Origin of the sequence: Pseudoalteromonas piscicida (genome assembly GCF_002208135.1) — a bacterium.
GTDB lineage: Bacteria > Pseudomonadota > Gammaproteobacteria > Enterobacterales > Alteromonadaceae > Pseudoalteromonas > Pseudoalteromonas piscicida_A.
Genome location: NZ_CP021646.1, coordinates 1,916,662 through 1,974,332, shown reverse-complemented (window position 1 = coordinate 1,974,332; position 57,671 = coordinate 1,916,662). Strand labels below are relative to the sequence as shown.

Below are 57,671 nucleotides of genomic sequence, written 5' to 3'. Positions count from 1 at the left end.
AGTAGAGCCTGGGATCACTTGTGCACTTATTCCGACTACACATGAAGGCGTAAAAACAGGAGATCGACATAACCCGCTGGGGCAAGCCTTTATGAATGGTACAACCAGTGGTGAAGATGTTTTTATTCCAATGGCGTGGGTGATAGGCGAACAAGCGGGTATCGGCAAAGGGTGGTGCATGCTGGTGTCGTGTTTAAGTGCTGGGCGGGGGATATCTTTGCCAGCACTGAGCGCGGGAACCGCTCAATTAAGTGCCAGAACGACTTCGGCTTATGCCGGTGTCCGTCGTCAATTTGGTGTACCCATCTCTGCCTTTGAAGGAGTGCAAAGCGCATTAGCCAGAATTTACGGCTATAGCTATCTAATTGAAGCGGTGAGACAAACCACTGCGTTGGCAATTGATTTAAAGCAAAGCCCTTCGGTAGTCACTGCGATTGCCAAGTATCACCTCACAGAGCATGCAAGAGTAGCATTGAATGATGCGATGGATATTCATGGCGGCAAAGCCATTCAAATGGGGGAAATGAATTACCTTGCCCACAATTATATGGGGATGCCGATTTCTATTACCGTTGAGGGCGCCAATATCTTAACTCGAAGCTTGATGATTTTTGGTCAAGGTGCAACTCGATGCCATCCATACATTTTGAAAGAAATGAGTATCGTACAGCAAGAAGATCAATTAATCGCTTTGAAAGAGTTTGATGAAGTGCTTTGCAAACACTTGCAGCATACCTCTGTGAATGGGCTCAAGGCGTTTTTTAACGGTTTTACACTTGCACGGTGCGAACGAGCACCTGTTAGTGGTGATGTGGCGTTGTATTATCGACGCCTAACGTGGTTGAGCCAAGCGCTCTCAGTGTATAGTGATATTGCGATGTTAAAGCTAGGTGGTTCACTAAAACGCAGAGAAATGCTCTCAGCAAAATTAGGAGATGTCCTGAGCTTTCTTTATATCGCTTCGTGTGTGTTGAAAAAATACGAAGATGATGGCCGTCAGCAAGGGGACTTACCGCTGGTAAAGTTTGCCTTAGATCACTGTCTTGATGAAGCAAGTAAGGCTATTTACGCGTTTTGTGATAACTTTACCGCAGCACCTCTGGCGTTTTTGCTAAAACGTTTGGCATTTCCGGTTGGGAACTGGCTCAAAGCGCCAAGCGACAAATTAGCGGTGCAGGTATGTAGCAGTGTTTCTGACCACAACTCGACCCGTGAACGTATCTCGCACCTCTGCGCCGTGGTAAAACACTCAGCGATAGATACGGTTGAACATGCTTATTTACTGGAAAAGGCGCATGCTCCACTAATGGCAAAATATCGTAAGTGGTGTAAACAAAATAGCGTGAAACTGGTGGGTAAGTCATTGAATGAGAAACTCAGTATTGCAATGGATGACAAAGTGATTGATGACAAGAGTTCTGAAACCATCTTTTGTATTGAAACGCTAGTTGCAAAAGCGATTGCTGTTGATGCAAAAGCACCCAGCTAATTTGTTTAGACAGACGGATATTGGCTTATTTGTTAAAAAGCCCCGACAACGGGGCTTTCTTATCTCATATTAGTGTTAACGTGCAAAGGGGTCGGCTAGCACTTTGTCTACGTACCATTTGCCTTTTTTGCGCACCATACTGACGCTACGCATGTCATCTACTTGCTCACCGTGGAGTTGACCTGTAAAAATTAAATTAATTTTTGCGCTGTCGCCATACTGTTCGCGCAGACTTTGATTTGTCATATCAACTTCTATGGTGACTTCATCATATTGCATATTCACTAAATTTCTGGCGAATTGCGATGCAGTACCGTAGGAGCGCATGATACGCGCGTGACGGGGAGTAGCGATTTTCATTGCAGCGTCTAAATCTTTTTGATTATAGAGTGCGTCAAAATACATTGTTGCGGCATATCCAGGAGTGTCCTTGTCACCACTGACATTATCTTCTGAGCCACACGCTGAGAGTAAAACTATTGCAGCTAAGACAACGAAAGTTTGCTTAATAAGTGACTTTGTCATGCTAAAATACATCATATGCAGTTTAAAATTATTCACAATAAGTTAAGTTTGTCTGCTAACGGCCGATATGTAAAGTCAGTAAATAAAATAAATGTATTATGTGCTAAGGGTTTAAGATGTCTCGTTTAATATCACTAGCTTGGTTGGCTTTATTTTTGGTAGGGTGTGGGTCGCAGCCAGAAATTAGTAAAGGGGTGACAAGCCAGCTGACGCAAAATGGCATAATACTCGGGCATTTCTCTAAAGATGGAAAGTGGAGCGTGACGTTAGATAGTAATGCCGAAATCCATATTTATGACAATGCCAATCAGTCTGTCATATTCTCAGTACCCAAAGACAAAATAAAAACCCCTGTCAAAGAAGTATTGCTTTCTGATGATAAAAAGATGCTCATCGTGGCTGGTGAAAACCTTATCTCAATTTGGTCTGTCCCAAAGCAAAAGTTGATAACGAACGTACCTTTTGCCGGAGTGAGTCCACTTGCTTCAATCTCTGCTTTAGCACTTTCCCATAGCAATCAGCGTTTGCTTGTTGCGATGGATGACGGCTCTCTCAATATGGCGGATTTATTCACTAAGTTAAACAATCGTTTTATGCCGCATACTCGACCAATAGAGCATTTGGCGTTCGACAATAGTGGCGACTACTTTGTTACGGGGGCACAAGATGGGTTGGTTGCCCTTTGGCAATTTGCGTCACCAGAACCTTTGTATGAGCATCAATTTAGTCATCGTGTTACCAGTTTAACAGTGAGCCATGATGGCAAGCATTTATTTGTCTCAGATGGGTTGAATGCGCAACATGTCCTGGATTTTGAGTCTGGAAAGCAGCTCAGTGAACTAAAGTATATGGCCCGTTTTAAGATGTTTAGAAAGGCCAAGTTTATTTCTGACTCAGGCTTACTCGCGACATCATCGTCAAAATCTCATCTCTCCATCTGGCGCTATGAGAGCGGGGAAGAATTAGGCACTTGGTCTATTCATACTGAAAGTGAGGGAGCAACGGTAGTCGATATGTATGTCCCAAACCCAGACACCTTAGTAACGTTAAATAGCGACGGTATGCTTGAGACGTGGGCGGTTAATGTACTTGCTAAAAAGTAAGGGAGTGAAATCACTCCCTTTAAACCTCAGATTAATTGCAGTTTGACAAGCAAAACTTGCAATTAGGCGCGTTGGAATTCGTATACGCTACCAAGATTGAGTAATTGGGTGAGTTCATCTAATGCGGCATAGGACTCTTGCAAAAGGCTCGGATCAGCTAAATCCTGTTCTGTGACTTTATCGCGATAATGTTTATTGACCCACGCGCGTAGTTGAATAAATTTGTCTTCACTCATCATCACTTCTGGATTTACCGCTTTTAGCTCAGCTTCATTGAGTGCTACACGTAATCGCAAACATGCAGGCCCACCACCATTTTGCATGCTTTGGCGTAAGTCAAAAAAGCGTACTTGCGAAATTGGATTTTTTGCACCAAGCATATATTCGATATACGCGGCAACGTTATCATTCTTCGCACATTCCTCCGGTGCAACCAGCATCATCTCGCCTGATGGCAAGGTGATCAATTGTGAGTTAAATAAATAACTTTTTACTGCGTCTTCAACACTCACGGCATGCGTCGGAACTTCTACAATATGCAAAGGCTTTTCGCCGATATACGCTTGTCTAATTTTAGTTAGACTGGAGGTTTGATCAATAAAGGCTTGATCATGGCAAAACAGTACATTCTCATTGCCCACCGCAATGACGTCATTATGGAACACGCCTTGATCAATCACATTTGGATTTTGCTGGATAAAAATTGCTTGCTTATCATCTAATTGATGTAGCCTTGCAATCGCTTGACTTGCTTCTAATGTTTGCCGAGCAGGATATTTAGTAGGACCCTTTATATCGCTGTTAAAGCCACTTGAACCGTACACAAATAATTGTAGACCTTTACTGCCATGGCTATCGGCGAGGCGAGTGTGGTTCGCAGCACCTTCATCGCCAAAAAAAGGCTGCTCAGGCAAATGCTGGTGATGTGCAAAATATTGCGCATTGGCGAACATAGCACGAAGTAAATTCGTGGTGGTTTCGGGCTCTATTGAACGGTGGAATTTGCAGTTTAAATTGGCACTTGTGAAATGAACTTTGCCATCGCTAGAATCAACAGAAGGCGACACAGTCGCCGCATTTGCCGTCCACATTGCAGAGGCAGAGTAACAAGCTCGAAGCAATATTGGATCGTGTTTATACGCTTTTTCAAGTACTTGAGCATCGGTGCCTGAAAAGCCAACACGGCGCAGTGGGGCTAAACTCGGGCGTGCATGAGGTGCAAATATCCCTTGTTTTAGGCCGATATCATGCATTGCTTTCATCTTTTCAAGACCTTGCAATGCCGCTTCTTTTGGATTAGAAACACTGGTAGCGTTAGAAAGTGACGCGACATTACCATAAGATAATCCGGCATAATTATGTGTTGGCCCTACTAAGCCGTCGAAATTGACTTCATAAGTCATGAGTGCGGTTCCTGTTGCGAATAGTTATAGATAACTAGTATGAGGCGGTTTTGCTGGTTTTTAAAGTGACCTAGGTCAAATTATGGATGTAATTGAAAGCAGTTCAATTGCTGTAATTTAAGCTAATATCCTTTAAACACACACCTTTAGGTTAAGCCCAACATAAGGAGTTTGAAGAAATGGAAAAATATATTGTAAGTAAAGCTGAAATCGAAGCATTAAAAGGGGAAAAAAGAGTTCATTTTCTGAACCCAAATGCGCAGAGGCTCAATAAATCACTTGGAGACTTAACTGGTATAACAGGATTCGGTTTTCACATCATAGAAATCCAGCCGGGGTTCGATTCGACTGAAACACATATGCATTATCACGAGGATGAATGTGTGTATATATTGCAAGGCACTGCTGAAGCGTACATTGGCGATGAGGTAATTGGTGTTGGTGAAGGCGATTTCATAGGATACAGAGCCTGTGGTAAGCCTCATAAGTTAGTAAACAATAGCGATGTTACATTACGTTGTATTGTAGTTGGTCAGCGCTTACCGCATGATGTTGGTGATTATACAAAGCAAGGTAAGCGGATCTACAGGCAAAAAGGTTTGCCGTGGAATGTGGTAGATATTAATGACATTATGGAACCGATGAAAAATAATCAGGATAATAATAATGATTAATCCACTCGAAAAGTTTGAATCTTGGTGGCAGCAAGCTCTGAAAAACAATCCATTAAATCAGCCCAATGCGGTATGTGTCTCAACAATTGATGAAAATGGGTTTCCTACAGGTAGATTTGTTGATTTGAAAGCGGTTAATGAGGGGGGCTTTGTATTTTGTTCATATTTCGATTCTGCGAAAGGCAAGCATTTAGAAAATGTTCCTAACATCGCGATGACAGTTTGGTGGGATCATGTTGGGTATCAGGTCCGTATTGTTGGCAGAGCAAAGAAGATTTCAGATAGAGATGCGGATATATATTGGCAAGGGCGCTCTAGAGATGCTCAACTAACCACAACGTCATTTAACCAAAGTGCAATTATGCGAGATCAAAGTGATCTGACTGAAAAATTAAGAATTGCGGAATTAAGATATAGCACGAATCCAATTCCAAGACCCGAAAATTGGGGTGGCTATTGCATCAACCCTATTTCCATAGAGTTTCTCACTTTTGCTGAGACTCGGCTACATCTTAGAGAGTCTTATGAGCGTAGTGGTGAACAGTGGAAAAAACAATTGCCGCAGCCTTAGTTAAACCGACTTTCATTGCAAATTTATCCCTCGTTGCCCACAATAGGGTTAAATTCCTTTTTATATCAAGGCAAACCATGGAAGTTGAACATCAGGAAATTGCCAATTTTTTAGTAGCTTACCCGCCGTTTTCGGATTTGCCTCAAGAGGCACTACATAAACTCGCAAGCCAAGTAGAAGTGGGTTATTACCGTGAGGGCTGTGGCATTTTAGAATATGGAGAGCAGATCACTTACCTGTATGTGATCCGATCTGGTGCTGTCGAGCTTTATCGGCGCTCAGGTGAGTTATACAATCGTATTTCCACAGGTGGGATCTTTGGCCAGCGTGGGTTATTGATGAATCGTAAAGTTCGTTTTGGCGCTCAAAGCCTTGAAGATACACTGGTGTATTGTATTCCCGTTGGCATTTTTGATGAGTATTGCGACGTTTATGAAGCGTTTGCTGATTACTTTGAAGCAGACGATAATGCCAGACTAAAAATCACAGTTTCTGAGCAGGCCGACAGCAACGATTTAACCACTGCCAAAGTGCGTAAACTATTGCTACGCGATGTGGTGTACGTTGAACGCAGCGCCACGGTACAGCAGGCAGCTCAAGTGATGGCAAAAGAGCATGTGTCATCACTACTTATCTATGACCCCGAGAAACCTGTTGTTGAAGATCCGGATGAAGACGATGGTCAGGTGGTCGGCCTCATCAGTGACAGAGATCTTCGTACAAAAGTAGTCGCAGAAGGGTTGGATTATCAAACTCCGGTCTCTGAGATTATGTCGACCGATCTTATTATTGTTGACTCCAATGCCTATGTATTCGAAGCCATGATGCTGATGCTACGAGATAATGTGCATCACTTGCCTGTTGTACACAAGCGTAAGCCGATAGGGGTGGTCGCGCTATCCGATATTTTACGCTACGAGTCTCAAAGCAGCCTGTTGTTTGTTAGAGGGTTAATGGGCCAGCAAAGTGTTGAAGACTTGAGCAGTTACGCTAAACAGCTTCCTGCAATTTTTACTCGTATGGTGAATGAAGACGCCAACTCACACATGATTGGTTCTGCCATGTCGATTATTGGCAAAACGTTTAAACACAAGTTACTCGAACTGGCGGAAGCAAAATTAGGTCCACCACCAATCCCTTACTGCTTTATTGCCCTTGGTTCAATGGCTCGGGACGAACAATTAATTGTGACCGATCAGGATAATGCACTGATCTTGGATGACAGTTATCAACCCGCTGAGCACGGCACTTATTTCGAAAAGCTGGCCAAGTTTGTGTGTGATGGTTTAGCAAATTGTGGCTATAAATACTGCGATGGTGGGATCATGGCAAGCAATCCTGCTTGGCGCTTAACTTATAGTCAATGGTTAGCGCAATTTGAAGACTGGATAGAAAATCCAAGCCCTGAGGCATTGCTTAATAGCTCAATTTTCTTTGATCTTGAAGGCGTATGGGGTGAAACCAAATGGGCTGAGAAGCTCACTGCTTTTATCAGTAAAAAAGCTAAAAACACTCCTAAATTTTTGGCCGCGATGGCGCATAATGCACTAAGAAGAACACCGCCTTTGGGCTTTTTTAATGGTTTTGTACTTGAGCAAGACGGTGAACACAGGCGATCGATGAATATTAAACGCCGAGGCACAGCACCGCTTTCAGATTTGGTTCGAGTACATGCCCTTGGTGTTGGCTCTAAAAAACAAAACTCCTTTGAACGTTTAGAAGATATTGATGAGGCCAATATACTTCCAAAGGGCAAGGTGCTAGATCTGCAAGCTGCGCTTGAATACATCGCCATCATGCGTATTCGTCACCAAGCATGGCAAATTGAGCAGGGCGAAAAGCCGGACAACAGCTTGCCACCAGAAACACTCTCTGATTTTGAGCAGCGTAATCTTAAAGAAGCGTTTGGCGTGTTAGACAAAGCACAGAGCTTTTTAAAGTTTCGCTATCAAAACAAATCCATGATGAAGTAGCGGTGTAACATGCAAGGCGAGATTATGTCATGGCCAAATCGCTTTCAGCATTTGGCAAAAACGTCGCAAGACCCAAGAATTCAAGCATTTTATCAGCAAGGTGTGGTAGATCCTTACCAGCAATTAAGTCAGTGCGAGTTTGTTGCACTTGATTTTGAAACCACAGGGCTCGACCCAAACATCGATGACATTGTGAGCGTTGGCGTAGTGCCATTTGACTTACGACGGATCCGCTTAGCTCAAGCTAAGCATTGGCTAGTCAAGCCAACCAGTCCACTGGCTGAGGAGTCTGTGGTATTGCACCGGATCACACACTCACAAGTCGAAAGCGCGCCAGATCTGCAAGATATAATTGAAGAAGTGTTTGCTTCGCTGCATGGCAAAGTCATTGTGGTGCATTATCAGTTTGTCGAAAAGTCATTTTTCAATTCTGCGCTAACAGCAAGATTGGGTGAGGGTATTGAGTTTCCAGTAATTGATACGATGGAAATTGAAAAGTCAGCGATAAACAACGCCAGAAGCTGGTTTGATAAGCTCAAACGTAAACCTATTCCTTCAGTACGCTTGGCTGATTGCAGAAAGCGCTATGGGCTGCCCTATTATCAGCCACATCATGCCTTGTCCGATGCGTTAGCAACGGCGGAGTTATTTCAAGCTCAAGCTCAATATTGTTTAGACCCATCAGACATGGTGAAACGCTGGTGGAGCTAACCCCAAATAACAAAAAGGCGGAGCATACTGTAGGCTCCGCCTGTAATGAGATTAACGACCGTTAGCTTTTAGGCTCAGTTCGAAGCCCGAGGATTAAACTTACACACATCAGTAGTAGTACAAAAGTAAACGGCAAACCTGTTGAAATGGCACCCGCTTGCAGTGCTTCAATCGCTTCTTTACCGCCGATCCACAACAGCGCTGCTGCAATTGCACCCTCGATACTCGCCCAGAATATACGTTGTGGTACGGGGGCATCTATTTTACCGCCAGCGGTAATACTATCGATAACCAAAGAACCAGAGTCCGACGAGGTGATAAAGAAAACCAGCACAAGTACAATGGCCGTGAACGAGAGTAAATCGCTCATTGGCAGGTTTTCAAACATTTGGAACATAGCCAGTGGCACTTCGGTTAAGCCATCTGTGCCTAGTGCGCCAATGCCATTTTTCACCTGATCGATAGCAAGGCCACCGTAGATTGACATCCAGATCACGGTTACCAATGTCGGGATCAGTAATACCGCGGTGATAAACTCGCGTATGGTGCGACCCTCAGAAACGCGTGCGATAAACATACCGACAAAAGGTGACCAAGAAATCCACCATGCCCAGTAAAATACGGTCCAACCTTGAAACCATGCTTCGTCTTCACGACCATGAGGGTTACTCAGCGGAATGATGTTTTCAACGTAGGCCATTAAGGTTGTTGGAATGTTACCCATGGCAATCGCAAAACCTGCAATACCAACGAATACTAATAACACAAATGCAATTAACATATTAACGTTACTGAGTAGCTTTACACCACCATCAATACCGCGAACGACCGAAATAATCGCAAGGGCAGTAACGCCCACAATCACGGCTATTTCTAGACCGAGACCTGCTTCTATGCCAAACACATGTTGGATCCCAGCACCAGCTTGCTGTGCACCTAGGCCAAGTGACGTTGCGAGACCAAACAAGGTAGCAAGAACGGCGAGAATATCGATGATATGACCAGGCCAACCCCAGGCTCTGTCTCCTAAAATAGGGTAAAAGATTGAGCGGATCGAAAGCGGTAAGCCTTTATTGTAGGCAAAAAACGCTAGAGAAAGCGCAACAACGGCGTAAATAGCCCAAGGATGCAGACCCCAATGATACATGGTTGCGCCCATTGCAAGCTCTGCTGCTTCAGGAGTGTTTGCTGCAACATTCAATGGTGTTTTGTACCAGCCGGTGTAGTAGGCGACAGGCTCCGCCACGCCCCAGAACATTAAGCCTATCCCCATGCCCGCAGCAAATAGCATGGCAAGCCAGGACGCCCGAGTGTAGCTTGGTTTGGCGTTTTCACCACCTAAACGAATTTTACCATAAGGCGATAAAACGAGTACTAGACAGAATAGGACAAAGAAATTACCAGACCACATAAATAGGGCATCAAAGTTACCTATGATGTCCCACTTTATGCCATCTAAAGTGGTTTTAGCTGTGTTAGCATCAACTAATAATACGGCGACTAAAAACGCCAGTATTAATCCTGCACTTACACCAAATACAGGGTTATGTACGTCAAACCCCCACTTTTGAACATTGTCTTGTCCAACGGTGTAGTCTGTATTATCGATGCTGTACTTATCGTGGTGATTGCCCATGATATCCTCTTGTTGTTCTCATCGTGATACGACACCAAGCTGATATACTGAATTAATCGCTAGACAATGGTTGATAACAATTCGACATAAACTAACTATGCAACAAAGCAAAATGTAATCTGGCTATTAATGCTAATCATTAGCGGCTTAGAATGACTTTATCAGCCATAAAAAATGCTAGCCATAAGCCACAAAAACTACTTAGTCTAGTTTAGATTATTTAGCGTATTCATTCGTTTTATGCGTTTCAACCATATCAGCCGAATGACTATCTAAATATATGATGGGTTTATGTTAGTTACAGCGACAGTATACTGCCTCAATACTTGTAATTAAGATAAACCAACCGAACCGTTATGCTACTAAGCTATGGTATCAATATATTGTGTCAACTTGATATTCAGTCGATGCTTCAAAGCAGCAACTCTTTAGTTTTAAGCTGTACTGGCAGGTGAATATTCAATGCCAACCAAAACTATCTCTACTAGTTTAGGGGGTGAGATTGAAAAGTAAATGGCTACTGAATTTTTTATTTAAAAATCATCACATTCATCAACTAGACATGGAGAGTGGTGTAGAGTAAAGAGTTTTCCTTCGATGGCATGTGAAAAAAACCCCTCTTGCGAGGGGTTTTGGGTAACTCAGCGCCTTTGGCACTGGGAATGAGGTCGGTACATTTGTAAGTTTGGGTGCGTTTTATGACGCCTCAAACTGCATTTCAGGGATCTCACCATCGACGATAAGCTTGCCTGCAGTTTTGCTGATTATTTCATCAACACTAACACCCGGTGCGCGTTCTAGCAAATGGAATGCGCCGTTTTTTACTTCTAACACAGCTAAATCTGTTACGATTTTCTTTACACAGTTTACGCCGGTGAGCGGCAATGTGCATGATTCAAGCAATTTAGAATCGCCGTGTTTGCTAGCATGGGTCATGGTCACTATGATGTTGCGTGCACCAGCAACTAAGTCCATTGCACCACCCATGCCTTTGATTAATTTTTTCGGGATCATCCAAGACGCGATATTGCCTTGTTGATCAACTTCAAAAGCACCTAGTACCGTCAAGTCTACATGACCACCACGGATCATGGCAAAGCTTTCCGCACTATTAAAAATTGCTGCACCTGTCGCTGCTGTCACGGTTTCTTTACCCGCGTTGATCATATCGGCATCAACTTGGTCTTCAGTTGGGTAGGGACCCATACCCAACAAGCCATTTTCCGATTGCAGCATCACTTCAATGCCTTGTGGTACGTAGTTAGCCACTAAGGTTGGAATACCTATGCCTAAGTTAACGTAGTAACCGTCTTCAAGCTCTTGCGCCACGCGCATCGCAATTTGTTCACGATTTAAACCCATGATTGCCTCCTATTTGCGCGTTGTGACACGTTCAATACGTTTTTCAAAGTCACCTTTGATCACGCGATTGACATAAATACCTGGGGTGTGGATTTGACTTGGCTCAAGCTCACCCGGTTCCACAATTTCTTCAACTTCCGCGACGGTGATTTTGCCAGCTGTTGCCGCCATTGGGTTGAAGTTCATTGCTGTGTGGCGGAACACCAAGTTGCCATAGCGATCTGCTTTCCAAGCCTTAACAATGGCAAATTCACCAGTAATTGATTCTTCCAAAATATATGGTCGGCCATCAAATTCCTTTACTTCTTTACCTTCGGCTACTGGAGTGCCGAAACCTGTAGCGGTGTAGAAAGCTGGGATCCCAGCGCCACCGGCGCGCATTTTCTCTGCAAGGGTACCTTGTGGCGTTAATTCAACGTCAATAATGCCATCGAGTAGTTGTTGTTCAAATAGGGCATTTTCACCAACATAAGAGGCGATGATCTTCTTAATTTGACGATCTTTAAGCAAAATACCTAAACCAAAGTCGTCGACCCCACAGTTGTTTGAAACCACGGTAAGTTCTTTTGTTTGCATGCGCTTAATTTCTGCAATTAAGCCTTCTGGAATACCGCATAAACCAAAGCCACCTGCAATGATAGTATCACCGTCTTTCAGACCCACCATCGCTTCGCTGTAGCTTGATACGACTTTATCGAAACCGGCCATAAGCCCACTCCTAATAATGTTATTATTTTAAGACTGACAAGTTTGTTTGAGCGCTAACGACACTTTACTGCTTGGTGTCTTGCCTAGCGCATCACAAATTGTCCATCCTGCTTTTGCTAGCCTTTCTAAATCAATTCCACACTCAATGCCAAGCCCTTGCAGTAAGTAAACTACATCCTCAGTGGCAACATTTCCTGACGCGCCTTTGGCGTAAGGGCAACCACCGAGACCTGCAACGGCGCTGTCGACAGTTGCGATCCCCATTTGCAGGGCGGTGTGGATATTCGTTAGCGCTTGCCCGTAGGTATCATGGAAATGCACTGCCAGCTTGTCAGCTGGGATATCTTGCAGTAACAAGGTGAGCAGCTGCTGGACTTTTTTAGGTGTACCAACCCCTATGGTGTCGCCTAGGCTGATTTCATAGCAACCAAGTGACAACAATTGTTTACATACAGATAAGACTTGCTCTGGTTGCACCTCACCTTGATATGGGCAGCCAACCACACAGCTCACATAACCTCTTACTTTTATGTTGTTTTTTTGTGCAAGTTCAATAACGGGACGAAAGCGTTCAATACTTTGTTCAATCGTGCAATTGATGTTTTTTTGCGTAAATGCCTCGCTGGCGGCAGTAAAAATGGCAAATTCGTCGACCTGATTTTCAAGTGCAAGCTCGGCGCCTTTAAGGTTTGGTGTCAGCGCACTTATTTCAACGCCTTCACTACGCTCAAAGCCTTGAATAACTGCTGCAGAGTCGGCCATTTGTGGCACCCATTTGGGTGACACAAACGCGCCTGCTTCAATGTGCTTGAGACCAGCGTCTTTTAATGCGTTAACCAGCGAGATTTTAGCTTCTGTGGCAACACTGAGCTCATTTTGTAAGCCGTCACGGGCGCCGACTTCTACAATTTTGACCTTGGCCGGATACTGAGACATTAGTCTTGCTCCTCAACAATCGCCAGCATATCGCCATGACTGACTAACTCGCCTTCTGCAAAGCAGTACGAAGTCAGCGTGCCATCAAATGGTGCATTGAGCGTATATTCCATCTTCATGGCTTCGATTATCACGACTGCATCGCCTTTATTGACTTGAGTACCGACTGCTAACAGATGCTTAACCACAGTACCGTTTAACGGAGCTGCCAGCGGTGCTGCTTCGTGTTCGTGATCGCTAATGTAATGCTTTGACTTGAGCTCAACGGTATGTTGATACGGGCCATACATAACAGTGATCCCAGTCTCTGTGACAATGGCACTGGCGTGTAACCGTGCACCATCAATCACCACCGTTAACTGGTGTCCATTTAATTCGCACTCTACTTGGTGGATTTGCTCGTTAAACGAAACCTTCCAACCACCTTGAGATTGATAGGCCGAGGCGACATGATCTGCAAATGGTAAATCCACTTTCGCGGTTTGGTTAAGCCTAAAGCCTAAGTTTCCCCACACCGTGTTTTTACATGGTTGTCGGTGGCTAAGGTAGGCCGCACTTGCTAATAACACCATTTTAGCCAGCGGCGTATTCGATTGAGTTAATACGTCAGTTTGCGTGTCGATAAAGTGGGTATCAGGGGCACCTGCCCTAAAAGTAGGGTGGCCTGCTAAGTGATGCAAAAATGCAATGTTGGATTTCAAGCCACACAAATGCACTTGTTCTAAACTGGATTTTAACTTTAATAAAGCTTGTTCACGGTTTTCGCCATGAACAATGAGTTTTGCGATCATAGGATCGTAAAACGGACTGATCTCATCGCCTTGTTGCACGCCTGTGTCAATTCTCACGCCATCTTTGGCTTCTGGAAAGCTAAGATGTGAAAGTACACCAGAAAACGGCATGAAGTTTTCTTCAGGGTCTTCTGCGTAAATGCGCGCTTCAAAGCTATGACCAGATAACGAAACCTGCTCCTGAGTCAACGGTAGCTGTTCACCCGCAGCAACCATCAGTTGCCACTCGACTAAATCGAGATCAGTTACCATTTCTGTCACTGGGTGCTCTACTTGCAGGCGAGTATTCATTTCCATAAAGAAGAACTCCTCGCCACATAATAAGAACTCTACAGTACCTGCGCCGCGATAGTTAATCGCCTGCGCACAGCGTACTGCTGCTTCACCCATAGCTTTGCGCATATCATCACTCAAACCTGGCGCGGGCGCTTCTTCAATCACTTTTTGGTGACGACGCTGTAGTGAACAGTCTCTATCGCCGAGGTAAACACAGTTACCGTGACTATCGGCAAAAACTTGTACTTCAACGTGACGAGGCTTATCAACAAAACGCTCAAGCAGTACTAAGTCATTGCCAAAGCTCGCTGCAGCTTCACGTTTAGCGCCATGTAGTGCCGACAAAAACTCGCTGCTTTCTCGTACCACGCGCATCCCTTTACCACCACCGCCGTAAGCGGCTTTGATAAGCACCGGAAAGCCGATTTTTTCTGCTTCTGCTTGCAAGAAATCATCTTCTTGTTTGTCGCCATAATACCCTGGGACTAAAGGCACATTAGCGTCATGCATGATTTCCTTGGCACGGGTCTTAGAACCCATGGCTTCAATAGAACTTGCCAGCGGACCAATAAACGCAATGTTTGCCGCTTCGCACGCTTTGGCGAATACCTCATTTTCAGACAAAAAACCATAACCTGGATGGATGCAATCGACGCCCGCCGCTTTGGCGACTTCAAGAATTCGGTCTGCAACCAAATAAGACTCTTTAGATGGTGCAGGACCGATATGATAGGCCTCGTCAGCTGTCTTTACATGCATCGCATTGGCATCTGCATCAGAATAAACAGCCACTGTGGTTAGGCCTAATTTCTTCGCGGTGCGCATTACGCGGCAGGCAATTTCACCACGGTTCGCGACTAGAATTTTAGTTAGCATGTTGACTCCTATTCGCTCGCGGCGGTTTGCCAGCGTGGGGCTCGTTTATCGAAAAAGGCGCTAAGACCTTCTTGGCCTTCGTCACTTACTCTAATTTCAGCGATACGCTTTGCAGTATGGGCGATCAACGCTTCATTTATCTCTTTACCAGCAACTTCGTTGATCAGTGCTTTGGCGCTTTTCACAGCAGCAGGGCCATTGTTAAGCAAGGTATTGAGAAAATCCGCTTCGCTTTTTGCTAAATCATCGCTCAATTCGTGAATTAAGCCCATTTCTAACGCCTTTTCACCATCGAATACTTCGGCAGTTAAAAAGTAGCGTCGCGCTTGGCGCTCCCCAATGGCTTTAATGACATAAGGACTAATCACAGCTGGAATAAGACCAAGCTTGACTTCACTTAAACAAAATTTAGAGTTGTGCTCTGCAATGGCGATGTCGCAACAGGCGATTAATCCGAGTGCACCGCCAAAAGCAGCACCTTGCACCAAACACAACGTTGGGTGAGGGCAAGTGGCCAGCACTTGCATTAATTTAGCAAGTTCTAAAGAATCAGCGACGTTTTCGTCATAGTCGTTGTCTGCCATGGATTTCATCCACGCCAGATCAGCCCCCGCTGAAAAGTGTTTACCTTCGGTTTTTAATACCAGCGCTCTGACATCGAGGCCACTGGCATATTCAATATTCTTAATGAGTTCAGCAATCACCTCCGCATTGAAGGCATTATGTTTTTCTGGGCGACTTAGCTCTAAAATCGCCACTTTGCTTTTTGTTATATTTAAAGTGACAGGCATAAGTGCTCCTTACATTCTGAAGACGCCAAATTTAGACTCTTTTTGCGGCGCATTGCTCGCAGCCTCTAAGGCAAGACCAAGTACTGTGCGCGTATCCGCAGGGTCGATAACCCCATCGTCCCAAAGCCTTGCGCTGGCATAGTATGGGTGTCCTTGCTTTTCGTACTGCTCGATGATTGGCTTTTTAAATTCACTCACTTCGGCATCACTCATGCTAAGACCTTTACGCGCTAAACCATCTCGTTTAACCTGCGTTAGTACGCCCGCAGCTTGTTCACCACCCATTACGGAGATCCGTGCGTTTGGCCACATCCACATCATGGTAGGCTCGTACGCTCTACCACACATACCATAGTTACCAGCACCATATGAGCCGCCAATCAATACAGTAAACTTAGGCACATCAGCACAGGAAACAGCAGTTACCATTTTTGCACCGTGCTTAGCGATCCCTTCCGCTTCGTATTTTTGGCCAACCATAAATCCAGTAATGTTCTGCAAAAACAGCAGCGGAATATTGCGCTGTGCACAGAGCTGAATAAAGTGTGCGCCTTTTTGCGCGGATTCAGAAAAGAGAATACCGTTGTTTGCTACAACTCCCACCGGGTGACCATAAATTTCAGCAAAACCAGTCACGAGCGTTTCGCCGAAGTAGCGTTTAAATTCATCAAACTGAGAATCGTCCACGATACGGGCAATGACTTCGCGTACATCAAATGGTTTTTTCAGATCCGTACCGACAATGCCATACACCTCACTGATGTCATAACGCGGTGGTTTGGCATCTTGAAGGAACGGGCGAGTAGGGCGCTGATGGTTAAGGCGTGACACGCACTGTCTTGCGATAGAAAGCGCATGTTCGTCATTTTCTGCATAGTGATCGGCTACACCAGAGACTTTACAGTGAACATCTGCCCCGCCTAAGTCTTCTGCACTCACTTCCTCACCAGTAGCTGCTTTAACAAGAGGTGGCCCTGCCAAGAAAATAGTGCCTTGTTCTTTGACGATAATACTTTCATCGGCCATTGCTGGTACATACGCGCCGCCGGCGGTGCATAACCCCATGACCACTGCGATTTGTGGGATCCCCTTTGCAGACATACGTGCTTGGTTGTAGAAAATTCGACCAAAATGCAATTTATCTGGGAACACTTCATCTTGCTCTGGCAAGTTCGCACCGCCAGAATCCACCAAATAGATGCAAGGAAGATGGCAGCGCTCAGCGATTTCTTGCGCTCGTAGGTGTTTTTTTACAGTAATAGGGAAATAGGTTCCCCCTTTTACAGTCGCATCATTTGCCACAATCATGCATTCAACGCCTTTAACGCGTCCGATCCCGGCGACCACACCAGCACAAGGAATATCTTGCTCGTAAACGCCAAACGCGGCGAATTGGCCAATTTCTAAAAACGGCGAGCCCTCATCCAGCAAGGTTTCAATTCGGTCACGTACAAATAATTTACCGCGACTTTGGTGACGGGCAATAAGCGCTTCACCACCACCTTGGCTCAATGTGGCGACTTTCTCTTTAAGATCAGCAACCAGCGATGCCATCGCATCGCTGTTTGCCTTAAACTGGGGATCATGCGGATTAACCGCAGAATTTAGTACCGTCATGTAGCACTCCTAGCGACTTTCGTTGAATAGCTCACGTCCGATAAGCATACGGCGGATCTCAGACGTACCAGCGCCAATTTCATACAGCTTGGCATCGCGAAGTAGTCGACCTGTAGGATATTCATTGATATAACCGTTTCCGCCTAGTAGCTGAATGGCATCAAGTGCAAGTTTGGTTGCAAGTTCTGCGGCATATAAAATCGCTCCAGCAGCATCTTTACGAGTGGTTTCACCACGGTCACAGGCTTTTGCCACGGTATAAACGTATGAACGTGCGGCGTTCATTTGCGTGTACATGTCAGCAACTTTGCCCTGCACCAGCTGGAATTCACCGATGGATTGGTTAAATTGTTTACGCTCGTGAATATAAGGTACTACCACATCCATACAAGCCTGCATAATACCAAGCGGACCGCCTGCTAACACCACACGCTCGTAGTCAAGGCCACTCATGAGTACCTTAACGCCTTCGTTGTATTCGCCAAGGATGTTTTCTGCAGGTACTTCGCAGTTTTCGAATACCAGCTCACAGGTGTTTGAACCACGCATTCCAAGTTTGTCTAACTTTTGTGCCGTTGAAAAACCAGGGAAGCTTTTTTCGACGATAAAGGCTGTGATCCCGCGAGGGCCTGCATTGGTATCCGTTTTTGCGTAAATCACAAAAACGTCGGCATCTGGACCGTTGGTGATCCACATTTTATTACCGTTAAGGATGAACTTGTCACCTTGCTTTTCAGCACGCAGTTTCATTGACACGACGTCAGAGCCAGCATTGGGCTCACTCATTGCTAGTGCACCGATGTGTTCACCGCTGATAAGTTTTGGTAGATATTTTTCTTTTTGGGCTTGGTTGCCGTTACGGTTAATTTGGTTCACACATAGGTTTGAGTGTGCGCCGTAGCTTAAGCCAATTGATGCACTCGCACGGCTTATCTCTTCCATTGCGATAACGTGTTCAAGATAACCCATGTTTGAGCCGCCAAATTCTTCAGCGACGGTGATCCCAAGTAGGCCCATTTCGCCAAACTTTGGCCACATTTCGTTTGGAAATGCATTTTCTTGATCTGTTTTTTCAGCAAGTGGGGCAATTTCACTGGTCGCAAAGCTATTCACATGATCACGGATCATGTCTGCTGTTTCGCCTAGTCCAAAGTTTAATTCTTTATATAAAGATACTGTGCTCATCGGTCTTCATCCTGTTGTGAGAGTTTATTTTTCGAGCTCGTGTAGGGTGTCGCGACAACGGCGCTCAGCCGTCACCAGTTCCATTAAGACAACTTTAATGTCGTCCATCTGTTGGCTTAAGTCGGCTTTTTTCTCTTCAATGAGTTGCAACATGGTTTTAAGTTGCTTTTCGCTCGATTTGTCGGCGTCGTAAAGCTCAAATAGTCGGCCAGTTTCTGCAAGTGTAAAACCAAGGCGTTTTCCGCGAAGGATCAGTTTTAATCGAACTTTGTCACGTTTTGAGTAAATACGCGTTTGTCCTTGGCGCCTAGGAGAAAGGAGTCCTTGGTCTTCGTAAAAACGAATACTGCGAGTAGTAATATCAAATTCTTTAGCTAACTCGCTGATTGAATAGGTAGGTTCATTAATTTCTTGCATTTTTATTTACACTTACAACGTCACTGATTAGACCAATATAAGTGAAGTTTACGTAAAGGTAAAGTAAGAATAGCAGATCCTTCTTTAGTCTTATAAAAGGAATAATCTGTCCGTTCGAATTGTCATCAAATCTTCATTACAGCCAGAGAAAATAAGCCTTGGAAACAAATTTGTGCAAGATAGCTTTACACTTTCACTGATCTCGTTTGGCTTGATTTTAGATTTACGTTGGCGTAAACGTAAATATTATGTATGCTCGAATACAGAGTTAATTTTTAACAAGCCTAAGATTGGCTTGTAAACAGGAGTTTTGCAATGAGTAACGAAGCTGTTGTCATCGTCGCTGCTAAGCGTACACCAATGGGTGGCTTTATGGGAAGCCTATCTGACGCAACCGCGACAGACTTAGGTGCGACTGCAATTAAAGCAGTAATGAATGAAACAGGTCTTAGTGACGCGAGTATAGACGAAGTTATTATGGGTTGCGTACTACCCGCAGGTCTCGGTCAAGCGCCAGCGCGTCAAGCGATGCTACATGCAGGGTTAGCACGTTCAACTGGTGCGACAACAATCAATAAAGTATGTGGCTCGGGTCTAAAAGCGGCGATGTTCGCGCATGATCTCATCCGCTCAGGTAGCATTAATTCTGCTATCGCTGGTGGCATGGAAAGCATGACTAACTCACCTTACTTTATTCCAAAAGCCCGTGGCGGAATGCGTATGGGTCATGGCGAAATCAAAGACCATATGATGGCTGATGGCTTAGAAGATGCTTATGATAATAAAGCGATGGGTTGTTTCGCACAAGCTACCGCTGATGAATATGGCATAACCCGTGAGCACATGGATGAATTTGCACTTGGCTCTCTAAGTAAAGCAAACGCCGCAATCGAAAATGGCAGTTTTGGCAATGAGATTGCTCCTCATGTAATGAGTACACGTAAGGGGGATGTTGAGGTAAATACCGACGAGCAACCTGGTAATGCCCGTCCAGACAAAATTCCATCACTTCGCCCAGCATTTAAAAAAGATGGCACTATCACTGCTGCCAACTCTTCGTCTATTTCAGACGGTGCAGCCGCGCTGATTTTAATGAGTGAATCAGAAGCGAAAAAGCACGGTTTGACGCCACTTTGTAAGATTGTTGCCCATGCAACTCACTCACAAGCGCCTGCTGAATTTACCGTTGCGCCGGTCGGTGCGATGAATAAGCTGCTTGAAAAATCAGGTTGGTCGACAGCAGACGTTGATCTTTGGGAAATCAACGAAGCATTTGCCATGGTGACTATGTTGGCTATCAACGAAATGCAGTTAGATAGCAACAAAGTCAACGTAAACGGTGGTGCTTGTGCGCTTGGTCACCCAATCGGTGCAAGCGGTGCACGTATCTTAGTTACACTTATCCATGCACTAAAAAACCGCGGCTTATCAAAAGGCGTAGCCTCACTATGTATCGGTGGTGGTGAAGCTGTAGCGCTTGCGGTAGAAGTGTAAGTTACTGCAATTTATTTCGTTCAAGGGGCGCTGCGTTTTCAATAATTCTAATCATTCACGCAGCGCATAAACTCGTTTTATGGGGAGGAGTGCTTCATGCACCAAGTACCTTTATACATCAACGGTGAATTTTCACAGTCTCAGTCTGACAAATGGTTAGACGTTGTTAATCCGGCTAATCAAGAAGTATTAGCAAAAGTGCCTTGTGCTACTAACGAAGAAGTACAAGCTGCAATTCATTCAGCTCAAGAAGCATTTAAAACATGGCGTAATGTTCCGGTAACTGAGCGTGCGCGAATTATGATGCGTTATGCAGCGCTTCTTAAAGAGCACCAAGAAGAAATCGCAACCATCATTTGCCATGAACTTGGTAAAACTTTTGAAGATGCGAAAGGTGATGTATGGCGTGGTATTGAAGTGGTTGAGCAAGCATGTAATGCCCCTTCAATGATGATGGGCGAGACGGTAGAAAACGTTGCCCGAAATATCGACACCTATTCATATACCCAACCGCTAGGCGTTTGTGCTGGTATTACGCCATTTAACTTCCCAGCGATGATCCCGCTGTGGATGTTCCCAATGGCAATTGTATGCGGTAACACCTTTGTACTTAAGCCATCAGAGCAAGATCCACTAACGCCAATGCGCTTGGTTGAGTTGTTTGAAGAAGCCGGTGCGCCAAAAGGCGTACTACAGGTAGTACACGGTAGTAAAGATCAGGTTGACCAACTCCTTGAAGCGCCGGAAATTCGCGCGATTTCTTTCGTGGGTTCTTGTGGTGTTGGTCAGTACATTTACAGCAAAGGTACGCAAAATCTCAAACGCGTTCAAGCGTGTGTTGGTGCGAAAAACCACATGGTTATTATGCCAGATGCGAAAAAAGAGCAAGTGATCAATAACCTGGTTGGCTCTTCGGTCGGCGCGGGTGGTCAGCGCTGTATGGGGATCTCAGTGGCCGTGTTTGTTGGGCAATCACAACAGTGGGTAGAGGAACTTAAAGACGCAATGGCGAAGGTTCGTCCTGGCGTATGGGATGATCCTGAAGCCGCTTATGGTCCGCAAACGACGCCGCAGGCTAAAGCGCGTATTCTGTCGCTGATTGACAGTGGTAAGCAGCAAGGCGCAACTTGTTTGCTAGACGGCTCTGATTTTACAGTTGAGGGTTATGAAAGTGGTAACTGGGTAGGTCCAACCCTGTTTTCAAACGTCACAACTGAAATGGATATCTACAAAGAAGAAATCTTTGGCCCAGTCCTTTGCTGTGTATTTGTCGATAGTTTAGATGAAGCAATTACGCTTATTAATAACAATCCATACGGTAATGGCACCTCATTATTCACTGCAAGCGGTGGCGCAGCACGTAAATTCCAGCGTGAAATCGAAGTGGGTCAGGTCGGTATTAATATTCCTATTCCTGTGCCATTGCCATTCTTCTCATTCACCGGTTGGAAGAATTCATTCTACGGCGACCAACACACCTACGGTAAGCAAGGCGTGCGTTTCTATACAGAAACCAAAACGATTACCTCACGTTGGTTTGACGATGAGGCTGTCAGTGGTCCAAATATGAGTATCAATCTTAGATAACTTATATTGCATAGCGTGCTCTGCAGGGGAGTACGCTATTTTTTACCAAAACGATAAGAATTACCGACACATATTCAGGGTGTCAGAACAGCAAGAGAGGTCTAGCGTGGACTTTAACCTAAACGAAGATCAACAAGCATTTGCCGATATGGCGCACCAATTTGCAATGAGCGAGCTTGCTCCACATGCTGCAAAATGGGATCAAGAGCACATTTTTCCAAAAGACGTAATTCAAAAAGCAGGTGAGCTTGGTTTTTGCGGTCTATATACGCCAGAAGAGGCAGGTGGTCTGGGTTTATCTCGCCTTGACTCAAGTATTATTTTTGAACAACTTTCTATGGGTTGTACAGCAACCACCGCCATGTTGACTATCCATAACATGGCAACGTGGATGATAGCGAGCTTTGCAACGGAAGAAACCAAAGCAAAATATATGGATCAGTTAGTAACAGGTGAGCTACTGGCTTCTTACTGTCTAACAGAGCCTGGTTCTGGCTCTGATGCTGCATCGCTGAAAACAAAAGCAATAAAAGAAGGCGACGAGTACGTTCTGTCTGGCTCAAAGATGTTTATCTCAGGTGCCGGTGAAACCGACGTATTGGTGGTAATGGCAAGAACCGGTGAAGCAGGTCCAAAAGGTATTTCGGCCTTTGTTGTACCTGCCGATGCTGATGGGGTTATTTATGGCAAAGCAGAAGAAAAAATGGGTTGGAACGCTCAGCCTACGCGCCTTATCACGCTTGAAAATGTCCGGATCCCAGCTGCCAACCTGTTAGGCCAAGAAGGTGAAGGCTTCAAATTTGCGATGCAAGGTCTTGATGGTGGTCGTATTAATATTGCGACTTGTTCTATTGGTACAGCCCAACAAGCACTCAATACCGCCAAGCAGTATATGCAAGAGCGTTCTCAGTTTGGTAAACCGTTAGCGGCGTTCCAAGCATTGCAATTTAAAATCGCAGATATGAATACTGAACTTGTGGCTGCGCGCCAAATGGTTCGACTTGCAGCATTTAAACTGGATAGCAACGACCCAGAAAAGACCACTTATTGCGCAATGGCGAAGCGTTTTGCCACTGATGTAGGCACTAAGGTGTGTGATGATGCACTGCAAATTCATGGTGGTTACGGGTATATCAAAGAGTATCCACTTGAACGTCATTTACGTGACGTACGTGTTCATCAGATCCTTGAAGGTACAAACGAAATTATGCGTGTAATTATTGCACGTCGGATCTTAGCTGAAGGCGCCCCAAGCGTCCTATAAGGAGAGCATCATGACTGCACAATTAAAACTCGAAAAACAAGGCCATACTGCCGTTGTTACTATGTCAAATCCACCGGCGAATACGTGGACAAAAGACACACTAACTGCACTTAAAAATCTAGTAATCGAATTGAACGCAGATAAAGAAATTTATTCGTTAGTGATCACTGGTGAAGGTGAAAAGTTCTTTTCAGCAGGAGCAGATCTAAACGTATTTGCCGACGGTGACAAAGGAGTCGCTGCGGATATGTCTCGAGTATTTGGCGAAGCGTTTGAAACACTCAGCGACTTTAGAGGCGTATCTATTGCTGCTATCAATGGTTTTGCAATGGGTGGCGGTTTAGAAGTCGCACTAGCATGCGATATCCGCATCGCCGAAGCTCAAGCACAAATGGCACTCCCTGAGGCGAAAGTCGGGTTGTTACCTTGTGCTGGCGGCACACAAAACTTGTCTTGGCTTGTGGGTGAAGGCTGGGCAAAACGTATGATTTTATGCGGTGAGCGCTTAAAAGCCGATAAAGCACAGCAAATTGGCTTGGTTGAAGAAGTGGTCGAGCAGGGGAAAGCACTGGAAGCTGCGCTTGAACTTGCTAAGAAAGTAGAAGATCAAAGTCCTGTTGCGGTCACGGCTTGTAAGGCTCTCATTCAAAAAGGCCGCTCTGGCACAATCAATAGCGCATTGCCACTTGAACGCGAACTTTTCGTAACATTATTCGATACGCAAGATCAAAAAGAAGGCGTAAACGCGTTTTTAGAGAAGCGTAAAGCGAATTGGGTAAATGGCTAATGATTGAATTTGAGCTAATAAATCATGAAGAGGCGCCGGTTATATTCGAACAGGCAACATGCCATAACGGGATGAAAATAGCGCTGGCGACATTAAATGCACCAAAAGCGTTAAATGCCTTAAACCTTGATATGATCCGTTTGCTCGCGCCACAACTAGACGCTTGGGCAAACGACCCGCAAATAGCAATGGTTATGCTAAAAGGTGCTGGCGAGAAGGCGTTTTGTGCCGGCGGCGATGTCGTGAGTTTATATCGCGAAATGTCGTCTGATACGAGTAACGCATTAATCGAAACCTTTTTCAGTGAAGAGTACCGGTTAGATTATCAAATCCATAACTATGATAAGCCAATCCTACTATGGGGTAATGGCATCATCATGGGTGGCGGACTGGGCTTAACGGCTGGCGCAAGCCATAAAGTGATGACAGAAACGTCGCGCATCGCGATGCCAGAAATCACCATTGGCTTATACCCTGATGTTGGTGGGAGCTATTTCCTCAATAAGATGCCAAAAGGCGTAGGACTATTCCTAGGTCTCACCGCTGCAAACATTAACGCTGCGGATGCCAAGCTGGTTGGGCTCGCCGATCATTTTATGGACTCAGAAAAACTGAGCTTACTGTTACAAAACCTAGTTGAAGTGAACTGGGGCAAAACCAATGTATTAAATCATGAAAAGCTTACTCAGCTGCTGTTGTCACTAGATGAAGCGTCTCATGCGCCGCCAAAAAGTGAAATTAAACCGCTTATGAAAGTGTTTGAAGCGCTTGATGAGAAACGTGAGTTATCAGACCAAGTTGAGTTTATTTTGGCGTTGGATAGCACTGACAACAAATGGCTAAGCAAGGCACAGGCCGCATTAAAGCATGGTTCACCATTAAGTGCAGCATTAGTTAAAGCGCAGCTCACTAGAAGTGAAGGCAAAACACTAAAAGACTGTTTTAAGCAGGAATTAGGAATGTCGGTAACGGCTGGCGAGTTTGGTGAGTTTCAAGAAGGTGTTCGTGCGTTGCTTATTGATAAAGATGGTAAGCCAAATTGGCGATTTAAATCTGTCGCCGAAGTGACAGACGACGCGGTAGAACGCTTTTTTGCACCTCGCTGGGATGAAAACGATCACCCATTGCGTGACTTATAAGGAGTGACTTAAATGGCACGAGTAGGATTTATCGGCTTAGGTAATATGGGTGGTCCAATGGCCATTAACCTATTAAAGGCTGGCCACCAAGTATGTGTATTCGATTTGAACCCTGAGGCCGTTGCGACGCTTGAAGCAAGTGGCGCGACGAAAGCGACGGTTGTGAGCGATGTATGTCGCGAAGCCGATTATGTGATCAGTATGCTGCCTGCAGGCAAACATGTTCGAGCAGTGTATACCGGCGATGACGGATTAATTAATTACCTTAGTAAAAATACACAAGTAATTGATTGTTCGACCATCGATGCCGGATCCGCTCAGTTTGTCGGTAACAAGTTGGCAGAATCGGGTATTTCATTTGTTGATGCGCCTGTGTCCGGCGGTGTGGCAGGTGCAGCGGCTGGTACCTTAACTTTTATTGTCGGCGGTAATAAAGCAGACTTTGAACGTGCGCATGTGGTACTTACCAATATGGGTAAGAATATCTTCCATGCTGGAGATATTGGTGCGGGACAAGTCGCGAAGATATGTAACAATATGCTGTTATCAATACTTATGGCGGGCACAAGTGAAGCGCTGCAAATGGGTGTAGATCATGGCTTAGATCCTAAAGTATTGAGCGAAATTATGCTCAACAGCTCAGGTCGAAACTGGACGCTAGAGCTATACAACCCATGTCCTGATGTACTAGAAAATGTGCCTTCTTCGAACGGTTATAAGCCGGGCTTTATGGTTGATTTAATGGCTAAAGATCTTGGCCTTGCGATGCAATCTGCGCAGCAAACGAATTCTGCGACGCCCATGGGGGCGCTGGCGAAGAATCTGTATAACTTGATGCAAAATCAAGGCAAAGGCAGTGAAGACTTTAGTGCGATTTTTAAGCTTTATTCAGAGAAATAGGACACTATGGATATTAACAATAAAACAGTTGTGATCACTGGTGGTGCGCAAGGCTTAGGTCTTGCTATGGCGACTGAAATGGCAAAGCTCGGAGCAAAACTAGCCCTGATAGATATGCAAGAAGACGTTTTAGCAGAAGCGAAGCGCGAACTTGCTCAATTTGGCACACAAGTTAACACATATGTTGCTAATGTTAGTCAAGAATCAGACGTGGAAAATGTGTTTAATGCCATCGTAAATGACTGCGGTGATATTGCGGTTTTAATAAATAATGCGGGTATTTTGCGTGACGGTTTGCTGCTTAAAGCAAAAGACGGGCAAGTCATCGATAAAATGTCGCTTTCGCAATTTCAATCCGTTATTGATGTCAATCTCACAGGAGTTTTCCTGTGCGGCCGCGAAGCTGCCGTCAAAATGGTAGAAGCGGGTAATGGTGGCGTGATCATTAATATGTCGAGCGTTGCGCGCGCTGGTAATATGGGACAAACCAATTATTCAGCGGCAAAGTCTGGTGTCGTTGCGATGACTACCAGTTGGGCTAAAGAATTAGGTCGTTTTGGTATTCGCGTGGGCGCAATTGCACCAGGTGTGATCCGTACAAAAATGACCGATGCAATGAAGCCTGAAGCCAAAGAGCGCCTAGTGAAAATGAAGCCGGTCGGGCGTCTGGGTGAAGCGCAAGAAATTGCTCATACAGCAAAATATATCATTGAAAATGATTTCTTTACGGGACGTGTCGTTGAGATTGACGGCGGCATTCGCTTGTAATGAAAAAATAGGCTTGGTTTTACAACGTGTAGTCCAAGTTCCTACTTGAGTGTGTGAAGCGGCAATGCAAATTGCCGCTTTTTTATTTAAAAGACACTAAATGCTTGTGGAGAAGTGCTTGAAGTTATCTGGAATACATCACGTCGCTGTTATTTGTTCTGACTACCAAAGATCAAAAGTGTTTTATACCGAAGTACTTGGTTTGCGCGTACTCAGGGAGAACTATCGAAAAGATAGAGCGTCTTATAAATTAGATCTTGCGCTGCCTGATGGGAGCCAGATTGAGTTGTTTTCATTTCCAAACCCGCCCAAACGACCATCACATCCAGAGGCGCAAGGGCTGAGGCATTTAGCATTTAGCGTATCAGATATAGATGCTTGCATTGCACACCTTGTGCAGTATCAAGTTGCAGTAGAGCCTGTTCGAATAGATGAATATACAGGCAAACGGTTTACCTTTTTCAGCGATCCTGATGGTTTGCCGCTGGAGCTTTATGCGCAATGTTAAGATGATAACTACTTTAAAAGGGCTAAATTATGTATGAGATGTTAGTGGCGATGGAAATTCATAACAGCGAGCGATATGCCAAATATCGTGAAGCGATGAAGCCAATCTTAAGACAATATGGTGGTGGATTTAGTAACGATTTTCATATTGCAGAAACCTTGCTAACAGAGGGACAGTGCCAAGCTAATCGACTTTTTACCATATACTTTCCTGATCAAGCTTCAATGGAGTCCTTCTTCAGTGATGCTGAATATGTAGAGGTAAAAGCGCGATACTTTGAAGATAGCGTCAGTGGGTTTGATATTTTGGCGAGCTACATTAGATAAGGCTAAAATAAGGAGCAAAATTGGGTAAAGTTTATTCTACATGGGTCGATAACCATTAATAGCTCTAAGGTAAACTGAATTTATAACAAGGATTTAGGTTATGAATATAAAGCCACAATTTCACACCAACCATGGCAGTGTTGGTGCTCCATCTTCGTCGAAAGAAATGCAAGACGCACTCAAAGCACTCGCAAAAGATAGACCTGATGAAGAGGTATCCCAACTTTCAGATGTGAATAGTGAGTTCACAATTGATTTTTCCTACACCGAATCACCAGTCTCATATGATAGAGACTTTATGCGTAATTTTGAATTCAGAATGTTAGGCATGAAAAGTTACGGTATTCATCGAGAGCACATAGGGACGGATGAAAATGGTCGTGTCTATAAGGATACTTACGGTGACTTTGAAGGCCGAGAAAAAATTGATGAATTTTTAGCAATCTTTGACCGTTTGGATGAAGAACAACAGATTAAATTTGCACACTTCAAGCCCACAGAATCGCTTCTAGACGTGGCTAACAGATTAACTGATGAAGAGCTTGGTCAGCTCACCGATTTTATCGTTCAGTCACTCAAGGTTAACAGCTTTGGTCAGAGGGGTGAAGACTACTCAGAAAAGTTGATTGATAAACTGAGCAGTATGTCTGATGACTTATTAACAGATACCGTAAAAACTATGTCTAGCTTAATGGAACAGGCTGAAAACAAATTTTTTTCAGATCCGGCGTTGCCAGCTTATCTATTGGATGAAGACGGTAGAGCAGACATGGACTTAACTGTGCGAGAGGCAGATTTTTTCGACCAATTTAATGCGTATGGTGACATGAACAACCAGTTATTAAATGACTATGCAAAATTTATCATTGATAATAAATTCTCAGACGGTGATCTTTTAGATCTGAACGCGCATTTAGCAAATTCTGATTTTGATACGAGTCGTGGCATGCTAGATATGGCAACCTTGGTTAAAGCAAATGACCGAACTACTTTTATAGAAATGTTAAACGAAGTGGATACGCGAGAGCCGAATAACCTGTTCGCAAGATTGAGCAAACTCAATTACGAAAATGAGAACACCGAATACTTTAGAACTGACAATCGAGAATACGTTAAATTTAAAGGAACACCGGCTGACGATAACGAAAAAAGTAGGTTATACAATCAGCTGATAAAAGCCTATGAAAATCAGGGACTCGGTTGGATGAATGACGTCATGGAGCAGTCAGAAGATATGCCAGTGCGCGCTGAACTCAATATGTGGCTAGCTATTTTAGAAGATGTGGAAGAAAACCCCGATGCGTTTAAGCGTTCAGACTCTGTCGAATCTTGGATGGAGGGCAATTTAGCTGGAATTGTAAATGACTACTATCAAGGCATAAAAGAAAAGGTATTTGCGCATAATGAGGAGCTAGATAACTTTCTCAATATGTCTATGCTTGAAAGAATTGAACTCGATGCAACAGAGCTTGACAAGCAAGCTCCTTTAGCTGAATAGAGAAAGATCTATTACATCCCAAATATTGTTCTACACTTAATTAAGAACGAAACAAGCTTGTTAATTCAAAGGCTTGTTTCGAGGTGAGTCTTGACTATATAACGCAGCAACTTTGTTAAGGGAGAGTTTAATGCGCGGCGTGATATTTAGAGGTTTAGAAGAATTAGTTGTAGAAGCGATTGGCATGCAAGCTTGGGATGAGTTACTCGAAGCACATGCACCTGAGGGGAGGGTTTATGTTTCCCCTACATCTTACCCAGATGCAGAGTTATTTGCGTTAGCACAAGGCGTCGCTGACAAATTGAATAAGCCATTGACAGATGTATTAGCCATTTTCGGACAGTCATTATTTGGATTTTTGGCAGAAAAGCACAAAGGTATCTCATCGAAATTTGCGTCGTTTGAAGAGTTGGTTTTATCTATCGATAGTGTGATACACATGGAGGTAAAAAAGCTTTACGACGAACCTAACCTCCCCTCAATTTCGGCGATTGTGAAAGATGACAAAACTATCGTATTAGAGTATTGCTCGAATCGTAAATTGTGTTTTTGTGCGGAAGGACTACTTTATGGTGCCGCACAGTTTTACAGTCGCAAACTAAAAATTGAACATCCACAGTGCATGCACAGCGGCGCTGAACATTGCGTACTCATTCTTCATTTGGATTAATTCGATGTCTGAATATAACGACTATAAAAAGGCGTATCTAAGAGAGCGTCGTGCACGTGATGAAGTTGAGTCATTACTTGAAGAGAAAACGCGTGCGTTATATTTGGCTAATCAAACACTTGAACGTCAATTAGAACAGCTTAAGAATCAACAAGCCGTACTAATAAACAACGAACGTATGGCAACGTTAGGAACACTATCAGCAGGCGTTGCGCATGAATTAAATAACCCGTTGGCCTATGTGGCTGGTAACCTTGAGTCACTTAATTATTATATTTCGCCAATCTTGCAGTTGCTTGAGACAGTAAAATTACTTGAGCAAAATGAATTGAGAGGAGATCAATTGGAAGCTCGCCTTATTGATATATATTTAAGGCAACATGTTGACGAAATTACGAATGATTTGCCGGATCTTGTTCACGACACGCTGCACGGCTGCGAGCGAATTAAGACCATAGTAAACGATTTAATGAATTTCTCCCGATCCAATAACGATAGTTTCGGTAGGGCGTCTCTAAAGTCCATTGTTGAAGACACGCTTCGTTTACTCTATGGTCAACTCAAGGGATACGAGCTAACCGTCGCGGTCGAAGATGTGCCAACTATCTATTGCAAGGAGGGAGCGCTAAAACAAGCTATCATCAATCTTTTGGTGAATGCTAAATATGCGGTAGACATGAGCCATAAATCGCATAAATCAATAGAAGTGTTACTCGCACCGGGTAACGCTCAAGATATTATCTTAAGCGTTAGCGACAACGGAATTGGGATTGATGCTGATGTGCTTCCTAGGTTGTTCGATCCTTTCTTTACGACTAAGCCTGTCGGCGAAGGTACGGGCATGGGACTTGCCGTTACTCATGCCATTGTAAAAGAGCACAAAGGGAAAATTGATGTTCAGAGTCAAGAAGGTGTAGGTAGTCAGTTTACTATTTCCTTTCCTCTGGAGCAGTGAGAAGCTTGCGCCTGTCCCTATTTTATAATACGTTTCTCTACACAAACCGATGGACACTTGTTGCGTTGGCTAGCTGAATTTATACAAAGGCAACTAGATACATGTACCACCGATTATAATTCGGACTAACAAATTTGCTATGGATGTTGTAACTCCACCATTAAGTTAGACGTCTCACTAAAGGTCGCAACATACATTTCACTTAGACAAGTAATATCTCTGATGATGTGACTAGAATAGAAAAAGAAACTTTCTCGAAACTTACAGCTCAGTAATTAATCATATAAACGCAAAATTCCTTTGTTCGTATTGCCGTTATGACTGCAAAAGCTTAGTATCAGGTAACTTCGCAAGCGTTTGAGTGCTTGGTGTATAAGAATCAAAACCGATTTGCTGAATAATTTGTTATGAAACGCACCGCGTAAATAACGATAAAGTAAAATGCTATTCGGTAATCTAAAAAGAATAAAAGGGTGAACAATGAGTGAAGAGCAAAACCAACCGCAGCAAGAGACGTTAACACCAGAACAACAACAGCAACGATCAATACAATGGCAGCGTAGCTGCGTGCAAGCTGCACAAAAACATCTTGCGGATAAAGGGTGTTACCGCAGAGTATTATTGAAAAAGAATGTCGTTATATTGAGCCATTGGTTGCGCTTTGGAAAATCAAAGGTCAAAACGGCAAAAAGTATTGGGTGATCACAGGTAATCTACCTACGGATCATATTGAAGCATCAGCAGCCGCTACAGCACGTGAAGCACTGCGCTATTTTTCATTCCATTGGCAAATGAAAGCGGAAGAAATTATGTCTGCAAAGCCAGTAGAAAAAACACAAGCCCAGTTTGCTAATCTACTGGTAAACCGAGCTCATGGTTTATATGATCTTTTCGCTAAAGATGAACTTTGGGCTAATGAAGCATCGTAAACGGCTCCATCTTGAGTGATTGAATAGGGCATTTCAAGCGCTGTCTTGGAATGCCGGCTTCCATAAATACGTGTCCATGAGTGGAAAACCCAGATTGCAAAAATTCGGGTACTTCATCCAAAATGCATTGAATAAAAACGTCTTCAAAGCCCTTGTCTTTTGCCAGATCAACAAGCCCCCCGATCAAGGAAGCGTAGGCATCTCGATTGCGGTGAGATTTGAATATAGCGATACGGCTTAATAACCCGTCTTCGCACAGTCGCCCTGTACCAACTGGGCCATCTAAATCGTCAATAATGATTAGGTGCTCAGCAGTGATATCCTGCTGATCAAACTCAACCTCTTTAGGAATGTGAAGTTCGTACACAAATACACGCTCGCGTATCGCTTTGAGCTCCAATTTTTTGGTTTGCCAAGTTACTCTACTGATCCTATAACTCATACTGCCCCCATCTACAGATTACACCTGCATTCCCTGTTTAGCGACAAGCTAGAGCTAGCGAAAACCCTGAAGTTCAAGGGTTTCGCGGCATATTGTTATTTTTGTGAACGCGGCTATCTTGTTCTAACAGGCTCTACTCCCAGCCCTCATCGAAGTCAGCATCGGCTGGATCACTGTCTTCAACGAAGTAGGTCCCATCATTAATCAGTTTAGTTAACGTTTGTTTAAATTCCAAACTATTTAATGCAGGAATTATTGCATTAAACTCAAACACAACATGATCGCTTAGCTGCTTTACGGCATCTAAACAATGATGGTCTAATTCATAGTTTTCACCATTAACACTGAACAAAATATGATCGTCACAGATTTGGTAAATAGCACGTACTCCACCAGCGCGATAAACCAATGGGTTATCTTTAGCGATCTCGAGAAGCTCCTGGGGATCAATTATGGGGTCTAATGGCGCGAGGTCCATCTCATGTTTTGGTTCGCTGAGTGTTTTTCCAAGCCATTGACTGTATAGTGCCTTATCTTCAAGTAAAGCATTGAGCAGAGACTTTATCTGCTGTTGGTCGCTGCAGGTTACTTCGCCGATAGACGCTCTGAGTTGTAACGCTGGATCGCTAAAACGACGTTTGCCAGCTTCCATATCAATAACGTGATCGGCAAAGCTAGAAAGCAAATCTTTTTGATCAGGCGCCCTAAAGCCAACAGAGTAGTTTAAAGCGTCCTCAACCGCATAACCTTCGTGAGGGCAAGCTGGTGGAATATATAAGATATCACCCGGTTCAAGAATCGCATCAATGACTGCTTCAAATTGTTCTACTTGCAATAGACTCTTGTTCTGCGCAAATTGCTTTAGACTGTTATCGCGTTCGCCAACTCGCCAATGACGTTTACCTTGTCCTTGAATTATAAAAACATCATATTGATCTAAGTGCGGACCAACGCCGCCACCAGGCGTCGAAAAGCTGATCATCAAATCGTCTATACGCCAATTTGGTATGAATCTAAACGCTTCTATTAATTGTGCGGCTTGTGGGTGCCAGTGATCAACGGCTTGGACCAATAGAGTGCTGTTGCTATCGGTGAGTAAATCAAATTGTTCAAAAGGGCCGTGATGGGCTTCCCAGTTATCATTGTAATTAGTAACAATTCGAGATTCTATGCATTCTTCAGTTGCAAGGCCGGCAAGTTCTTCTGGCTCAATTGGGTCTTCAAAGTCTCGGAATCCTTGTTTGATGAGTAATGGCTTCTTTTGCCAATACTGGGCAAGAAATTGTTCGAAGGTAAGGTCATTTATTTGCAGTTGATACATAGGGAAATTCCAGTAATAAAAAAGCGAAAGAGTGCACTCTTTCGCTTATTCTATACTAGGGCCTGTTGACCTTCGCTGTTTTATTTTTGTTCTTCTGAGTGTGTTTTGGTCGCGACGCTCGACTTGCCGCCTAGTGATCTAGGCAAAAGTTGAGCAACAATGAACAAAGCGCACTCAGGTGAACCCAAAGGGCAGCGCTTGATTGGCATTTCTACTGTGTTATCGCCTGAGTCACATAGCACAACTATGCTACGCAGGCTCTGCCTTGTATAAATACCAATCAAACTGCTGCAAAAACAAACTTGAAAGATAAACAGGCCCTAATTAGTATAAAAACTAGTGTCGCTTTATACTTAGTTTAGTTCGTCAATGAACGCTTCAGCACGACCAATATAGTTTGCTGGCGTCATTTCTTTCATTTGTGCTTTTACTTCATTTGGCAAGTTTAGGTTATCGATGAAGTCAGCCATGATTTCTTTGTTTACGCGTTTACCACGAGTAAGATCTTTTAGCTTTTCATATGGCTTTTCGATACCGTACTTGCGCATTACCGTTTGGATTGGCTCTGCAAGTAGTTCCCAGTTATCATCAAGCTCAGCAAGTAAACGCTCAGCATTAACTTCTAACTTGCTAACGCCTTTTAGCGTTGCTTGATACGCGATAAGTGCATAACCCATGCCAACACCTAGGTTACGTAGAACCGTTGAGTCAGTTAGGTCACGTTGCCAGCGTGAGACTGGTAGCTTTTGTGCAAGATGCGCAAAGATAGCGTTAGCAATGCCAAGGTTACCTTCAGAGTTTTCAAAGTCGATAGGGTTAACTTTGTGAGGCATTGTTGAAGAACCAATCTCACCAGCAATGGTTTTTTGCTTGAAGTGGTTTAGCGCGATATAACCCCAAACGTCACGGTCAAAGTCAATTAAGATAGTATTGAAGCGTGCAATCGCATCGAATAGCTCAGCGATATAGTCATGCGGTTCGATTTGCGTTGTGAACGGGTTCCAAGTCAGACCAAGGCTTGATACAAAACGTTCACTGTGTGCATGCCAATCGTAATCTGGGTAAGCGCTTAGGTGAGCGTTATAGTTACCAACGGCACCATTGATTTTACCAAGCATTTGTACGTTAGCGATTTGCTGACGTTGACGTTGCAGACGAACATACACGTTTGCAAACTCTTTACCCATGGTTGACGGCGACGCAGGTTGGCCATGTGTACGAGTCATCATTGGAATTGACTTATACTCAACCGCTTTGTCTTTGATTGCGCTCAGTAGCTCATCACAATATGGCAGTAATACCGTGTCACGCGCTTCGGTTAGCATTAGACCATGAGAAAGGTTGTTGATGTCCTCAGAAGTACACGCGAAATGAATGAATTCATTGACGGCATTTAGCTCGGCATTACCAGCTACTTTTTCTTTAAGAAGGTATTCTACAGCTTTAACGTCGTGGTTAGTGGTGCGCTCAATCTCTTTTACGCGTGCGGCGTCTGCTTCGCTGAAGTTTTCAACGATGCTATCAAGAAGTGCATTGGCTTCATCACTGAAAGCGGGTACTTCTTTAATGGCGTCGCTGCTCGCTAGCGCTTGTAGCCAACGAACTTCTACGATGACGCGGTATTTGATCAAGCCAAATTCACTGAAGATGCTTCTCAGTTCTTTGGTCTTGCTACCATAGCGACCATCCACAGGAGAGATAGCGGTTAACGCTGAAAGCTCCATAATAACTCCTAACTATTTGTTTTTGAACGATACTTAGATAGTGGCATAAGAGGCCACTACGAATTTTATACCAATTTGATTAATTAAGTGATCTATTTTGAGGCAAGAAAATCTAGTCGATAACAAGGCAAAAATTTTGCTATTTAGTTGTTCTAAATAAGAAATTTTTGACGCTGTTAGCGTCTGATTTGCTCCTTCAAATTGAGCAAGTATTAAGATAACTTGGTATTATATATAACTTTTTGCAGCAGTAATGATTTTCTTTTTCGCAAAAAAGAAATGACGACGTTTACCGCCAAGCTGGCGCCACAGTACTGCACTACGGATCCCAGCAAGTAATAGCGCCCGAATTTTTTGTTGTGTTGCTGTTTGTTTTAATAACTCAGGCTTACCAAATACTTGGATCTTAGGGCCAAGAGGGCTTATCACTTGACCGTAAGTATCGGCAAGCGCTGCGACAACTTGGCTTTCAAAGACATCAAAGTGTAATAACTGGCGCTCGACTTGCTGAATTTTTTGAGCTAATAAATCAAGAGATTTGCTATCGTTACTTAGCACACGCTCTAATTGCATCATAGCGCCAACATACTTAACCATTTCAACGTCTTTTTCGCCGCCAGCCGAAAGCTGCTCGATTAGCGTTCGACAGCCTGTTTTGATGGCAAATTTGTCTGGATAGACGTCCTCAGGGCGCTCAGGGGAAGTGTTAATAATGCTTTTTAAAAAGCCCTCAACTTCGTTTTCATTGAAGGTGCCGTAACGCGCACATTTTTGTACTAGCTTACTGATTTGGCACATTGCGGCCAGAGGCATTACGTATTGGTTTTGCATTATTTAATCACCGACTCAATAATACCGCCGCCAAGGCACACGTCATTTGCGTAGAATACCGCAGATTGTCCGGGAGTTACGGCTTTTTGTGGCTCATCGAATAGCACACGTGCCATACCATCTTGGCCAACTAATAACGTACAAGGAATGTCGGTTTGGCGATAACGTGTTTTTACCGTACAGCGAGTTGTACCTTGCGGACCTACGCGGTCGACCCAATGTAGTTGATTTGCGTTTAAACCGTTGCTGAACAGGCGAGGGTGGTTTTTACCTTGACCAACAACTAGTACATTACGTTCGATATCTTTATCTACCACATACCAAGGTTCGCCGTTGCCTTCTTTAGAACCACCAATTAATAGACCCTTACGTTGACCTAGCGTGTGGTACATCAAGCCTTCATGTTCACCAACATGATTACCTTCACAATCTTCAATCACACCAGGCTGCGCGGGTAAAAATTTGGCAAGGAAGTCTTTAAATTTGCGCTCACCGATAAAGCAGATCCCGGTTGAATCTTTTTTATCGTGTGTGATTAAGCCTTGGTCTTCTGCAATTTTACGCACTTCTGGCTTTTCAATTTCACCCACAGGGAAGAGTGTTTGCGCAATATGTTCATGGCTTAATGTGTAAAGGAAATAGCTTTGATCTTTGTTCTCGTCATCTCCACGAAGCATAACGAATTTACCGTCACGCTCTGCGCGACGAACATAGTGGCCAGTTGCGATATAGTCCGCACCCAACGCTTCTGCTGCAAACTGTAAAAAGGCTTTAAATTTGATTTCTTTGTTGCACATGATGTCTGGGTTTGGTGTACGGCCAGCCTTGTATTCTTCAAGGAAGTGTTCAAACACATTGTCCCAGTATTCAGCAGCAAAGTTTACGGTGTGTAGCTCAATACCTAACTTATCACACACTGCCTGAGCATCTTTTAGATCTTCAGCTGCTGCACAATACTCATCATTGTCATCTTCTTCCCAGTTCTTCATAAACAGGCCTTCTACTTGGTAGCCTTGTTGTTTTAAAAGGTAGGCAGATACAGAAGAATCTACACCGCCGGACATTCCGACAATGACTTTAATGTGACTATTATCGCTCATAATTTCGCTATTAATCTTAATGCTCAGATAGAAAGCGCTTATTATACTCAAATCTCTTTAAATTGCACGTCCGTGAGCTGTTCAAGCGCAGGAGAAAAGTCCCAGTAGGAAATGCTAAAGCACTCGATATTCACCGTTTTTAAGATCGCCCAGACTATATTTGCCTATTTGTGCGCGAATCAGTCTAAGCGTAGGATGACCAATATGCGCCGTCATACGACGAACTTGTCTATTACGTCCTTCTTTGATGGAAATAGAAAGCCAGGTTGTCGGGATATTTTTTCGTTCTCTAATCGGCGGGTTACGTGGCCAAACATTGGGCTCAGTTATTACTTCCACTTTGGCAGGTAAAGTTGGACCATCTTTTAGTTCTACACCGTTTTTAAGCGCATTTAGGCTTTCGTCACTTGGCTCTCCTTCGACCTGAACCCAATAGGTTTTATATGTCGATTTTTTAGGAGAAGTCAGGGTGTTTTGTAATTTACCGCAGTTGGTCAGTAGCAATAGTCCCTCACTATCTCTATCCAAGCGACCTGCAGCATAGACATCTTTGATATCAATAAAATCAGCCAATGTTTGACGATTTTGATCATCAGTAAACTGACACAAAACATCAAAAGGCTTATTAAATAGAACGACTTTTACTTGCTCTGGCGGTAGGGCGGGTTTTGACAGCCGATTAGTTATTGGCTTTTTCCGTGCTGTGTTGTGTCTAGAGAATGCGGGCTTATTAGCATGTGACTTTCTTTTGTTATTTGTATTGGCTCTACTACTTGTGTTCATCGCCACATTCCTAAGGTTCACGAAAAACGGTATTTTAGCGCAATTGCTCGCGAGTGTCGCCTGAAAGCAAAAAAGCGACCCTAGGGCCGCTTTTTGACTGTTATCTGAAGATTACAGTGACGCTAGTACGTCGTTAAATACCGCTGAAGGACGCATCGCTGCAAACGCTTTGTCATCTTCTGGCTGGAAATAACCACCAACATCCATTGCTTGGCCTTGTGCTTCATTCAGTGCAGCAACAATATCAGCCTCTTTTGCTGTCAGTTCTGCAGCAACATTTTCAAACTTAGCTTTAAGCTCTGCATCTTTGTCTTGTGCAGCCAGCTCTTGAGCCCAGTACATTGCAAGATAGAAATGGCTACCGCGGTTATCAAGTTCTTTCACTTTACGTGAAGGTGACTTGTTTTCATCTAAGAATTTAGCCGTTGCTGCATCTAGTGTATCTGCAAGTACTTGTGCCTTAGCATTACCCGTTGTTTGGCTCAAATGCTCAAAAGAAGCAGCAAGTGCAAGGAATTCGCCTAGCGAGTCCCAACGCAAGTGGTTTTCTTTTTCGAATTGTTGTACGTGTTTAGGCGCAGAACCACCCGCACCAGTTTCAAATAAGCCACCGCCATTCATGAGTGGAACGATGGATAGCATTTTTGCACTCGTACCAAGCTCTAAAATCGGGAATAGGTCAGTTAGGTAATCACGTAACACGTTACCTGTTACTGAAATGGTATCTTCGCCTTTTTTCATGCGCTCAAGTGAGTATAGCGTTGCGTCTACTGGTGCTTTGATTAAGATTTCAAGGCCGTCAGTGTCATGCTCTGGAAGATACGCGTTTACCTTTTTGATCAGTTCAGCGTCGTGAGCACGGGCTTCGTCTAACCAGAAAACGGCCGGCGTATTTGTCGCGCGAGCACGATTAACCGCTAGTTTTACCCAGTCTTTGATAGGTGCATCTTTCACCTGACACATACGCCAGATATCGCCTTCTTCAACGGTGTGTTCAAGTAAGGTGTTACCTGCAGCATCTACCACACGGATTGTGCCAGCTGATGGCGCTTCAAACGTTTTGTCGTGTGAACCGTACTCTTCCGCTTTTTGTGCCATTAGACCGACGTTAGGAATTGTACCCATAGTACGTGGGTCAAATGCACCATTTTCTTTACAGAAATCGATAGTTGCGCCGTACACACCTGAGTAACAACGATCAGGGATCACAAAAGCAGTATCTTGTTGCTTACCTTCGGCATTCCACATCTGCCCGCTTGAACGAATTGCTGCAGGCATTGATGCATCGATGATCACGTCGCTAGGCACATGCAGGTTTGTAATACCACGGTCAGAGTCTACCATTGCGATATCAGGTGCTGTTTCGTAAACCGCTGCAAGGTCAGCTTCAATTTCTTTGCGCTTCGCGTCGTCCAACGACTCAATTTTTGAGTACACGTCGCCAACACCGTTGCTTGCATCAACACCGATTTCAGCAAATGTCGCCGCATGCTTCTCGAATACGTCTTTGTAGAATACTTTTACAGCATGGCCAAAGATGATTGGATCTGACACCTTCATCATGGTTGCTTTCATGTGCAGCGAGAATAAAACGCCTTTATCTTTTGCTTCTTGGACTTGCGCTGCTAAGAATTCACGTAGTGCCTGTACACTCATACGAGAGGCGTCAATGATTTCACCCGCAAGTAGTGGTGTGCTTTGTTTAAGTACGGTGATGTCACCGTTGCTCGCTACGTGCTCAATACGAACATCTGTCGCTTCAGCAACCGTTACTGACTGTTCAGAACCGAAGAAGTCACCGTCTGTCATTGATGCAACATAAGACTGAGAGTCTTTCGACCAAGCACCCATTGAATGCGGGTTTTTACGAGCATAGCCTTTTACTGAAGTTGGAGCACGACGATCTGAGTTACCTTCACGTAGTACAGGGTTTACTGCACTACCTTTGATTTTGTCATAACGTGCTTTAACATCTGCTTCTTCGTCTGTTTTCGCTTCAGAAGGGTACTCTGGCAGCGCGTAGCCTTTAGCTTGCAATTCCTTAATCGCTGCGCGAAGTTGTGGAATTGAAGCACTGATATTAGGTAACTTGATGATGTTAGCTTCAGGCGTTTTAGCAAGTGCGCCTAGCTCAGCTAGTGCATCACCAATACGTTGTTCTTCTTTTAAGTATTCAGGGAAAGTTGCAATAATACGTCCTGCAAGTGAAATATCGCGAGTTTCTACTTCGATATTTGCAGGCTTAGTGAATGCTTGGATGATTGGCAATAGCGAGTAAGTTGCGAGAGCCGGGGCTTCATCTGTTTTGGTATAGATAATTTTCGATGTCATCATCATTCCTAGATAGTTGTGGGTTTTTACGCCGTTCAACAATTGCTAATAGGACTAAGCGACGCAATTTTTCACACTCAACAACATGTCGTTGCAGTCGGATTAAACTGGACCGATTCACTAAGCGATTAGTGAAAGACGCAAAAAAACCTCGACAATCCTCGTTAGAATCGGTGCCTAGGTAGCGCAGCATTAGCAAGTTTGTTAGGTATTTATACTTTTTGGCTTATTACAATACCTACTGTTTATTCAGCATTGAAACGCATCAAAGTAGCAATATCTAACCAACCTGAGGTTGACTTTGCAAGCGTGCTTTAGTCTAACAGTGTTTGCATATGGGGGCTAATTATTAAATTTAAAGTGTAAAAGTGAAAAGTTATAACAAGAGTAATAAGAAAGGGCTGAAAATTTCTTTTAAATTTTGTGGAGTGATTCAAAGAGAGGAATAAGCGAGCACTCATGTAACCCGCTTTAGCCAAAAACTACTTAACACTTAAACAACATCTTCCGTAATCGGAGCGATGTTAGTTGCGTGTAGACCCTTGGGTCCTTGTTGTAGCTCGAATGATACATCCTGACCAGCTTTAAGCGTCTTGTATCCATCCATTACAATCGTTGAGTAATGAGCAAAGATATCTTCGTCACTGCCGTCTTCTACGATGAAACCAAACCCTTTGGCGTTATTGAACCATTTGACTTTTCCGCAAGCCATACTTCTACATCCTTCTATAAGTTGACTAAATTAAAGTTAATCTACTCTTTTAATTTTGCTAAACTGCCCATAGATTAGACAGTCATGTAAGACTGTAGTTTATATGAGCAAGCAGTCAAGTATTTTGCTCTTTTTTTTAACATTTTATTTATTTCTCAAATCTATTTGCTTGAGTATATAAGACAAGACTATATTTATTATGAGTGGGACAAAAGATTCGGGTGTATTGGACGCCATTCGCGAGGAACAGAAGCAGCAGCTTCAACCACCGCGAAAATATAAAGTGATTTTGAATAATGATGATTACACGCCCATGGATTTTGTTGTCGAGGTATTGACAACATTCTTCAATATGGATAGCGAGAGAGCAACTGAGGTGATGCTTGAAGTGCATCACAAGGGAAAAGCGGTATGTGGAGTATACCCTGCTGACATAGCCCATACTAAGGCTGAGCAGGTAAACCGATATGCTCGTGACAACGAGCACCCGCTGCTCTGTAGTTGTGAGCAGGAATGACCTATAAATTTCTTGTTGGGGGTTGCCAATGCTAAACAAAGACTTAGAACTTACTCTTAATGCCGCGTTTCGCGAGGCCCGTTCTCGCCGTCACGAGTTTATGACGGTTGAGCATTTATTACTTGCATTGATCGATAACCCCTCTGCTAGTGAGGCGCTAGATGCCTGTGGTGTCGATATGGATACCTTGAAGCGCGAGTTATCAGAGTTTATTGATGAAACTACGCCTGTTATTCCAGATTTAGAGGAAGACAGAGAGACACAACCAACACTTGGTTTTCAGCGTGTGCTACAACGTGCTGTATTCCATGTTCAATCTTCTGGTCGCTCAGAAGTGACAGGGGTAAATGTACTTGTTGCGATTTTTTCTGAGCAAGAAAGTCAAGCTGTTTACTTACTGAAAAAGGCCGACGTGAGTCGCCTAGATATCGTTAATTTCATTAGTCATGGCATCTCTAAAATTGAAGATGATCATGAGCAAGACGATCATGAAGAGATGCAGGACGATAGCGGTGAAATGCAGCAGGAAGAGAAAACCAAGCTGGAAAATTTCACTTCCAATCTAAATGTTCAAGCAGAGTCCGGCCGTATAGACCCGCTTGTTGGTCGTGATGAGGAAGTTGAACGTACGGTTCAGGTGCTGTGCCGTCGTAAGAAAAACAACCCGCTACTTGTTGGTGAAGCCGGGGTTGGTAAAACCGCGATCGCTGAAGGCTTAGCGTATCGAATCGTTAATAATCAGGTACCAGACGTGATTGCTGATGCAGTGGTGTACTCACTAGATATGGGAGCATTGCTTGCAGGTACTAAATATCGTGGTGACTTTGAGAAGCGTTTCAAAGCGCTATTGAAAGAACTTCAATCAAAACCTCACGCGATATTATTTATTGACGAAATCCATACTATTATCGGCGCTGGTGCCGCCTCCGGTGGTGTGATGGATGCGTCTAACCTAATTAAGCCACTGTTATCGAGCGGGCAGCTTCGCTGTATGGGTTCGACAACGTACTCTGAATTCAAGAATATTTTTGAGAAAGATAGAGCATTGGTGCGCCGCTTCCAGAAAATCGACGTGGTTGAGCCAAGTGTCGAAGACACCACTAAGATCTTACATGGTTTGAAAGAGCGTTATGAAGAGCACCACGGCATCCGTTACACGCAAAAAGCGCTAAAAGCGGCTGCTGAACTAAGTGCTAAATATATCAATGAGCGGCATTTGCCCGATAAAGCAATCGATGTTATCGATGAAGCTGGGGCAAGCCAAAGACTACAACCAACTTCAAGACGCAAGAAAACGATTAACGTGTCGGATATTGAAGCGATTGTGTCTAAAATGGCACGTATTCCGCAACAAAGTGTGTCATCTAGTGATAAAGAAACACTTAAGAATCTTGATCGTAACTTAAAGATGTTGGTGTTTGGTCAAGATGAGTCGATCGACGCGTTAACATCAGCAATTCGCCTATCACGCTCTGGTCTTGCTAATGAAGACAAGCCTGTAGGTTCATTCTTGTTTGCAGGTCCTACAGGGGTCGGTAAAACTGAAGTAACCAAGCAACTTGCTAAGTGTATGGGCATAGAATTTATTCGCTTCGACATGTCTGAGTACTCTGAGCGCCATGCCGTTAGCCGCTTAATTGGTGCGCCTCCGGGGTATGTTGGCTTTGAGCAGGGTGGATTGTTGACCGAGGCTGCAATCAAGCATCCACATGCTGTCGTGTTGCTCGATGAAATCGAGAAAGCACACCCAGACATCTACAACATTCTCTTGCAGGTTATGGACCATGGTACGCTGACAGACAACAACGGTCGTAAGGCAGACTTTAGAAATATTGTGTTGGTGATGACAACAAATGCGGGTGTTCAAGAGACTGTCCGTCAATCGATTGGATTCCAGCAGCAAGACTATTCTCATGATGCGATGGTAGAAATCAATAAGGTGTTTACGCCAGAGTTTAGAAACCGTTTGGATAACATCATTTGGTTCAACCATCTAGAGAAAGAGGTTATCTTGCAAGTTGTTGATAAATTCATTGTCGAGTTGCAAGCGCAGCTTGATAAGAAATCGGTTAACCTAGAACTTACAGCTCAAGCACGAGATTGGCTGGCAGATCTGGGTTATGACAAGGCAATGGGCGCGCGTCCAATGGCGAGAGTTATTCAGGACAATCTGAAAAAGCCACTTGCTAACGAAATCTTGTTTGGTCACTTGTCTGATGGTGGGACAGTGAAAGTCACAGTGAAAGACAACAAATTGTCCTTTGATTACCAAACGGAAGCGGTATCAGCATAAAACCTTTGAAGCATTTGATAAAAAAGCCCAGCACTGCTGGGCTTTTTGTTATCACTCAGTCTGATACTGTATTACAGCCTCGCAAACTCAGTGTTAGTCGTTCGTGTATACTAATTGCTTGAATGAACCAAGTATACCTAAGTAACATCAGCATTCTGAAGTCGCTTGGGTATCAATGAGTTTACGGCATCAACTTAGTATAAATCTACACACGCAGATTAACGAGCACGGAAGACTATAATGCTCCCTTTGATGGGGCGTAGGTTAGATAACTGCTTTAAACGACAAAAAGCCCAGCTATTCTGGGCTTTTTGTTATCACTCAGTCTGATACTGTATTACAGCCTCGCAAACTCAGTGTTAGTCGTTCGTGTATACTAATTGCTTGAATGAACCAAGTATACCTAAGTAACATCAGCATTCTGAAGTCGCTTGGGTATCAATGAGTTTACGGCATCAACTTAGTATAAATCTACACACGCAGATTAACGAGCACGGAAGACTATAATGCTCCCTTTGATGGGGCGTAGGTTAGATAACTGCTTTAAACGACAAAAAGCCCAGCTATTCTGGGCTTTTTGTTATCACTCAGTTTGATGCGGTATTACAGCCTCGCAAACTGAGTGTTAGTCGTTCGTGTATACTAATAGCTTGAATGAACCAAGTATACCTAAGTAACATCAGCATTCTGAAGTCGCTTGGGTATCAATGAGTTTACGGCATCAACTTAGTATAAATCTACACACGCAGATTAACGAGCACGGAAGACTATAATGCTCCCTTTGATGGGGCGTAGGTTAGATAACTGCTTTAAACGACAAAAAGCCCAGCTATTCTGGGCTTTTTGTTATCACTCAGTTTGATGCGGTATTACAGCCTCGCAAACTCAGTGTTAGTCGTTCGTGTATACTAATAGCTTGAATGAACCAAGTATACCTAAGTAACATCAGCATTTTGAAGTCGCTTGGGTATCAATGAGTTTACGGCATCAACTTAGTATAAATCTACACACGCAGATTAACGAGCACGGAAGACAATACGTCCCTTCGATAGGTCGTAAGGCGTCATTTCAACAGTAACTTTGTCACCAGTTAAAATACGGATGTAGTTTTTGCGCATTTTTCCAGAAATATGTGCAACAACCACGTGACCATTTTCTAGTTCAACACGGAACATTGTGTTTGGTAGCGTATCAAGGACCGTGCCTTGCATTTCAATTACGTCTTCTTTCGCCATGTGTAGCGTATCACCTCTTGGTTAAATTAAACGATGCAGATTTTGCCCAAAAGCGGGGAATAAGTAAAGTTACAAGCTGATTTTTTGTTAATTTGGTCGTTTATTCAGCCAGTTTTACCAAAGTTTTTTGCTTATATTCCTAACGCATTCCAAAATCTGGAGCCTTGTAGGTAGGCAAGGGCGACATTCTAGCACAGGAAAGCCTGCTAGTAACGCATGTTTTTTGTTCATGCAACGCGTTAAGTGAGGTGTAAAAGGAGGTATATTCCTACATTTGAATTAAGGCATGCAGGAAAAACTAAGAACTAAGCACAAGATTGCGGGGCATCCGGATCAATATCTTGCCAAATATCTTTAACCAACTTTTGCGCTGGAACAAATTGGGTTTTGTAACGCATTTTCTTGCACTCGTCGATTTGATAACCCAAGTACAAATAGGGTTTATTCTGTTTGGCTGCCTGCTCTAACTGAGCCATGATCATGATAGTTCCGATACTTAGCGATTCATACTCAGGATCAAAAAAGGTGTAAATAGCAGACAATGAATAAGGCATTGAATCTGTTACCGCCACTGCAATTAACTTATCTTTGTGCCATAACTCGATAAAGACGATGTTCATCCAACGACAAAATAAGAAGCTCTCGTACTGGAGGCGGTTAGGTGGGTACATAGAGCCATCACAGTGGCGTAGACTGATATATTTCTCATATAGTGGATAGTACTCAGGTCGCTCCTGATGGCTAATAATTAGCTGATAATCATGTTTTAATTTATTGCGCTTGCGCTTTTGAGATTTACTTGGTTTAAATTCTTGAGCTAATACTCTTACTGATTGACAAGCTGAGCATGCGGGACAGTGCGGACGATAAATCTGATCTCCACTGCGGCGAAACCCTAATGCTAACAATTGTTCAAATCTATCTGGGCTGTAACAATTTGGGTCTAGAATAACCAGTAACTGTTCCTTCTGCTCAGGTAAATAACTACAACTAAATTGTTGGCTCAGTCCGATTTTAGAAGGAAAGTGTTCATTCATAGATAGCTTTCAACTCCTGAGGCTGCCACATTGATGATGGGATCTCAAATTGATCCGCCAATTTAAGTCTAGTCAAAAACTCTCTCCTTGGTACAACTTTTAATCCCAAACTTGTTAAATAAGGATTTTCGAGTTGGCAATCAATAAAATGTGCCTGATGGGCTTTGAGCCAATTTACCAGTGCCCACATCGCCATTTTGGAGGTGTTAGGTAAGGTGTGGAACATAGATTCACCACAAAATACACCAGACTGCATGATGCCATAGAGCCCACCAACGAGCTTGCCTTGATCCCATATCTCCACACTATGTGCTAATCCCTGAATGTGCGCTTGCTGATACGCGGCCAACATCGAATTTGTGATCCAAGTTCCCTCAGCGGCCATGCGTTGATTTCGACAAGCTTCAATCACTTGTGAAAAGGCAGTATTGATCGTAACGGTTGGATTGAGTTTGCGTTGGGCTTTTCTTAGCGTTTTACCACAGTGAAAATCTTGAAGCTCCAAGATGCCACGCTTGCTCGGACTCCACCACATGATCGGCTCACCTTCATTAAACCAAGGGAAGATCCCATTGGCATAAGCGTTCTTCAGTCGTCTTACCTGTAAACAACCTCCAATGGCAAGTAGTCCATCGGGTTCAGACAAGGCATAGTGATTTGGCGGAAAGCGAAAGTCATCGTGGGCGAGATGGAACAGTTGTTGGATCATTGAACAAACTACAAGATTGTTATTTATTTCAATATAGCAAATTAAGGCAAGGAGGGAAGAGGGTCAGTCTAGACTGACCCATTTATCAATTATTTTTGGCTGTCTAGGAAACGCTCTGCGTCTAGTGCAGCCATACAGCCCGTGCCTGCTGAAGTAATTGCCTGACGGTAAATGTGGTCAGACACATCGCCTGCTGCAAATACACCCTCTACACTTGTCTGTGTCGCGTTACCATTTAGGCCCGATTGCACAACCAAATAGCCATCTTTCATCTCCAGCTGGCCCTCAAACATGTCTGTGTTTGGTTTGTGGCCAATCGCGATGAAAACACCTGCAAGATCAAGTTGCTCTGTGGCTTCTGAGTCAGTATCTTTGATACGAATGCCTGTAACGCCCATATCATCACCTAACACTTCGTCTAACGTACGATTTAGGTGTAATACTACGTTACCATTCGCCGCTTTATCCATTAAGCGATCGGCAAGAATTTTTTCACTACGGAAAGAATCACGACGGTGAATAACATGTACTTCTTCTGCGATGTTTGATAGGTAAAGCGCTTCTTCAACTGCGGTATTACCACCACCTACAACCGCCACCTTTTGACCACGATAGAAGAATCCATCACAAGTCGCACAAGCAGATACGCCACGGCCCTGGAACGCTGTTTCTGACTCAAGACCGAGATATTTAGCTGATGCACCTGTTGCGATGATTAACGCATCACAAGTATAAGTACCTTGATCGCCCGTTAGCGTGAAAGGGCGCTTCGTCACGTCAACTTTGTTGATGTGATCGAAAATGATTTCAGTTTCAAAGCGCTCTGCATGCTCTTTCATACGATCCATGAGTGCAGGACCTGTTAAACCATGTGCATCACCAGGCCAGTTCTCGACTTCAGTTGTTGTAGTCAGCTGACCACCTTGCTGCATACCTGTGATTAATACTGGGTTTAAATTTGCTCGTGCTGCGTATACCGCGGCAGTGTAGCCCGCAGGACCCGAACCTAAAATCAACAGTTTGCAGTGTTTTGCATCGCTCATGTAATTTTCCTAACTAAATTCTAAAAAATGCTATTAAGCAAAAGTTTGTTCGATTCTATGTAATTCAATAGGGAAGTAAATAAAAAACCGTAATCTGATTTGGTATAAATTGGCAAGTTGTCAAAAAATTTGTACTGTTTTGTCCTAAATCGACTACACATTGAGCAATCTTGTTCAGTACTGGCAAAAAACAGCAGTATTTCATGACCTCAGGTTTTTTTTTTGATATGTTTTAGAGAATTTTGTTTTGCTATCACGAGTTGATAGCCTAATTGAAAAGGTACATATGGCATTTTGGCAGAATACCCCAGGCTTTGGGCTAAGTGCACAAGATTGTGAGGTGTTAACTGATGCTAAACAATATCATCAGACGCTTTTACAACTTATCTCACAGGCAAAGACGCGTATTTATATCACTGCACTTTATCTACAAGACGATGAGGCGGGTCGTGAGATATTGCACGCATTGCACCAGGCTGCACAGCAAAATCCAGACTTAACGGTGAAAGTGTTGGTTGATTTTCACCGTGCGCAACGAGGCCTCATTGGCGCTGAAAAGTCAGAAGGCAATGCCAAGCTATATTGTGATTTAAAAGAGCAGCTAGGCACTCAAGTTGAAGTGTACGGTGTGCCGGTAAAAGCAAAAGAGCTGTTTGGCGTGTTGCATTTAAAGGGGTTTGTTATTGACGACATCCTGCTTTACAGCGGCGCTAGTTTAAATAATGTCTATTTGCATCATGATGAAAAATACCGCCTAGACCGCTATTTTGTGATTCAACAAGCGCAACTCGCGGATAGCTTTTGCCACTTTACCGATCAAGTGCTGATAGCGTCCGACGCAGTGCCTAGACTTGACATCCGCCCATTACCGACTTTAGTTGATATTCGTACTGAGCAAAAACAGCTGATGAAACAGTTGAAAAAGGCCAGTTATGATATTTCAAAGGCGAACAGCAGAGATGGTCTAACGGTGCGTCCATTTTTAGGTTTTGGTCGCAGAACTAATAAGCTAAACCGTCTTATTAAGGCGCTTTTCGATACCACAGAACAAGAGTTGGTCCTTTACACCCCTTACTTCAATTTTCCGGCACCTCTTCTTCGTTCGTTACGTCGCTTACTGAAAACAGGTAGAAAGGTGACAATAGTGGTGGGGGATAAAACGGCAAATGATTTTTATATCAGTCCAGAGCAGCCATTTAGCCGAATTGGTGCACTCCCTTATTTGTACGAAACCATTTTGTATAAATTTATCAAGTCGCAACGCCGCTTCATCACTGCCGGGTTACTGGATGTGTATCTGTGGCAAGATGGCAACAACTCGTTCCACTTGAAGGGCGTGAGCAAAGATGGCAATACGCATTTGATGAGTGGTCATAACCTCAACCCAAGAGCGTGGGGGTTAGATATTGAAAATGGCATTCTAATAGAAGATCCCGACAAAGCATTGTTGTCTCAAATCGAGTTAGAAAAGCAAGAGATCTTAAAGCATTGCCGTCGCATTGAAAGCCACGATGATCTAGAGACGTTAGCGGATTATCCTGCACCAGTTAAAAAGCTCCTTGGTCAGGCTAAACGTGTGAAAGTCGACTTTATTATTAAGCGTTTTATTTAACTCATACTGAAGGAAAGTAAAAAAGGGACCATTGTCCCTTTTTACTTGTTTATTTTTGATTATACGCTTCGTTGTGTGAGCTTGCTGCGCGACCTGATGGATCGGCATTACGTTGGAACGACTCGTCCCAAGCCAGCGCTTCGGGTGTTGAACACGCCACAGACTTGCCGTGAGGAACACACTTGGCAGCCGCTTCTCCTGGGAAATGCGACTCAAAAATGGTGCGATAGTAATAGGCTTCTTTGCTATCCGGTGTATTGATTGGATAGCGGTAGTGAGCGTTTTCAAGATCCGAATCGCTCACTTGCTTACTGACATATTCTTTCAGTGAATCAATCCAGCTATAGCCTACGCCATCAGAAAACTGCTCTTTTTGGCGCCACAATACGTCACCGGGTAAATAACCATCAAACGCCTCGCGGATAACGTGTTTTTCGATACGGCCATCTTTACACATTTTGTAGTCTGGATTAGTGCGCATGGCAATATCGACAAATTCTTTATCTAAGAAGGGAACGCGCGCTTCGACACCCCAAGCCGCCATTGACTTATTTGCACGTAAGCAATCAAACATATGCAGTTTCGAGACCTTTCGATTTAGCTCGTTGTGAAATTCTTCAGCATTTGGTGCTTTGTGGAAATACAAATAGCCACCAAATAGTTCATCGGCCCCTTCGCCTGATAGTACCATTTTAATGCCCATTGCTTTAATGTAGCGTGCCATAAGATACATAGGGGTAGAGGCACGAATGGTTGTGACATCATAGGTCTCTAGGTGATAAACCACTTCTTTAAGCGCATCGATACCTTGCTGTACGGTAAAGTGAATGGGGTGGTGAACCGTGCCGATTTTGTCTGCTACCTTTTGTGCTGCTGCAAGATCGGGTGATCCTTCCAAGCCAATTGAAAATGAGTGAAGTTTTGGCCACCATGCGTCTGATGCGCCATCGTCTTCGATTCGCTTTGCAGCAAATTTTTGTGTGATAGCGGAAATCACAGAAGAATCCAGCCCACCAGACAACAAGACGCCATAGGGCACATCGCACATCAATTGGCGTTTTACAGCAGCTTCTAGCCCATTTTTAACCGCTTCGGGGCTTGCTTCATTGTCTTTTACAGCACTAAACGCTTGCCAGTCGCGTTGGTAATACTCTCTTGGACCCCCTTCTTTTGAATACCAATAATGGCCAGGAGGAAACTCTTCAATTTGTGTACAAATAGGTGTGAGCGCTTTCATTTCGCTGGCGACATAGAGGTTACCGCTTTGATCACGGCCAGTGTAAAGTGGAATAATACCGATGTGGTCACGACCAATTAAAAAAGCATCTTCCGTTTCATCGTACAAACAAAATGCAAAAATTCCATTGAGATCATCTAAAAACTCAGGGCCTTTTTGCTTGTATAGCGCCAAGATCACTTCACAGTCTGACTCTGTTTGAAATTCAAATGGAACGGTCAGTGCTCTTGCAAGCTCTTTATGATTATAAATTTCACCATTTACCGCCAAAATATGTGTTTTTTCAGGGTTAAATAATGGTTGTGCGCCGCTAGAAACGCCGACAATTGCCAAACGCTCATGAACTAAAATGGCTTTTTCACTTGAATAGACCCCTGACCAGTCGGGGCCACGGTGTCTTAGTTTTTTTGACATTTCGATCGCTTGCTCGCGAAGTGCAAGGGGATCGGTCTTGATGTCAAGTACGCCGAAAATTGAACACATATTTCCTCATTCCTATTGATGTGTTGATAATATCAACAAATTATTATTGCTCACGGAAGCATAGTTACCATGAGATAGTTTAAGTTCTACCAAAAATAATTTGATAAGTCACACAATGAAATAGAGAAAATGTGAATTTTTTGTGATGTGCAATGGTGCAATCCTGCACCATTGTGGGGCATTGCTTATTAGTGTGTCGTTCCAGCGACCAGCTTAATATCTTGCTTTTGTGTGATGGCACCGGTTAATAGGATTTTTATTCCTTTAACTAGGGTGTCAATGTCCATACTGGGTGCACCAGGGTGGTGCGCCGCTTGGGAGGGCAAGTATGGGATATGCACAAAGCCACCACGGCACGCTAAGTCATGTGTACTAAGATAGTGCAGTAATCCATACATCACATGGTTGCACACGTAAGTGCCCGCAGTATTAGAAATACTCGCAGGAACCCCCGCCTGAAGCGCACTACTTAGCATACTTTTTATTGGTAAAGAGGCAAAGTAAGCATCGGGTCCGTGTGTGACGACCGGTGTGTCTATCGGCTGGTTTCCCGCGTTGTCAGCTATTCTGGCATCGTTGATGTTAATCGCGATGCGTTCGATGGAGATATCACAGCGTCCACCAGCTTGACCTAAACAAATAACCACGCTTGGATGATACTTATCAATTGCTTTTGTTAAAGACTCAATACTTTTATCGAACTCGCAAGGTAACTCTTTAGTGTGGATCAGGTGGCCTTCTATGGTTTCACCTTCTAATAGCTGAGCTAATTGCCATGAAGGGTTGATGGACTCACCACCAAATGGGGTGAACCCAGTAACGAGGACACAAGGTTTACTGTAACTGGACATTAAAAAACGACTCCGTACATAAGAAAAATATTAATCACCAATAACGTTATAGCGGTTGGTATTTGCACTTTAATGACTTGGTACTTATCTTTTAAATCTAACAGTGCCGCTGGCACGATGTTGAAGTTGGCGGCCATCGGTGTCATCAGTGTTCCACAATAACCCGAATACATGCCAATTGCGACGAGCGGTGCAGGATCAGCGCCATGCCCTTGGATCAAAAATGGCAGCGCAATACCCGCCGTCATTACCGGAAATGCGGCAAAAGCATTGCCCATAATCATGGTAAAGAGTGCCATGCCCACACAATACAGTACAACGAGCATAAAACGGTTATCTGGCGAAATAAACAATGTCACTAAGTCTTGGATAGCAGTACCTGTGTTGGAGACGATAAATACGCCGCCAAGCATTGCTAGCATCTGTGGCAATATCGCTGCCCAGCCTATTGAGTCGACCAAGCGACGAGATTCAGAAAGTGCTTGTAGAGGACTGCCTTTGGTTATCTTCCAGCTCACCAGCAAAGCGATGGTGCAAGCGAGTGTCAGTGCTGAAAGCGTTACGTGATCCTGATCGAATAGATAAAAATCGCCGAGCTGAATGTCGCTTAAGATGATAGTACAGATCACAGTAACGATTGGAATAAGTACGGCGGGAACAAACAATTTATTACCAAACCGATTAGCATCTTCTGTTTTGGCTCGTTCGCACGGCATATCATAATTTCCCATGGACACCATATTCATACCGGCAAGCAGTGCGATTATCACCACGTTGACGCCAATCCACAAATAGGTGTTTCGCTCGCCAATCAAGGCGATAGAGGCATCACCAAAGATAAAAACAGAACCAAATAAAAACCAAAATAGAGCGGTGGTGAGACGCTTGGGATGGGCCTTATCTTGTAGCGTTTTTACTACCAAAAACATGACAATAAAACCAATCAATAAATAGATGTTGTCAATTGAAAGTAGGCTGGATTGCGCATCAGAAGTGTTCACTAAGCTCATAATGATTCCTCCTTTAGCACCGAATTTGTATTGCTAGGCGCTTTGTCTTTGTCGCTTTGTTGCTGCTGACAGCGCACAATTTCTGCCCGTATCTTTGCTTCAAATCGCGCTAAACGGAAGAGATGAACAATGAGCGCTGCAATTGCCGTCGGTATTGCCCAAAGTCCGATATGCAGCGGTTCAATCCCCGTAATGCCGTTTTCCTTTAGAAAGGCATCCATGAGTAGCACAGCACCAAAGGCGATAAAAATATCTTCACCAAAGAAGACGGCAATATTATCGCAGGCGGCAGCGTGTGCGCCTATCATGTCTTTTACATCTTGTGGCAAGTCGCCGTATTGGTTCGCCGCAGCGCCTATCGCCATCGGAGCTAGCAGTGGCCTAACGGTTTGAGCTTGGCCTGCTAAATTGATTAACCCCAGTGCTGCGGAACACTCACGGACAACAAAATACATACTTAAAATGCGAGACGTGGTCGCCCCTTTTATGCCCGCAACCCAAGCTTTAGCCCGTTGCTGTAAGCCGTAGCGTTCTAAAATTGCGATCACGGGTAAGATAAGTAAAAAACTCGCAAGCTGGCGAGAGTTCATAAACTTTTCGCCAAAGGTGGCAATTAAGTCAATAAAGTCGATCCCGACGGCAAAACCGGTGACCAAACCTGCCGAAGTGACGACTAATAAGGGATTAAACCTCAGTGCAAAGCCAATAACAATCACGGCAATGCCCGAAAGGGGAAGGAGATTTAGCTCAGTCATTTTGTTGTTCTTTATTTTTAAGCGCTAACCTTAGCTGATTGAGATGCGCCTTTACTCGGTGAGATTCCTTTGCTGCATCTGTAAGGGATGTTGATTTTAAATGGATACAATCACCCGCGCCCAATTGGCTTAAGTGACGCATATCGGCTTGAATGATGGTACCAATAATTGGATAACCGCCTGTGGTTTGGCAGTCATTCAATAAAATAATGGGTTCTCCACTGGGAGGCAGCTGAATAACTCCCGGGTGGACCGCTTGTGTTGCGATACTCTGGTCGTGCGCTAGGCTGCTATGGCCACCAAGGCGTATGCCCATGCGATTACTGCTGGGATTTACTTTCCAAATGGTGTCGTTCAACACACTCAGTGTATTTTTGGAAATTAACTCAAGGTGCGGGCCTGGGATAAAGTGAATAAGCTTTTCGTAGCTGGGCTGTAATCCACCAACAGAGTCTTTGGCAGTGCTTGGTGTATAGCTCAGCTTGTCACCTTGCTTTAGCGCTCGGCCGCTTATTCCCCCAAAGCCTGCCATGAGATCGGTTGAATAACTCCCAAGCAGCTTGTCTATATTGGTAAAACCACCTTCGACGACCAAATAAGCGCGTAAGCCATCGCGATTTTGTTTAAATGTAAGTTTATCTCCAGCTTTAACACTGTTGCGCCAACAAGGGTATACCGCTTCACCGTTTAAACACGCATTGAGATCTGCCCCTGCAATAACAAAGTTAGTGGGTGCATGGAAGCGAAACTCGCATAAGCCAATAGTCACTTCAATAGCTGCGGTATCGTCGTTATTCGATAGTAGTGTATTTGCAAGCTTGAGTGCGACGGGGTCAAGGACACCTGCTTGACTTACTCCTAAGTGGCGAAGTCCTTGGCGGCCAATGTCTTGAATAGTTGAAAGTGGCCCTGATTTAATAACTTCTAGCATGATTTCTCCACAAAACGCACGATATCTCCCGGTTGCAGCAAGCTTGCTGATGCAGAATTTGGGTCAAATAGCGTAGTATTGGTTTGTCCAAGTAAATGCCAGCCACCGGGAGATTGGCTCGGGTAAATTGCACTGTAGCTGTCTGCAATGGCAATACTGCCTTTAGGGACTTTGGTAATTGGTGTGGATTTTCGGGGTAATTGAAGCGAGGTTGGTAACCCTGACAAGTAAGCAAAACCGGGTAAGAAGCCAATAAATTGTACTTGATAATCAACGCTTGAGTGCAGTTCGATAAGCTGTCTTGGTGTCAGTTGTAATTCACTCGTGACGCGTTCAAAATCCTGACCGAATTCTTTGCCGTAAAACACCTCAATCTCGTGGTGCGTTGGCTTTACCTCTGCGATTTCTAAGTCTTGCCAATGCGTTAGGATCTTGTGTTGCCATGTAGTGGCTTTACTGGATTCTTTTAAATAGGCGGTGACTGAAGACTTAGCGGGTACCACATCAATAAAATCACCGCTATTATCTAGCCATTTCTTGAGGGCGAACAATCTTTGATTAATTGGGGGGTTGCTATCAGGCAAACACATTGCATCCACAACAATCGCTTGCTCACCTAATAGGTAACAACTCACATCGGACATAGGCAATAACAGTTGGTTGCTTTAGTAAACGTTATGTTTCTTATAACACACCTCGCAATTGAAACGAAGTTATTGCTATCAGTTGCCGTTTTATTGCAGTTACAAAAAAGCCGTGTTTAAACACGGCTTCAAATTTAGGGATAATTATTCGTTATTTACCAGTTAATAGCCATTGGCTTAGTAGGCGAACGCCATAACCCGTACCACCGGTTGGGACTTCGTCCTTGGCTGAGCTTGATAGTGCATTACCTGCGATATCGATATGAACCCAACGAGTGTCGCCAGCAAATTGCTGTAGGAAAGTCGCGGCAGTTGTGGCTCCAGGGCCACCAGAACCTACGTTTTGGAAATCAGCGATGTCTGATTTTAGCTTGTCTTTATAGCCAAGCGGTAGACGCCAGACGTTTTCGTTCACAATTTTACCAGCGTTGGTAAATTCTGTAATTAAGCTATCATCCTCAGAGAAAATCGCTGAATATTCGTTACCAACAGCACGTATTTTAGAGCCAGTTAATGTCGCGACGTCAATCATGATCTCAGGGCTGTACTGTTTACGTGCGTACCACATGGCATCAGATAGCACCAAACGACCTTCAGCATCAGTGTTTACAACTTCTACGCTAATACCTTCTGCAGTACGTAGCACATCACCCGGTGCGATTGCATATTGAGACACCATATTTGCCGCCATACCCATCACAGCGACCACGTTTACGTCTGCTTTGCTCAGTGCCATTGCTTTTACTGTTCCAAGCACGGCAGCCGCGCCCGCCATATCAGATTTCATGCGCGCAATAGAAGCGCCGGTTTTGATGCTATAACCACCTGAATCGAAAGTGATACCTTTACCAACCAGTGCAATTGGTGTGTCGTTGTTACCTTTATAATGCGCAACAACTAATCGTGAGCCATGTTCGCTACCACGGCCAACGCCCTCAAGTGCGCCCATGCCAAGCTCTTTAAGTTCAGCAGGCGCTAATACTTTTACTTCAACACCATACTGCTCAAGCTCCTTTGCTGCTTTTGCAAAGTCTACAGGCGTCATTTCTGTCGCGACTTCAGAGGTCAAGTCACGTGCCAAAAATACGCCAGCTTGAATGTGTTGTAGTGCTTTATACTGAGCTTGCGTTGCTTGCTTATCAGCAACGTCAAAGTGATAGCTTACGTTAACAGTATTTGGTTCTCTTTTGTATACTTCGAAGGTGTGGTCACGAAGGTTTGCACCATGTGCAAATTGTGCTGCTAGTTCTGCATTTGAGAGCGCTCCCTCAACTTCTTCGAATGCAACCGCAACATTCTCCAGCTTTTTACCTTCGAATTTCGCGTGCAGGTTACCACCAAGTTTGGTCATTTTGCTCGCATTGAGTAAGCCTGAATCACCCAAACCAACAATGAAGATACGCTTATAATCAGAGTCTACAGGCGCTAATACTTCAACCGTTTTGCCATACGCCCCTTTAAAGTCTTCAGCAGCAATTGCACGTTCCAATTGCTTGCGAGTGTCTTTATCAAGGAACTTTAAGTTACTTTGGTTCTCGCCAGCTTGAAAAATTACCAGTGCATCAGCGTTTGCAAGCTTGGTATTGAACTCAAAGTCAGCGGCATTTGCAGAAGCCATACTGGCAACCGCCAGCGCTAAAGCAGAAAAACGCGTAGTCAATGACATAATTTTATCCTCAGATAACTAAAATTGCGGCGGTTTTACCTCATTTGGAGAAATTTAGACACAATTTGTCGGTGAAGTAACAGGTTTTACCGTTCAGTGACATTAGGTAAGCGGCTTGTCATGGCGATGCCTAATATCGTGATCATAATGTAGAGTGCGAGTAACACGTTAATTGAAAATATCGAAGCAATCACGCCAAGTGCACTCGTCAATAACAGTACGATGCCAATAATGGTGTTACTGAGCGTGACATAACTGGTACGTTTGTTTCCTTCAGCCATATCGACAACATAGGTTTTTCGACCCACGCGCACACCCTGGTGGGCGATAGCAACAACAAAATAGCAAAGTGGAATAAACCACATTTTTTCGAGTAATGAAGAATAAAATAAAGAAGTTGTCAGTAGCACTGCGGTGCAAGCCACAGTGATAGTTGCGCCATATATCATCACGCGTTTACTTGATTGATCGGCAAGACGACCCCAAAAAGCGCCACTGACTAAACTTGCAAGTCCAGACACCGCTAACAAGATTG

Annotated in this window: 52 protein-coding genes and 1 pseudogene (2 of these 53 only partly in view); 22 read left to right on the top strand and 31 right to left on the bottom strand. The window is 44.0% G+C overall.

What is annotated here, in order from left to right; all coding sequences use genetic code 11:
* Positions 1-1,489: the 3' portion of an acyl-CoA dehydrogenase gene (locus B1L02_RS09305; RefSeq protein WP_088530805.1), read on the top strand. Its footprint begins 782 nt before the window's first position; 1,489 of the gene's 2,271 nt are visible here — the last part of the coding sequence; its start codon lies beyond the left edge, outside the window; its stop codon occupies positions 1,487-1,489.
* A 75-nt stretch (positions 1,490-1,564) separates the two neighbouring features.
* On the opposite strand, the gene B1L02_RS09300 is transcribed toward B1L02_RS09305, so the two are convergent.
* A complete protein-coding gene (locus tag B1L02_RS09300) occupies positions 1,565-2,014 on the bottom strand; it encodes a hypothetical protein (protein WP_088530804.1) in 450 nt (149 codons plus the stop codon).
* A gap of 116 nt (positions 2,015-2,130) precedes the next feature.
* On the opposite strand from B1L02_RS09300, the gene B1L02_RS09295 reads away from it, so the two are divergent.
* Complete coding sequence (locus tag B1L02_RS09295; RefSeq protein ID WP_088530803.1) at positions 2,131-3,117, top strand: WD40 repeat domain-containing protein; 987 nt, start codon at positions 2,131-2,133, stop codon at positions 3,115-3,117.
* A 62-nt stretch (positions 3,118-3,179) separates the two neighbouring features.
* Here the strand turns inward: B1L02_RS09295 and astB are convergent, their stop codons facing one another.
* On the bottom strand, positions 3,180-4,520 hold the full coding sequence (gene astB, locus B1L02_RS09290; protein WP_088530802.1) for an N-succinylarginine dihydrolase: 1,341 nt from the start codon (positions 4,518-4,520) through the stop codon (positions 3,180-3,182).
* Between the two features lie 179 nt (positions 4,521-4,699).
* Here astB and B1L02_RS09285 point away from each other — a divergent pair, with 179 nt between their 5' ends.
* From B1L02_RS09285 to B1L02_RS09270, 4 genes are all read left to right on the top strand, one after another.
* Positions 4,700-5,194, top strand: a complete 495-nt coding sequence (locus B1L02_RS09285; RefSeq protein ID WP_017219500.1) for a cupin domain-containing protein — start codon at positions 4,700-4,702, stop codon at positions 5,192-5,194.
* Positions 5,187-5,765 carry a pyridoxine/pyridoxamine 5'-phosphate oxidase gene (locus B1L02_RS09280; protein WP_088530801.1) on the top strand — a complete coding sequence of 193 codons (579 nt, stop codon included), beginning with the start codon at positions 5,187-5,189 and terminating at the stop codon, positions 5,763-5,765. The genes B1L02_RS09285 and B1L02_RS09280 overlap by 8 nt, the downstream gene beginning before the upstream one ends.
* Positions 5,766-5,842: 77 nt before the next feature.
* On the top strand, positions 5,843-7,738 hold the full coding sequence (locus B1L02_RS09275) for a DUF294 nucleotidyltransferase-like domain-containing protein (RefSeq protein WP_088530800.1): 1,896 nt from the start codon (positions 5,843-5,845) through the stop codon (positions 7,736-7,738).
* Positions 7,739-7,747: 9 nt separating this feature from the next.
* Positions 7,748-8,449 carry a 3'-5' exonuclease gene (locus B1L02_RS09270; RefSeq protein ID WP_174694551.1) on the top strand — a complete coding sequence of 234 codons (702 nt, stop codon included), beginning with the start codon at positions 7,748-7,750 and terminating at the stop codon, positions 8,447-8,449.
* Positions 8,450-8,510: 61 nt separating this feature from the next.
* On the opposite strand, the gene B1L02_RS09265 is transcribed toward B1L02_RS09270, so the two are convergent.
* From B1L02_RS09265 to B1L02_RS09225, 9 genes are all read right to left on the bottom strand, one after another.
* A complete protein-coding gene (locus tag B1L02_RS09265) occupies positions 8,511-10,085 on the bottom strand; it encodes a BCCT family transporter (protein WP_017219496.1) in 1,575 nt (524 codons plus the stop codon).
* 696 nt (positions 10,086-10,781) lie between these two features.
* Complete coding sequence (locus B1L02_RS09260; protein ID WP_088530798.1) at positions 10,782-11,447, bottom strand: CoA transferase subunit B; 666 nt, start codon at positions 11,445-11,447, stop codon at positions 10,782-10,784.
* Between the two features lie 9 nt (positions 11,448-11,456).
* A complete protein-coding gene (locus tag B1L02_RS09255) occupies positions 11,457-12,155 on the bottom strand; it encodes a CoA transferase subunit A (protein WP_088530797.1) in 699 nt (232 codons plus the stop codon).
* 27 nt (positions 12,156-12,182) lie between these two features.
* Positions 12,183-13,091, bottom strand: coding sequence for a hydroxymethylglutaryl-CoA lyase (locus tag B1L02_RS09250; RefSeq protein WP_088530796.1), 909 nt, complete (start codon positions 13,089-13,091; stop codon positions 12,183-12,185).
* Entirely contained in the window at positions 13,091-15,034 is a 1,944-nt protein-coding gene (locus tag B1L02_RS09245) for an acetyl-CoA carboxylase biotin carboxylase subunit (protein WP_088530795.1), read from the bottom strand. Before B1L02_RS09245 ends, B1L02_RS09250 begins: the two co-directional genes overlap by 1 nt.
* 8 nt (positions 15,035-15,042) lie before the next feature.
* Positions 15,043-15,825 carry an enoyl-CoA hydratase-related protein gene (locus tag B1L02_RS09240; RefSeq protein WP_088530794.1) on the bottom strand — a complete coding sequence of 261 codons (783 nt, stop codon included), beginning with the start codon at positions 15,823-15,825 and terminating at the stop codon, positions 15,043-15,045.
* A 9-nt stretch (positions 15,826-15,834) separates the two neighbouring features.
* On the bottom strand, positions 15,835-17,442 hold the full coding sequence (locus tag B1L02_RS09235; protein ID WP_088530793.1) for a carboxyl transferase domain-containing protein: 1,608 nt from the start codon (positions 17,440-17,442) through the stop codon (positions 15,835-15,837).
* 9 nt (positions 17,443-17,451) lie between these two features.
* Positions 17,452-18,627: an isovaleryl-CoA dehydrogenase gene (locus tag B1L02_RS09230; RefSeq protein WP_010378622.1), complete on the bottom strand. Its 1,176-nt coding sequence runs from the start codon at positions 18,625-18,627 to the stop codon at positions 17,452-17,454.
* A 24-nt stretch (positions 18,628-18,651) separates the two neighbouring features.
* Positions 18,652-19,044, bottom strand: coding sequence for a MerR family transcriptional regulator (locus B1L02_RS09225; protein ID WP_010378624.1), 393 nt, complete (start codon positions 19,042-19,044; stop codon positions 18,652-18,654).
* A gap of 315 nt (positions 19,045-19,359) precedes the next feature.
* On the opposite strand from B1L02_RS09225, the gene B1L02_RS09220 reads away from it, so the two are divergent.
* The 13 genes and pseudogenes from B1L02_RS09220 (at position 19,360) to B1L02_RS09160 (ending at position 31,869) form a co-directional block, all read left to right on the top strand.
* Entirely contained in the window at positions 19,360-20,538 is a 1,179-nt protein-coding gene (locus B1L02_RS09220) for a thiolase family protein (RefSeq protein WP_017219490.1), read from the top strand.
* A 96-nt stretch (positions 20,539-20,634) separates the two neighbouring features.
* Positions 20,635-22,125, top strand: coding sequence for a CoA-acylating methylmalonate-semialdehyde dehydrogenase (locus B1L02_RS09215; protein WP_088530792.1), 1,491 nt, complete (start codon positions 20,635-20,637; stop codon positions 22,123-22,125).
* A 106-nt stretch (positions 22,126-22,231) separates the two neighbouring features.
* A complete protein-coding gene (locus tag B1L02_RS09210) occupies positions 22,232-23,389 on the top strand; it encodes an acyl-CoA dehydrogenase family protein (RefSeq protein WP_010378631.1) in 1,158 nt (385 codons plus the stop codon).
* Between the two features lie 10 nt (positions 23,390-23,399).
* Positions 23,400-24,176 (top strand): enoyl-CoA hydratase, encoded by a 777-nt coding sequence (locus B1L02_RS09205; protein ID WP_010378634.1) that lies wholly within the window; start codon positions 23,400-23,402, stop codon positions 24,174-24,176.
* Positions 24,176-25,315 (top strand): enoyl-CoA hydratase/isomerase family protein, encoded by a 1,140-nt coding sequence (locus tag B1L02_RS09200; RefSeq protein ID WP_088530791.1) that lies wholly within the window; start codon positions 24,176-24,178, stop codon positions 25,313-25,315. Before B1L02_RS09205 ends, B1L02_RS09200 begins: the two co-directional genes overlap by 1 nt.
* Positions 25,316-25,327: 12 nt before the next feature.
* Positions 25,328-26,215, top strand: a complete 888-nt coding sequence (gene mmsB, locus B1L02_RS09195) for a 3-hydroxyisobutyrate dehydrogenase (protein ID WP_088530790.1) — start codon at positions 25,328-25,330, stop codon at positions 26,213-26,215.
* 6 nt (positions 26,216-26,221) lie between these two features.
* Positions 26,222-26,983 carry an SDR family oxidoreductase gene (locus B1L02_RS09190; protein ID WP_088530789.1) on the top strand — a complete coding sequence of 254 codons (762 nt, stop codon included), beginning with the start codon at positions 26,222-26,224 and terminating at the stop codon, positions 26,981-26,983.
* 118 nt (positions 26,984-27,101) lie between these two features.
* Entirely contained in the window at positions 27,102-27,491 is a 390-nt protein-coding gene (locus B1L02_RS09185; protein WP_088532255.1) for a VOC family protein, read from the top strand.
* 29 nt (positions 27,492-27,520) lie between these two features.
* Entirely contained in the window at positions 27,521-27,817 is a 297-nt protein-coding gene (locus B1L02_RS09180) for a DUF1330 domain-containing protein (protein WP_045988103.1), read from the top strand.
* 100 nt (positions 27,818-27,917) lie between these two features.
* Positions 27,918-29,315, top strand: coding sequence for a hypothetical protein (locus B1L02_RS09175; protein WP_088530788.1), 1,398 nt, complete (start codon positions 27,918-27,920; stop codon positions 29,313-29,315).
* Between the two features lie 130 nt (positions 29,316-29,445).
* Positions 29,446-29,985 (top strand): heme NO-binding domain-containing protein, encoded by a 540-nt coding sequence (locus tag B1L02_RS09170; protein ID WP_088530787.1) that lies wholly within the window; start codon positions 29,446-29,448, stop codon positions 29,983-29,985.
* Between the two features lie 4 nt (positions 29,986-29,989).
* Positions 29,990-30,940, top strand: a complete 951-nt coding sequence (locus B1L02_RS09165) for a sensor histidine kinase (RefSeq protein ID WP_088530786.1) — start codon at positions 29,990-29,992, stop codon at positions 30,938-30,940.
* Between the two features lie 480 nt (positions 30,941-31,420).
* Positions 31,421-31,869 (top strand): annotated as a pseudogene (locus B1L02_RS09160) (DUF4826 family protein).
* Here the strand turns inward: B1L02_RS09160 and B1L02_RS09155 are convergent.
* The 8 genes from B1L02_RS09155 to cspD all read right to left on the bottom strand — a co-directional run bounded on the left by B1L02_RS09155 (position 31,853) and on the right by cspD (position 41,113).
* Positions 31,853-32,311 (bottom strand): GNAT family N-acetyltransferase, encoded by a 459-nt coding sequence (locus B1L02_RS09155; RefSeq protein WP_088530785.1) that lies wholly within the window; start codon positions 32,309-32,311, stop codon positions 31,853-31,855. The pseudogene B1L02_RS09160 and the gene B1L02_RS09155 sit on opposite strands and share 17 nt — an antisense overlap.
* A 133-nt stretch (positions 32,312-32,444) precedes the next feature.
* Positions 32,445-33,632 carry a cupin domain-containing protein gene (locus tag B1L02_RS09150; protein ID WP_088530784.1) on the bottom strand — a complete coding sequence of 396 codons (1,188 nt, stop codon included), beginning with the start codon at positions 33,630-33,632 and terminating at the stop codon, positions 32,445-32,447.
* Between the two features lie 353 nt (positions 33,633-33,985).
* Positions 33,986-35,356 carry an adenylosuccinate lyase gene (gene purB, locus B1L02_RS09145; protein ID WP_088530783.1) on the bottom strand — a complete coding sequence of 457 codons (1,371 nt, stop codon included), beginning with the start codon at positions 35,354-35,356 and terminating at the stop codon, positions 33,986-33,988.
* A 228-nt stretch (positions 35,357-35,584) separates the two neighbouring features.
* Positions 35,585-36,187, bottom strand: a complete 603-nt coding sequence (hflD, locus tag B1L02_RS09140) for a high frequency lysogenization protein HflD (RefSeq protein WP_088530782.1) — start codon at positions 36,185-36,187, stop codon at positions 35,585-35,587.
* Positions 36,187-37,287 carry a tRNA 2-thiouridine(34) synthase MnmA gene (gene mnmA / locus B1L02_RS09135; RefSeq protein WP_010379287.1) on the bottom strand — a complete coding sequence of 367 codons (1,101 nt, stop codon included), beginning with the start codon at positions 37,285-37,287 and terminating at the stop codon, positions 36,187-36,189. Before mnmA ends, hflD begins: the two co-directional genes overlap by 1 nt.
* 114 nt (positions 37,288-37,401) lie before the next feature.
* On the bottom strand, positions 37,402-38,070 hold the full coding sequence (locus B1L02_RS09130) for a pseudouridine synthase (protein ID WP_088530781.1): 669 nt from the start codon (positions 38,068-38,070) through the stop codon (positions 37,402-37,404).
* A 111-nt stretch (positions 38,071-38,181) separates the two neighbouring features.
* The gene (locus tag B1L02_RS09125) at positions 38,182-40,401 is read right to left on the bottom strand and encodes an NADP-dependent isocitrate dehydrogenase (protein ID WP_088530780.1); all 2,220 of its coding nucleotides are present in this window, start codon (positions 40,399-40,401) and stop codon (positions 38,182-38,184) included.
* A 493-nt stretch (positions 40,402-40,894) separates the two neighbouring features.
* Entirely contained in the window at positions 40,895-41,113 is a 219-nt protein-coding gene (gene cspD, locus B1L02_RS09120; RefSeq protein ID WP_010379294.1) for a cold shock domain-containing protein CspD, read from the bottom strand.
* 199 nt (positions 41,114-41,312) lie between these two features.
* Here cspD and clpS point away from each other — a divergent pair, with 199 nt between their 5' ends.
* Both clpS and clpA read left to right on the top strand, forming a co-directional pair.
* Positions 41,313-41,630: an ATP-dependent Clp protease adapter ClpS gene (gene clpS / locus B1L02_RS09115; protein ID WP_088530779.1), complete on the top strand. Its 318-nt coding sequence runs from the start codon at positions 41,313-41,315 to the stop codon at positions 41,628-41,630.
* A 28-nt stretch (positions 41,631-41,658) separates the two neighbouring features.
* A complete protein-coding gene (gene clpA / locus B1L02_RS09110; protein WP_088530778.1) occupies positions 41,659-43,923 on the top strand; it encodes an ATP-dependent Clp protease ATP-binding subunit ClpA in 2,265 nt (754 codons plus the stop codon).
* Positions 43,924-44,939: 1,016 nt separating this feature from the next.
* Here clpA and infA read toward each other — a convergent pair.
* From infA to trxB, 4 genes are all read right to left on the bottom strand, one after another.
* Positions 44,940-45,158: a translation initiation factor IF-1 gene (gene infA, locus B1L02_RS09105; protein ID WP_002962494.1), complete on the bottom strand. Its 219-nt coding sequence runs from the start codon at positions 45,156-45,158 to the stop codon at positions 44,940-44,942.
* A 305-nt stretch (positions 45,159-45,463) separates the two neighbouring features.
* A complete protein-coding gene (locus B1L02_RS09100) occupies positions 45,464-46,195 on the bottom strand; it encodes an arginyltransferase (RefSeq protein ID WP_088530777.1) in 732 nt (243 codons plus the stop codon).
* Positions 46,188-46,904 carry a leucyl/phenylalanyl-tRNA--protein transferase gene (gene aat / locus B1L02_RS09095; protein ID WP_088530776.1) on the bottom strand — a complete coding sequence of 239 codons (717 nt, stop codon included), beginning with the start codon at positions 46,902-46,904 and terminating at the stop codon, positions 46,188-46,190. The genes B1L02_RS09100 and aat overlap by 8 nt, the downstream gene beginning before the upstream one ends.
* Positions 46,905-46,993: 89 nt before the next feature.
* Positions 46,994-47,947 (bottom strand): thioredoxin-disulfide reductase, encoded by a 954-nt coding sequence (gene trxB / locus B1L02_RS09090; RefSeq protein WP_017217521.1) that lies wholly within the window; start codon positions 47,945-47,947, stop codon positions 46,994-46,996.
* A 286-nt stretch (positions 47,948-48,233) separates the two neighbouring features.
* Between trxB and pssA the strand changes: the two genes are divergently transcribed.
* Positions 48,234-49,559 (top strand): CDP-diacylglycerol--serine O-phosphatidyltransferase, encoded by a 1,326-nt coding sequence (pssA, locus tag B1L02_RS09085; RefSeq protein ID WP_088530775.1) that lies wholly within the window; start codon positions 48,234-48,236, stop codon positions 49,557-49,559.
* Between the two features lie 49 nt (positions 49,560-49,608).
* On the opposite strand, the gene asnB is transcribed toward pssA, so the two are convergent.
* The 8 genes from asnB to B1L02_RS09045 form a co-directional block, all read right to left on the bottom strand.
* A complete protein-coding gene (asnB, locus tag B1L02_RS09080) occupies positions 49,609-51,279 on the bottom strand; it encodes an asparagine synthase B (RefSeq protein WP_088530774.1) in 1,671 nt (556 codons plus the stop codon).
* Between the two features lie 188 nt (positions 51,280-51,467).
* A complete protein-coding gene (gene pcp / locus B1L02_RS09075; RefSeq protein WP_088530773.1) occupies positions 51,468-52,130 on the bottom strand; it encodes a pyroglutamyl-peptidase I in 663 nt (220 codons plus the stop codon).
* Entirely contained in the window at positions 52,130-53,140 is a 1,011-nt protein-coding gene (locus B1L02_RS09070) for a DUF979 domain-containing protein (protein ID WP_088530772.1), read from the bottom strand. The genes pcp and B1L02_RS09070 overlap by 1 nt, the downstream gene beginning before the upstream one ends.
* Positions 53,137-53,895 (bottom strand): DUF969 domain-containing protein, encoded by a 759-nt coding sequence (locus B1L02_RS09065; RefSeq protein ID WP_088530771.1) that lies wholly within the window; start codon positions 53,893-53,895, stop codon positions 53,137-53,139. The genes B1L02_RS09070 and B1L02_RS09065 overlap by 4 nt, the downstream gene beginning before the upstream one ends.
* The gene (locus B1L02_RS09060) at positions 53,888-54,826 is read right to left on the bottom strand and encodes a biotin-dependent carboxyltransferase family protein (protein ID WP_088530770.1); all 939 of its coding nucleotides are present in this window, start codon (positions 54,824-54,826) and stop codon (positions 53,888-53,890) included. The genes B1L02_RS09065 and B1L02_RS09060 overlap by 8 nt, the downstream gene beginning before the upstream one ends.
* The gene (gene pxpB, locus B1L02_RS09055) at positions 54,820-55,470 is read right to left on the bottom strand and encodes a 5-oxoprolinase subunit PxpB (RefSeq protein ID WP_088530769.1); all 651 of its coding nucleotides are present in this window, start codon (positions 55,468-55,470) and stop codon (positions 54,820-54,822) included. The genes B1L02_RS09060 and pxpB overlap by 7 nt, the downstream gene beginning before the upstream one ends.
* Before the next feature lie 151 nt (positions 55,471-55,621).
* Positions 55,622-57,136: a leucyl aminopeptidase gene (locus B1L02_RS09050; RefSeq protein ID WP_088530768.1), complete on the bottom strand. Its 1,515-nt coding sequence runs from the start codon at positions 57,134-57,136 to the stop codon at positions 55,622-55,624.
* Between the two features lie 86 nt (positions 57,137-57,222).
* Positions 57,223-57,671, bottom strand: the final stretch of a protein-coding gene (locus tag B1L02_RS09045; RefSeq protein WP_335682205.1) for an MFS transporter. 580 nt of this gene lie beyond the right edge of the window; 449 of the gene's 1,029 nt are visible here — the last part of the coding sequence; its start codon lies beyond the right edge, outside the window; it ends in the stop codon at positions 57,223-57,225.

Bases quoted from the DNA above. Each gene is read 5' to 3' on its own strand.
- trxB (WP_017217521.1), bottom strand. From the start codon at position 47,947: ATGAGCGATGCAAAACACTGCAAACTGTTGATTTTAGGTTCGGGTCCT.
- hflD (WP_088530782.1), bottom strand. From the start codon at position 36,187: ATGCAAAACCAATACGTAATGCCTCTGGCCGCAATGTGCCAAATCAGT.
- B1L02_RS09215 (WP_088530792.1), top strand. From the start codon at position 20,635: ATGCACCAAGTACCTTTATACATCAACGGTGAATTTTCACAGTCTCAG.
- B1L02_RS09285 (WP_017219500.1), top strand. From the start codon at position 4,700: ATGGAAAAATATATTGTAAGTAAAGCTGAAATCGAAGCATTAAAAGGG.
- B1L02_RS09180 (WP_045988103.1), top strand. From the start codon at position 27,521: ATGTATGAGATGTTAGTGGCGATGGAAATTCATAACAGCGAGCGATAT.
- B1L02_RS09295 (WP_088530803.1), top strand. From the start codon at position 2,131: ATGTCTCGTTTAATATCACTAGCTTGGTTGGCTTTATTTTTGGTAGGG.
- B1L02_RS09130 (WP_088530781.1), bottom strand. From the start codon at position 38,070: ATGAACACAAGTAGTAGAGCCAATACAAATAACAAAAGAAAGTCACAT.
- B1L02_RS09170 (WP_088530787.1), top strand. From the start codon at position 29,446: ATGCGCGGCGTGATATTTAGAGGTTTAGAAGAATTAGTTGTAGAAGCG.
- B1L02_RS09155 (WP_088530785.1), bottom strand. From the start codon at position 32,311: ATGAGTTATAGGATCAGTAGAGTAACTTGGCAAACCAAAAAATTGGAG.
- B1L02_RS09200 (WP_088530791.1), top strand. From the start codon at position 24,176: ATGATTGAATTTGAGCTAATAAATCATGAAGAGGCGCCGGTTATATTC.
- B1L02_RS09125 (WP_088530780.1), bottom strand. From the start codon at position 40,401: ATGACATCGAAAATTATCTATACCAAAACAGATGAAGCCCCGGCTCTC.
- B1L02_RS09050 (WP_088530768.1), bottom strand. From the start codon at position 57,136: ATGTCATTGACTACGCGTTTTTCTGCTTTAGCGCTGGCGGTTGCCAGT.
- B1L02_RS09190 (WP_088530789.1), top strand. From the start codon at position 26,222: ATGGATATTAACAATAAAACAGTTGTGATCACTGGTGGTGCGCAAGGC.
- B1L02_RS09070 (WP_088530772.1), bottom strand. From the start codon at position 53,140: ATGAGCTTAGTGAACACTTCTGATGCGCAATCCAGCCTACTTTCAATT.
- B1L02_RS09205 (WP_010378634.1), top strand. From the start codon at position 23,400: ATGACTGCACAATTAAAACTCGAAAAACAAGGCCATACTGCCGTTGTT.
- B1L02_RS09165 (WP_088530786.1), top strand. From the start codon at position 29,990: ATGTCTGAATATAACGACTATAAAAAGGCGTATCTAAGAGAGCGTCGT.
- B1L02_RS09240 (WP_088530794.1), bottom strand. From the start codon at position 15,825: ATGCCTGTCACTTTAAATATAACAAAAAGCAAAGTGGCGATTTTAGAG.
- aat (WP_088530776.1), bottom strand. From the start codon at position 46,904: ATGATCCAACAACTGTTCCATCTCGCCCACGATGACTTTCGCTTTCCG.
- mnmA (WP_010379287.1), bottom strand. From the start codon at position 37,287: ATGAGCGATAATAGTCACATTAAAGTCATTGTCGGAATGTCCGGCGGT.
- clpA (WP_088530778.1), top strand. From the start codon at position 41,659: ATGCTAAACAAAGACTTAGAACTTACTCTTAATGCCGCGTTTCGCGAG.
- clpS (WP_088530779.1), top strand. From the start codon at position 41,313: ATGAGTGGGACAAAAGATTCGGGTGTATTGGACGCCATTCGCGAGGAA.
- purB (WP_088530783.1), bottom strand. From the start codon at position 35,356: ATGGAGCTTTCAGCGTTAACCGCTATCTCTCCTGTGGATGGTCGCTAT.
- B1L02_RS09250 (WP_088530796.1), bottom strand. From the start codon at position 13,091: ATGTCTCAGTATCCGGCCAAGGTCAAAATTGTAGAAGTCGGCGCCCGT.
- B1L02_RS09060 (WP_088530770.1), bottom strand. From the start codon at position 54,826: ATGCTAGAAGTTATTAAATCAGGGCCACTTTCAACTATTCAAGACATT.
- B1L02_RS09235 (WP_088530793.1), bottom strand. From the start codon at position 17,442: ATGACGGTACTAAATTCTGCGGTTAATCCGCATGATCCCCAGTTTAAG.
- B1L02_RS09225 (WP_010378624.1), bottom strand. From the start codon at position 19,044: ATGCAAGAAATTAATGAACCTACCTATTCAATCAGCGAGTTAGCTAAA.
- B1L02_RS09175 (WP_088530788.1), top strand. From the start codon at position 27,918: ATGAATATAAAGCCACAATTTCACACCAACCATGGCAGTGTTGGTGCT.
- B1L02_RS09245 (WP_088530795.1), bottom strand. From the start codon at position 15,034: ATGCTAACTAAAATTCTAGTCGCGAACCGTGGTGAAATTGCCTGCCGC.
- B1L02_RS09265 (WP_017219496.1), bottom strand. From the start codon at position 10,085: ATGGGCAATCACCACGATAAGTACAGCATCGATAATACAGACTACACC.
- pssA (WP_088530775.1), top strand. From the start codon at position 48,234: ATGGCATTTTGGCAGAATACCCCAGGCTTTGGGCTAAGTGCACAAGAT.
- B1L02_RS09255 (WP_088530797.1), bottom strand. From the start codon at position 12,155: ATGGCCGGTTTCGATAAAGTCGTATCAAGCTACAGCGAAGCGATGGTG.
- B1L02_RS09065 (WP_088530771.1), bottom strand. From the start codon at position 53,895: ATGACTGAGCTAAATCTCCTTCCCCTTTCGGGCATTGCCGTGATTGTT.
- B1L02_RS09270 (WP_174694551.1), top strand. From the start codon at position 7,748: ATGCAAGGCGAGATTATGTCATGGCCAAATCGCTTTCAGCATTTGGCA.
- B1L02_RS09300 (WP_088530804.1), bottom strand. From the start codon at position 2,014: ATGACAAAGTCACTTATTAAGCAAACTTTCGTTGTCTTAGCTGCAATA.
- infA (WP_002962494.1), bottom strand. From the start codon at position 45,158: ATGGCGAAAGAAGACGTAATTGAAATGCAAGGCACGGTCCTTGATACG.
- pcp (WP_088530773.1), bottom strand. From the start codon at position 52,130: ATGTCCAGTTACAGTAAACCTTGTGTCCTCGTTACTGGGTTCACCCCA.
- B1L02_RS09280 (WP_088530801.1), top strand. From the start codon at position 5,187: ATGATTAATCCACTCGAAAAGTTTGAATCTTGGTGGCAGCAAGCTCTG.
- cspD (WP_010379294.1), bottom strand. From the start codon at position 41,113: ATGGCTTGCGGAAAAGTCAAATGGTTCAATAACGCCAAAGGGTTTGGT.
- B1L02_RS09150 (WP_088530784.1), bottom strand. From the start codon at position 33,632: ATGTATCAACTGCAAATAAATGACCTTACCTTCGAACAATTTCTTGCC.
- B1L02_RS09100 (WP_088530777.1), bottom strand. From the start codon at position 46,195: ATGAATGAACACTTTCCTTCTAAAATCGGACTGAGCCAACAATTTAGT.
- B1L02_RS09260 (WP_088530798.1), bottom strand. From the start codon at position 11,447: ATGGGTTTAAATCGTGAACAAATTGCGATGCGCGTGGCGCAAGAGCTT.
- B1L02_RS09275 (WP_088530800.1), top strand. From the start codon at position 5,843: ATGGAAGTTGAACATCAGGAAATTGCCAATTTTTTAGTAGCTTACCCG.
- pxpB (WP_088530769.1), bottom strand. From the start codon at position 55,470: ATGTCCGATGTGAGTTGTTACCTATTAGGTGAGCAAGCGATTGTTGTG.
- astB (WP_088530802.1), bottom strand. From the start codon at position 4,520: ATGACTTATGAAGTCAATTTCGACGGCTTAGTAGGGCCAACACATAAT.
- B1L02_RS09230 (WP_010378622.1), bottom strand. From the start codon at position 18,627: ATGAGCACAGTATCTTTATATAAAGAATTAAACTTTGGACTAGGCGAA.
- mmsB (WP_088530790.1), top strand. From the start codon at position 25,328: ATGGCACGAGTAGGATTTATCGGCTTAGGTAATATGGGTGGTCCAATG.
- asnB (WP_088530774.1), bottom strand. From the start codon at position 51,279: ATGTGTTCAATTTTCGGCGTACTTGACATCAAGACCGATCCCCTTGCA.
- B1L02_RS09220 (WP_017219490.1), top strand. From the start codon at position 19,360: ATGAGTAACGAAGCTGTTGTCATCGTCGCTGCTAAGCGTACACCAATG.